Source organism: Catenulispora pinistramenti, from assembly GCF_018274385.1.
Lineage (GTDB): Bacteria > Actinomycetota > Actinomycetes > Streptomycetales > Catenulisporaceae > Catenulispora > Catenulispora pinistramenti.
This window is the reverse complement of record NZ_JAAFYZ010000010.1, coordinates 57220-105585: the sequence shown is the minus strand read 5'-3', so window position 1 is coordinate 105585 and position 48366 is coordinate 57220. Positions and strand designations below refer to the sequence as shown.

The following is a 48366-nucleotide window of genomic DNA, read 5'->3' as shown; positions in this document are numbered from 1 at the left end:
GCCAGCCGCAACGCCCTTCCGGTCACCGTGCGCAGTGTTGCATCTAATGCAATACATCCCGTTTCGAGCAGCGCAGGAACAGCGCGTCGCCGTCCTTCCACTCGTTGGTCTGGCGGTCCAGGGTGCGGGGCGTGGACGCGACGGTGAAGTTCGCGACCGCCGCACCCGACGGGGTGAAGCGCAGCTCGGGGTCGTCGGTCAGGTTGCCGATCACGGTGATGACGGTCTCGCCCGCCATGGGCGTCTCCTTACTCCCCGGGCAGGCCAGGGCGGTCACGGCTCAGGTGCCGGGGTTGGGGCGGCCGCGCCGCCGGGTCTGCTTGGGCCAGTCGGCGATGCCGACGCCCAGGTCTCGGGCGATGTTGTTGGCCTTGATCAGGTCGGCCAGGCGATGAAGGGCCTGCTGCTGCCCTTTGGCGCTGGTGCGGTAGTCGACCACGGGCACCTCGTGGCCCTTCTCGCGGGCGCGCCGGATCCTTTGCTTGGCCGCGTCCACGGAGACGCGCAGGAGGAAGGCGACCTCTTCGATGCCGAGCAGACTGTCGGGGTCGTTGGACAGCATCTCCTCGACGATGTTCAGCAGGCGCGGAACCCCGGGGGTTTCGTCGCACTCGGGGTGCATGCACACCACCAGGCCGGTGGGGATGTTCAGCAGGGCGGCCGGGATGACGGTGCGGGTCGGGATGCCCTGGACCGGGGCGTGGTTGCGGGGGCAGCGCATCCGCACGTACTCCTCGGCGTCGGCCAGCACGCACGTCAGGACGGTGAAGTGCCGCCGCATCGCCGACGTGGTGCGCTTGGCCACCGGCTCCGGGTCGTATCCGTCGTCGAGCAGCTGTGCCAGCATGGCGCCGCGTGCCGAGCGGTCAGACAGGCGAATGTCCAGGCCAGGACCGTCCAGGGTTTCGAGGATCGCCTGGCGGATCGCCAGTTCCTGGATTTGGTCGCGGTCGTGGTCATGGACGGCGGAGGTCACATCGATGCGGACGGGTGCTTTGCTGCCGGCTTTGCCGCCGCGCCCGTCGCCGCCGTCGTAGCGTCTGCCGTTCTTGGCCGCGGCGTGCTGATCGAGTTGGTCGGCTATCTGCGCGGCCTGTCTGATGTAGCGGTGCCCTTGATCCGCCATGGCCCCTCCCCGAATCCGGCAACGCTGAAGCAGCCGGGTTGTACTGTGAGCATCTGGAACGGTGGCTCGACGAGCCGAAAAAGGAAAGCAAACCTCTGACGTGTTGCACGCTGCCCAGGTTGCTAGCTCTGTGATCACCGGGCATCCGGGCATCGTAGTTGCAGGTCCGCCGCATGCGGGACTGGTTTTCTCAGGCATCTGACACACACTCCGACGGCTCAGTCGGGCGGCGCCAGCCCTGCGGTGTCCGCTCTCGCCACCGGGCGCAGCGCGACACCGGAAGCCGGGATCCTTGAGGCCTTAGTACGCGATGCCAGCCCGGCAGACATGAGATACATGTCAGCTTCTTTCTAGAGCGACCAGGAGCGCAGTAGATGTGTCGTGCGCTTTCCGCGACGGGGGCAGTGTGGAATCGGTCCCGGGGGGTAACGGGGGCTGAGGCGACCTTCTTCACGGCATCGACCTCCGCATGACGAGATGATCAAGATGTACTGCCCGAGGATCCTGGCCGGTCACCGGTGAGCGCCAGCAGTCCGTACTACCCCGTACAACCCGGAACAACAAATTTAGTGCCCTCCGTAGGCTGTCGGACGTCGAAGATAACCAAGTTTAGTGTTCGAGGGCAACATCTTTGGTGCTAGTTGGTGCTGCTTGGTACAGTCGCCCCTCGTCGGCGCCAGAGCTGCCGACGACACGGGAAGGAGGCTGCCTCATGGCCCGGACACCGGAACTGGCGCGTCTCGGCGACGCTGTCCGCCAGCGGCGGACAGCGAAGGAGTGGTACCAGCGCGACCTTGCGGCCGCCGCGAAGGTCTCTATCGGGACGGTCCGCAACATCGAGCAGGGCAAGGGGGCCAGCGGTCTGATCCTTGCTCAACTGGAGCGAGCGCTGGGCTGGATCACCGGCAGCGCCGCCCAGATCTTGGACGGCGGTGATCCCGAACTGATCAGGGACGAGCCCGCCAGCTACGTCTCTTCCCGCACCGGCACGCCCATCGACCTGTCCGAAATTCCCTTGGAGGAGTTGCAGGCTGAGGTGAACCGGCGGGTCGAGGCGGCGGTGCGGCAGGCGGTGGCCGCCAACCCTCACGCCCTGCGGACGTAGCCGCCACCGCGGGGTTCCTCAACGCAACGACCTGTTCGAACTTGCGTTCGAACAGGTCGTTGCGCTATCAAGAGGTATTCGGGCTGGCGTGCCGGTTAACGTGCGTGAGGTGAGTCAATGGCTTGGGATCCTGGGGAGGCGCTGCGCCGTCAGCCGGAACTCACGTATGTCCGGTACAAGCTCCCGCCGGGAGAGAACGGGCGTTATTTCCGCTCGCTGCACGCCATCGTGGTGGATTCCGGGCTGGACCAGGCTGGCCGGCGCTGCGCGCTCACCCACGAGCTGATCCACGCCGAGACCCGCGACGACTGCATTCCCTCGCACTGGCTGACCGACAAGTACGAGCATGACATCGACAGGCAGGCTGCGGCCCGGCTGATAAGCCTCTCGGCGCTGATTTCGGCGCTGCTGTGGACCCACGACCCGGACGAGTTGGCCGAGGAGCTGCATGTTGATGCCGCCACCCTGCATGTGCGCCTGGCCCACCTGAGCCGGGCCGAGCGCGCCGCCATCGCCACCCGCCTCACCGAGGCGTTCAGTCAGCTGCCGTGACGACGCCAGGCCCCGACTGGGAAACCCAGTCGGGCCTGGCGTGCTCAAAGGTCAGCCGTTGTGCAGCAGGCGAGCGGCGGCGTCAAACAGGATGTCCTTGGACTCCGTGTCGAGTGTTCCGGCCTTCACCGCGTTGTTCATCATCGAGGCGTGAACGGCCAGCAGCGCGTCCCAGCCGGCGTTGAAACTCGGCGTGTCCACGCCGAGCGCGTCGACCAGATCCAGCATGGCCTGCGCGTGGGTACGGGCCTGGTCTTCAGGCAGTCGCGCCTCGGCGTGGGTCAGTGCCAGCAGGGCTGCCATCGAGCCGAGGAAACCGGCCCGGGTCATCGGATCGTTCAGGTCCGCCCCATGCGCGGCGGCGTTGCGTTGGATCGTCTCGGTGACGCCGACCTGGGTCTGGTCTAGCGTCTCACCACCAGGGGTGTGCTCGGTCATGCCGTCTCCCGTTGGCGATTCACTGGGTGTCGGCGCGGGACCGGTTTGCCGCCCGGTCACACGCAACACGTGGGCCTACAAAACGCGGACAGTATGGCCTACGAAACTATGCGCAGGTCAAAGCCCCGCTCACGGCAGGCGTTATGGGTGAACAATGGATAGTTCATATTGCCACGGGCGATGGCGGCCAAGGGCAGGCTTAGTAGCGTCCTTGACGCATCCTTGACCAAAGATCACGACACGTAGCCCGTCTGCGAGCCTGGCGTGGTAGAGCGTGGTCTGTTCGGGTCACTGGCGTGCTTGACCGGCTCGAACCGGGCCGCCGTCTTCTTGCCGATCTTCGGCCTGCGGATCGCCGCCTTCAACAGCCCGGCCCCGCGCATGTCGCCGGCGCGGCCGAGCTGCCCGGCCCACCGACCCAGCACCGAGGGCAGCCAGGCGCCACCCGAGCCGATCGCCGCCCGCGCCATCTCCGCACCCCTGACCACCCCGGACTCGAAGGCATCGCCGAACTGGCTGGCCAGAAACACCGGCATCCCGGCCGGAGCCCGGTAGTCCGCGCGCGCCGCCGCGGCGATCAGCTCGATCATCAGCGCGTCGTCGAACACCTTGGTCACGGTGTGCCCGCGCAACAGCCGGTACCGGGTGCCGTCGGCGCCGGTCACGTACACCGTCTCCTCCTTGTCCTCGCCGGTCACCAGGTCCTTGACCGGCTCACCGGTAACCGGGTCAAGCACCTTCCTCTTCCCAGAGATCTCGCCGCCGCCCAAGGCGGTCAGCTCCTCATCCAGCACCTCCCGGGCGGCCCTGGCCGCATCCGACAGCGCATCGGCTCCATCGGCCAGCATCTCCGCGGCCTGGATCATCCGGGGCGTGACCGCCGCCGGGTCGGCCTCACGGAGCTGCAATGCGTGCTCATGGACAGCGAACGCCAGAGCATCCCGGGCGTTGACGTCGGGGTCGGTGGAGGCAGCCAGCAGCTTGGACAGCAGCGCCTGGACCGCAGCCCGTGGATCGGACAACGCCGGCGGGCGCGCGGGGATCAAGTCATCGACCATGAGGCCCTCACGCCGTCCAACAGCGTCAGGAACCAATCCGGCTCCTGTCTACGCCGCGTGCCCACATAGCCGGACCCGGCGCCGATCCGCGTCGCGGCGCGGCGGTTGGCGTGCCGGGGAACATAAGGATCTGCCGATATCAAGGTCATGACGCTCTCGCTTCCGCAAACAGGGGAACGATGGAAAACGCCCCGGGGCTACGAAGTGCCGGGGGCGTGGAAGGGAAAGGGGTCGTCAGGCAGCGGAGCGCTGGGCGTCCTGGCCGAGAGTGAAGACCGCACGGTACACCTGCTTGCACTCCTCCATCAGCTCCGCTGTCTCGCCGTCGTCCAGGTTGCCGGCGGCGGCGTGGTGGCGGATGAGTGCGTGGATCCGCTCGACGTCCTTGTGGCTACGCGTGGACTGTGCGGCGCGTGCCAGTATCGCGGCCAGCGCGGCGGCGGCCGGGCTCATCGGCGGCCTGGTGCCGCCCAGTTCGGCGCGGCGCGCGGCGGCTGCGATCACCAGGTTGACGAACAGGGTGCTGTTGATGACGGTGCCGTTGAAGCGGTCGGTGAACCGGACCTCGACGCGATTGACCGCGTCCAGGCTCTTGGCAGTGGTCAGGGAGGCGAAGAAGTCCTCGGTCTCGCCGCGAGCCCGGGGCGGCTCCATCTCGACGTCCGCCAGCGCCGGGATCACGGTTAGGCCCGAGCCAGCCGGTGGGCCCTGAGCCGCCGGATCGGTGACGTCCCTCTGGTGTTGGCTCGGCGCGGCGGCCGCGTTGGTGCTTGCGGGGTGCGTCGTCGCCGGGGTTTCCCAGTGATCATCTGGCAGCGGGGCAGAGGGGGAGTGCTGCTGCTCGGAGTCCAGGTCGGCGCGGCGGCCATTGAAGGCCCGGCGCAGTAGCGCGGCCAGCGCCTCGGAAACCGCTCCGGCCTCGACAGCGCGCTTGAGCCGGGACGCGACCTGGTACAACTCGCCCATGTCGGAAGCGGCGGCCAGGGAGGTCGCGTAGTCCTCTTCCGGCTCGGTGGGCAGGTTCTTCAGCTGCTCGGCCGCGTTAGACTTGGACCACAGGTAGGTGGCGATACCGAAGCGCATCCCGGCGTTGCGGATGCCGTCGCCGATGATCTCCTTGATGGCGCTCGGGGACATCGTCTTACCGGAGGCGTCGCCGAACCCGATGCGGGTGACGGTACCGATGGTAAGCAGGATCCACATGCCCCCGTCGCTCAACAGCGGCGTGCCGTTCGAGGTGTAGGCCATGGGCCGCCAGTTCCAGCCTGCCGGGGTCAGCACCTCGTTCAGGCGCATCGTGATCCCGGCGTGACCGACGTAGTCCAGGTGGATGTGGCCGGGGGTGATGAACTGGGCGCAGACAGCGCAGCGGGCCTTGCGGGGGTGTTCGTCGCACGTCTCTGGCCGCTTGTTCTTCTTGTTGTCTGTGCATTTCCAGCAAGTGACCTGAGGTCGCTTTTCGATCTGGTCGAGGTCGAACGGCGTGGTGAGCCGCGTCCAGACTTCGGCGGGGATGTCGTCGATCCGTCCGGTCTCGCCGGGCAGTAGCGGCTCGGCATCAAGTAGCCCGGAATCCGGCCCTGGTGCAGGCTCCAGCCCGGTTGCCGGGATGACGGCGGTGGTCATGGTTACCCACTTTCGGGAGGCGCGCGACGCGGCAGCGTGGCCGGCGGCCCTGGCGCACGGAAGTGCATATGGGCGGCGCCGCGGAGAGAACGCGACGGAAACACACGAGCCCCCGGGGTCCTAGCGGACGCCTCGGGGGCTCGACGTAGTTGAAGATGAAGGGGCGGAGACCGGTTTTTGGACACAGCTCTGCCCGCCGAAAAAGAGGCTACGCAAATGCGTTCGAGTAATCAAGCCCCTGGCCGGGAAAGTTCTGATGAGGGCTTGATCGAAGCCTCCATATCGCCAGAATCGGGAGAAGTCGGCTGCTGTTCGGTGGGTTCAGAAGCCTGCGCGGACTCTGGGGTATCGGTGGTGCGCAGCCGCTCGATCTGCTCACGGAGCCCGGCGGCCAGCCGCGCGGCAAGGCGCCGTCTGGCGATCGCGTCGCGGATCCGGGCGCCGCGGCCGGGCCCCACACCGAAGTCCTTCCGCAACCCGGTAGCGGTGACCTTGTCGTATGGGCTGTCCGCTGTCGCCAACTTGATGATCTCGGCATCGGCGAGGTCCGAGGCGCCGAGCCTGCCGAATGGCACCGGACGCACAGCCACACCCTCACCCGATTCTGGGACGCGGTCACCGGTGGGCTCAAAAGGGCTCGGTTCCGTACCTCTGGTGGGCTCGGTGCCCTCCGGTGGCTCAGGCTCCTGACCCCTTGTCGGGGGCGGTGGGGCGAGAAGTTCCAGAGGGAGAAGAGACACGCCCACTGGTAGTCCGACCAGGCTCACCGGTGGGATTGGCACCTCGGGGCCGACGGCCACTAGCGCCACCGGTGGAGTCTCAAGTGGGGAGTGACCGACCTCAGACACCCCGGGGTTGTTCGCCGGTGGGTAACTGTCCGACTCGGCATCTACCGGTGGTGCCGCCGGCTGATAGCGCTGACCCACTGGTTTCGTCGAGCCACCAGCATGGGCCGTTGGGGAGACCACCGGTGGAGGCTCGTCGGCGTCGGCGAGTTCAGGGACCGACACCAGCGTCGGCACTGTCGGCCACCGGCCGCCAAGGCTCGATGGGGCGCCATGCGGCGTCGGAATCGTGTCATCGAGTGGCAGCCGGGGCCGGGGCACCAAGGCTTCGATGGAGGGCGGCACGTCCACCGCGGCATCCCCGTCGGTCCGTGCCTGCTGGGGCTCGTGACCGGTCAACTGGAGCGCTGCGGTACAGGCCAGCATCAGCCCATCCACGGTCAGCGGCAGCGTGTAGGCGATGAATGGGATGGTGCTGTAGTACTCCAGTAGAGAGCACAAGTGTAGGTAGGACGCCACAGCAACCGGAAGCCCGACCATTACAGCTGAGACGGCACGGACAGCGAACGACAGCTTGCCCTCCCGCCAGCGCGGCCGAGTGATCACCTCGGTCAAGATGAAAATAGAGACGGGGCAGAACACTGCCACCGCCACATCCCCGGGTGGCGGGATGTAGGCTGCCGGATCCCACAGGCGCGAACGTGGCCACCACGCCGGCTGAATGTGCGGCGGGATGTAGGTGTAGGCGATGTTCGCCGACACTGACGCGAGGGCGCCGAGGATCAGGCCGGTGTAGATCCAGAAGTAGATCCAGAAGCTGCGGGCGGTGGACGCTGAATTCCCACCGGTGGAAGGCATTGACCTCCTCAAGGTTCGGAGGAGCAGTGAGCACTCGGCCATCGGTAGGCTGTGCTGCTCAGTAAGGGTTTTGACCTTCTACCGCGATGGCCCTCTGGTGAGTGTGCGGGTGCGGCAGACGCTGCTAGTTACCCACCGGTGAACACGGTTGCCGCCGATCCTCGTTGCTGAGCGCCACCGATGAGTGCAATGCAGAACCCATCCTGCGGAGGGAGGCAAGCGGCCGTCCCGAGAAACCCGGCGGAGACGGAGGGGCGATGTGAAGGATCGGCTAATCTAAATTGGGAGAGGCTCGATTGACTCGACGGTGGTAGCTACAACGCGGAGCCCCAGCGTCGAGAGTGCCGCGTTGAGGAGCTCCGGGCTCTGGAGCAGGCGAACGGCCTCGCGCAACGCAATATCCTGATCATCGTCTGTCGTGCCGCAGACAAGGCGCACTGAGGCCACGACGCCCAACTTCGCTGTTCCCCCGCTGTTGATCTGACGCCATTTTTGGGCTGCTTGGTGGTCGATTGAGTGTCCGCGTTCCGCTGCTTTTGCCACAAGCTCGTTCAAATCCAACGCTCGATCACGTCCGAATTTGAACAACACGGCGGCTGAAGTTCCAGCCTCGACACGGCTCCGCGTCGTCTCGACGCTGGTGCGCAAGATTTCGGCAGCTTCGGCGATGCCCACCGGAATGCTGCCCGCAGGTACCGAACGTTTCTCACGTAGTGCTGCGACCACCGCATCCCTTGGCTCATAACCCGCAGCGACCAAGCGTGCAAGAAGCGGCGAGAGCAACCAAGCTGGCCTGCCGCCAATCACGGCATCGTTCTTTCCAAGCACACGGAGCGCAGAGTCAGCGTTGTCCGCAATCTCGTGGATCCGAGTACGGGTCAAACCGACAATCTTCGCGATCTCGGGTAGGCCGACGAACACAACAGCCTTGGCGTCGATCGCCATGTGCAGCCTCCCGGATCCAGGTCGCTGGCGTCAGCCGAGCGGTGGAATCCATGGTGCCACGTTTCCCAGAGACCGCTCGGGCATTGCCGATCACGCTGTGCTATCGCACGGACGCAAGCCGCCTGCGAACTCCCAGCCGGTGCGGCGTTCCCACTCGGCGAAGACCTTCGTTCTGCTACGGCCGGACTCGGTGGCCTGAAGCGCCTCGGCGGCCGCGAACCAGGCATTGGCCACTGTTCGCTCGGCCTTCTGCACGTGGCGGTCCGCCTCGGTGTCGGCGGCGCGCGCACTCAGCGGTTCGTCGTGGCGTTCGGCGGTCTCGGCCAGGTTCGACAGCAGTAGCGCAGTCTCGGTGGCTCGGACGACCTCGGCGTGGATCGCGTCGATCCACATGCGGGTCTGGACCGCGTCGGGGTGGGACATCTCCTCGGCCCGCTCGAATACGAAGTGCTGGGCGTGGGCTGCGGAGGCGACGAGCTCATAACAGGTCTCGCGCCGCTTGCGGCACGTCACCGCTACCGGGCCTTCGACGTCGACCGCTGGGCCTGCCGTGGGGTTGGCGATGGCGTTGATGAACGCGCCGACCAGGTTGCTGGCGGCGTACATCGGAAGGTCCAGGCTGGCGGGCAGGTGCTGGGCGGCGATGTCCATCTCGGCCTCTTCGGCCTGTTGCCACAGGGCTTCGATGCGGTCCGGGATCGGGTCAGTGCCGTAGGCCTGAGCTTTGGACAGCGGGTTGCCGCGCACCGCAGCCAGGGCCGCGCCGAGACGCATGCTGTCGCCGGCGGGGTTGTCGTAGCTGTCCAGGCAGGTGTTCCGGACTGCCTCCAGGACGGCCTCGTCGAGCGCGAGCCCCGCGACCGACAGCCGCGGTGGTCCGGAGCGAGAGGTCCGGGCGCGTACGCCGAGCAGGTTGGAGCGCGTCGCTGGGGTGTCCAGCAGCACGGCGGTGCTCATCAGATGCCGTACCCGGCGGAACAGCGCCGCGATGTCGTCGGCGTGGTTCAGGTTGGTCTGGGCGAGTTCGCTCACCGGGACGGGCCCGGTGCGCAGCAGGTGCTGGTCGTGGTCGAACTCCAGGCAGATCCATACGGTGCGGTCGGTGTGGGTGAGGGTGCTGACCTCGATGGATGGCCGGTCGGCCAGGTCGGCGAAGGCCCCGGCCAAGGCGGCACCGTCGATGATGTGCTCAATGTGCTCGGCAAGCAGCAGCCCCCCGGTCTTGGCGGTCGGGCCTGTGGGCCGGATCGAGCCGTCGTGGCTGGCCAGGTCGGCGGCGATGGCGGAGATGTCGATGGAGGTCATCGGCGGTCCCCGTCCTCGGGGCCGGTGTAGTTGATCCGGCTGTGGTCGTGCTCGGTGTCGGTGACCTGCCCGCGGTCCTGTCCGCCGGGCCCGAAGTAGTCCTTCAGCACCTGGCTGGTGACTGGGGTGCCGGGCTGCCAGACTCCGGCTTCAGCCAGGTCGGTCAAATCGACGCGGCCGCGGAAGGTCTCTGCGAATTCGAACGTCACCGTGCTGTCTCGGAGCCCGGGGACGGTCGGGATGGTGGCGCGGTGTTCGTCGCGCTCGGTATTAGTGGCCAGGCGCACGTTGGTGATGAGCGGGTCGTCCAGCGGGGTGGTGGAGGTGGTGTTGACGCGGCGCTGGGCGTGCAGCAGGTTCAGCCAGGTGCCCAGGCCGTTCTCGGGGGCGTAACCGCGCAGGTGCCAGGACATCTCGACCGGATCGTGGAACGCCTTGGTCTTGCGGCCGGCGGCTCCCAGTTCCTGGAGCAGTTCGCCGATGGTGACCAGGGCACGGTAATGCGTCGCGGCGGTCTCGTCCCACTCCACGGCGATCAGATGGTCGTTGGCGAGCGGTTCGGGCTCGGGCGCCGGACTGATGACGGTGACGATCTGGCGGTCTGTCGGCAGGTGGATGTCCCGCCACAGCTCAGGGTGTTGGTCCAGGTACTCGCTCAGGTCGTTGGTGTCGCCCAGGTCCTCAGGGATCTCGATGGTGAGTTCCCGGCGGCGTGGTACCAGGTCCTCGACGGTGATCTCGTACTTCAAGCAGGTTCTCCGATGTGGGTGGGTGCGGTGCTGCGGGGCAGGCCAGGGTGGTAATCGTGGGCTGCTCGCTTGCGGCCTTGACCGGGCTGAGCAGGTCGAAGCCGTCGCGGGCCAGCGGGGCAGTGCCCCGCTCGGCGGCTTCGGCGAATTCAGCGGCCACGGAATCCAGCACAGCTTCCGCACGGCTGATAGCGGCACGGGCAGCACGGATGGTGTCGAGCTGCCGGGCCCGGTCGGCGCTGGCACGGGCAGAGATCTTCACGGCGGTCTGGAGCCGCCAGGTCCACAGCAGATCGCTCAGCCACGGCGCGCCCAGGGCGTACCGGGCCAGGGCGTGACGGACGTCGACGACGCGGCGGGCTGAGGCGGTGACGCCGGCGTAGTCGTCCCGGTCCGGGATCACGTCAGCAGCTAGCTCGGGCAGGTGTGCCATGCGTTCGCCGAGCCGGTAGCGGCTGGCCGGGACGCCGTAGCAGGTCAGCGGGTCGGTGCGGATCACGTCGTTGCGGCGGTCACGGATGCCGGTGGAGTCTCCGGAGTACATCCGGCAGCGGAAGTTTGCTGGGCCGTCGGGGTCGTCCAGGTCCCACGGGTCTTCGCGGGTTAGCCATACCACGCCGGTGATGTGCGGGCCGCGCACCATCCAGCGGACCGTGCCGCGTGCCAAGTCGACGTCCTCGGACAGGATTCGCAGTTCTCCGCCGAGCTTCAGCGGCAGCGAGGCCACCGCCGCCTCAGGTGGGGTTCGGCTCATCGGCTGCGCCTTGCTCGATCGCGGGTGCGGCGTCGCCGGTGCGCGTGGCGGTGCGCGCTACGCCGTTGTCCGACCGCGCAGCGTGCGGTGTGGGCAGTGCGGCAGCGGACTGGATCAGCGCGAGGACTTCGGCGCGGGACAGGCTGCTGAAGGACAGGGTGCAGTGGGTGTCGTGGGGCCACAGGTCCAGGCAGAACTCCATGCCGATGGCGTCGCCGTGTCCCCAGGCCGCTGCCTCGTCTCGGCGGCGGTTGCCGTTGTCGCGCCAGAGCAGCCCGGGAAACAGCTTCTCGGCGGCAGTGAACAGGGCGTCGTCGGCGGCCCGACCTTCGGCGATCAGCGCTGCTTTGGCGTCCAGGAGCCGGTTGTTCTCGCGCACGATAGGCAGCAGCCGGCGCCGGATCTCTGCGGCCATGCGGGCCGGGGTTTTGGTGGCGCTGAACCCGATCTCGGCACGCCGGTATGCAGCGACATCCCAGTGACGGGTACGGCCCAGGTCCTGGTCGTGAATGCTGCGGGCTTCGATCCAGTGCGGGCCGACGCGCAGTTGGATCACTTCGCCGGCTGGGCCGTGCAGCTCGGCCCACTGGGTCTGGCCGTACCGGTCTGGCCGGGCCTCCCACCCATCGAGTTCGTAGGCGATGGTCTCGACGAGTTGCCTCGTGTTCGTGTCGGTCACGGCCGCCTCGCCTTCGCCGCCCGGTTGCTGCGCCGGGCGTGCCGGCGCGCGGCGGTGTCGGCTCCGTGCGGTCGACGGCGCGTTCCGGTGCGGCCTTCGATGAGGTCGATGACCGAGCACGCCACATCCAAGGGTAGGTTGCGCAGATCCAGGGCGACGGTGCGGCTGTTCGAGGACAGGCGCGCGGTGTTGTAGGAGCCGTGCCGGTCCTTCCAATACTTGTCGAACCGCAAGTCGCGGACGCTTAGATCCTTCGCGGTGTGTCCCGGCAGATGGGAACCCAGACGGGCGGCGGCGTGGGCGAAGCGTTCGCGCCGGTCCCGCTCGTGTTCGATTCCGGGGCGTTCGATATCCAGCGCCTTGGCGTAGACCGGGAACAGCCGGCGGCGCATATCGGCGGCGATGGCATCCGGGTCCCGGGTAGCCGTGAACCCGATACTGGCCTGTTTCGCGTCACACCACCAACGGCCCTCCAGCGTTGGCGTCAGGCCGATGGCTGCGGCCTTGTGCCGTCCGCGCTCGACGTTGATGGCGATCCGCCAGCCGTCATCCGGACTGACCAGGTGGGTGCGGTAGTAGTGGTGCCCGACCTGGTCGTGGATCCAGGGCGGGCCCAGGGCTTCGGCGATCTCATCAGCCAGGGCCAGCAGCCCGGTCTCGGTGAGGCGACCGTCGTTGGAAAAGCGCATCTCCCCTCCGGGAAGCATCAAATTCGGCGGGCGCTCGCAGCCGCACCAGGGGTCGCAGCGTGCGCAGTCGCAGTCGTGGATGCACGCCTCGCAGTCCCGCTCGTCGCAGTGCACCCCGTGCACCAGGTGGGTGCGCCATCCCTCGGGCGCGTGGATCCGGCCGTCGGCGCCGATCCACGAGGACGGTCTGGGGTGCCAGTGCCGGTCTCGCCCGGACAGGTCGTCCCTGGCGCGGACCCTTTCGGCGGCTGCGTGCTGACCGAGCCAGTCCAGTACCTTCGGCAGGTTCTTGTTCGGGCCGTAGCGCAGGAAGGTGCCATCGCAGGATGCTGCGCCGAGCGCGTCGGCGATCAGCAACCGCTTGTGGGAGTTGACCCGGCCTACATGCACGCTCTTGCCACGCGTGACCGCTTCGGCGGCAAGGGCTTTGGCATGTTCGCCGAGCTTGAACTTGTCGGAGCCGGCGATGAACAGCACGTCGAACTCGTCCCAAGGCGCCATGCCGTCGGCCTCGGCGCCGTCCTGGGCGCAGAACGCGGCCGGCAGATCTAGCGCGCGGATCATCGCCAGCCACGGCCTGGAGCACTCCAGCGTCGCCGCGGCGTCGAATGGCACGTCCGGCGCTACGGCGAACAAACACTTGTCGGAGCCGTAGCGCTTCACCATCCGGCACAGCCAGGACAGCCACGCCTGGTCCCCGACATAGTTCTTGCCGAACTTGCCGTTGTCAGCAGCCCATACCGCGTCGACCGGGATTCGGTTGCCCTGGTTCGGGGTGGTCATGCAGCCGATCAGTCCGGCCGACATCGCGTCACGTACAGCCTTGCTGGACGGGGTGGACAGGTACAGCACAGCCGACCCCCGATCTCATTCCATGATTGGCATGCTGTTGATTTGCCCGGCAAGAGAAAAGACCACCCGGCCGGACGGCCCTGCTGCTGCGGCTTCAATCAGCTCTGATACGCGGCGAGTATCCAGCGGGGCCGCTGGCCGGAGGCGTCCAGCCCGAGCAGCCGCGCTGCCCGGTTCAGGTTCTCCTCGGCGCCGTCGGGCACGGCCGTGTCGAGGTCCACCGTCTCGTTCCAGTCGGTGGAGGTATCAGTCGTGGCAGAGGCCAGCAGGAAGCCTTCCACAGGGTGGTCGTAGCCCAGGGCGACCAGCTTCACCCCCAGGTGCTCGGCCACGGCGGGGGCCAGGCCATCCAAACCGTCTAGTTCGCCCAGCCGGGGGTCGTCGGGGCCGTCGATGGCTCCGAGGAGTTCCAGCAGGTGCCGCTCGGCGGCGCGGGTGAAGATCTCGTGGTGCCGCTGCCACGGCGGGACTCTGGTAGTCAGGCTGGCCGGTGAGTCTGGGGCCGCTGGCGAAGTCGTAGCCGTAGGCAGCGACGGCGCGCGGAGGGTTCGACATGTTCACGTCTCCTGTCGAGGGTCAGGGGTTCTGGAGCGCGGCGCTGAGCACCTGTTCGATGTGGTTGCGCGCGAAGGCGGCGGCGTACGGACGCCGGTCGGCGGCGGCACGGAACCCGCACGTGCACACGGCTGTCGAGCTGAAGTCCGGCACCTGGTAGGGGTGGCGGCGGTGCTGCCGGGTGGTGGGGAGCCGCCCGTTCTCGGGGTCGTGCCAGCCGCGCGGCGTGGTGGTGCGCACCGGGTGTTCGAAGCCGGCTATCGCCAGCAGCCCGGCCACCCCGATGCTGATCTGGTCGCCGCCGGTGGCGACCAGAAGGCCGCGGCCGAGCAGCCGCCTGGCGGCGGACGGTGGCACCTGGCAGAACATGCCGCCGATCCGTCCGTCGGCCCGCAGGCGGGCAGCCTCGCCGGCTTTGCGGATCCGCGTCAGGTCCTCGTACTGGGTGCGGGTCAGCCGATGCGCCCGGGGTTCGGGCCGAAGGGTGAGCACGGTCCGCCGTTCGGCGGTGTCCTCGCCATGCAGGACCAGCCGGGTGCGGGTGATGGTGACGATGTGGTCCTTGTCGGCGGCGACGTCGGCGTGCAGGTGCAGCCCGCGGCGAAGGATCCGCAGCGCCTGGCCGTCGGTGACGGTGCTGCCGTTCTCCTGCCCGTCGCTGCTGCGGGTCATGGTGTAGGGCATGTCAGAGTCCTTGTCTGCCCGCCCGTCAGGCGGTGCCGTGCTTACCTGCGTGGTCGTTCTGGGCGTGGATGTCGCGCAGCGCCGCCGACACGACGTCGGCCAGCGTCCGGGGCACGTCCGAGTGGCGGATCGCCTGGCCCAGCAAGTGCCAGCCGTCAGGGTCCAGGTCGTCGCCGAGGGTCTGCACCGCCGACCAGATCGCCTCGCACAGCCCGGCGTCGCGCTCGGCGCGCTGGCGCACGGTCGGCTCGGCCTGGGCGGCGGGCGGCTCGGTCTTCTCCAGGCCCCACTCGCGGCGCAGTTCGCGGTTGGACTCGTCGCCGTGCTCCTCGTCCAGGAACGCGGCGTGCCGACCGAAGTGCTCCTCGACCCACTCCCACAGGGCGTCGGAGTCCCCGCGGTCCCACAGCCTGCGGGGCACCTTCAGCGTCCAGCGCTCGTCGGTCCAGGTGTCGGCCTGCGCGCCGACGATGACGTAGACGCCATCGACTGTGCGCCGCTCGTACTCCAGGTCCGACGCCTCGTCCTCGGACAGGACCGCCGGGCGGCCCGAGATGCGGGTGAACCCGCCGTCGGCGACAGCGAAGAACTGGTCACCGATGGCGATGACGTCGCCGGTCGACAGGGAACGGTGGCCGCGGCGCCGGTAGTCCACGGCACGCGGATCCGGGGCGCCGAAGGCCGGATCCTCACCGACTTGCAGCAGCGTCCACACCGCATCGCAGACGTCGAAGGGTTCCCGCTCCGGCACGGTGTCGGTGAAGACCTCGCGCAGCCGGTGGCCCGGTTCGTAGGCGTCGAAGCGGCCATCGAGGTTGTGGAAGACGCGCACCTCCACCGTCGCGTCGTTCTCCTCGCCGAGGGTGCCGGCGTGGGTGATGATGTCCAGCAGCATGTTCGGGTTGTTCGGCAGGCCGTCACGGCCGGCAGGCTCGGGGGTGATGCTGTCCTCCGGGTTCGGTGCGGTGTCGGTGGTCGCGGGCGGCAGGGTGCAGGGCCCGGCCAGCGCCGCCAGGTAGATCGGGACCAGCTGGGGGGTGGTGGCGCGGGCGTTGTCCAGGTCCGCGCTGATGGCGCGGCGGGTGCCCGCGTCCACGGCGCAGTGCACGACGTGGCGGCAGCCGGACTGGGCCGCGCGGTGCTCGGGGGTGTCGAAGCCGTCGAACTCATCGCTCACGGGCATCAGAGGGTGCTCCTTGGCAGGTCGTTTCCGGTTTAGGCCGCGGCCGGCAGAACTTCGTCGACACGGTCGGGTTGACGGGTGCCGGGACTGCCGGTGCGGTTCCACCGCTCGTCGGTTTCCAGCAGGAGCTTGAACGCGGCGTAGGCCTGTGCCGGGACGACGCCGTTGCCGATGCGGGCGAGCTGCTCGTTCACGTGGACGTCCGGGACTTCGGTGACCCAGCCTTCGGGCAGGCCCATCAGCCACTCGCAGAACCGCGGGGACAGCTTGATCCCGCCGCGAGGGCCGCGCATCACCGGCACCGGCGCGGCCTTGCGGGTCAGGACTTCCCACCGGTGCACCGCCGCTGCGAACTTGCCCCACCACTGGGGTGGGGAGTGTGGCCCGGCGGGGGCCTGGTCCTCGGGCTGGACGTTCAGCAGGAAGCACACCTCGTCGGCCAGGGTCGGCCCGTGTCCGCCGGCTTTGCGTTTGTCCGGGTGCTGTGCGGCGCCGTTGCTTCCGAGGTTCGCCGTGGGCGTCTTGAACAGCACCTCCGGCTCCGGCAGCATGGCGCTGTTTTCCCGGTAGAGCCGGACCACTACCGTCACCAGGTCTTCGCCGCCGGCGTGGGCGGGGCTGTTGAACGTCGGGCCACGCCGACCGTCGGCGGCTCTAGGCGTGGGAAGGAGTGGCGATGGCGAACCAGCGTTCGCGCTGGTGGGCGGCGCCGATATCTGAAGCTCGTAGAGTCGTCCAGCGCACGTCATACCGGATTTCGTGAAGCGATGTGAGCACCGCGCTTTGTCCCCGATTTCGGATTGCTCCAACGTTCTCCAGGAACAGGAGTCGGGGTCGAATAATCCGTACAGCCTTGGCGATGGTGAACCAGAGTCCTGATCTTTCACCGGTGATGCCCTTCCGCGTTCCGGCATCGGAGATGTCTTGGCAGGGGAATCCGCAGCTGATCATGTCTACTTCGCCACGCAGCGACTCCCACTGGATCTTGGTTGCGTCGCCCAGGTTGGGGGCGTCGGGGAACCGCTGGGCCATGATCTTGCAGGCGGCGGGGTGGACCTCGGCGACCGCGGTGGTCACCTCTCCGGTGAGCGCTTCCACGGCCAGGGCCAGGCCGCCGTAGCCGGCGCACAACTCCAGGATGGGCATCGGCCCGCTTTCTTTTGGAACGCCCACAGGTGATGCGTGCGGCACCGGGGATCTGGCCGTCGGCTCCCGGGTGTCGCCACCCGGCGTTGCTGAGCAGATGGATCGAGGCTGGGCTATACGACTCCGACGGCCCGCAGCCGGTCACGCAGCACCGTCAGGATGTGTCGGATCGCGTCGCAGACGGCGACTGGGCCCGCGCGTGGGCAGGTACAGTTCGCGTTCCTGAATCCGGATCGACACTGTGCCCCACTCCAGGCGGAAGACGCCGTCAGCCAGTAGCGTCCACACAGCGTTCGCCGGCAGCAGCTCTTCGGCGATCGCGGTTTCCACGATTAGGTCGATGAATCCGGTGCGGACGCGGATCCTGCCAACGGGGTTCAGCCCTGCTGAGGCGGACAGCTGTTCCAGAGTGTCGTCGGTCAGCTCCGTCAGCTGTGCTGTTCTGCGGATGGCCCGGCGGGGTCCACCGCCTGCCGGACCCGAGCCATCAGCAGACGCTGCTCGAAGATGAGCAACTGGTCCCACAACAGCGGGTCAGTGCGTTCGGCGATATGGGCTAGCAGCCGCGCCGTCTCCTTCAGCTCTGTGATCGTCAGCCCGTCGGCGTCGGTCTCCACCACATCCCGATACAAGGGGGGTCGTCCGTACCGCGGGTTGGGTTCAGTCTGGGTCCACGGTCGCTCATCGACCGGATCCACCTCGACGGTGTCCAGGTGGATGCTGCGCGGGAAGGTCTCCAGTCTCACCGGCGTGGACAGTGCTGCCTTCACAGTGGCGATAGCCGAGGGCAGATCGTGGGCACCGGCATTGACCTTGAGGATTGCCGGAACATACAGGGCAAAGTTGCTGTGACCTTGCATTCGGGTCCTTTGCCTCAAGGGCGCCCTCGGCACCAGGGCGCGCCGGGGAGGCAGGTCGGTTTCGGGTACGGCATGGCCGGAAGCGCGATGCGCATGCGGCGCCGGAAGCGGGCGGCGGTGGCCATGACGAAGCGGTGGTTGCCGGGGTGGGCGATCGGCGTCGCGCCGATGGAGACCAGAGCGTCGCGGATCCATGCGCCGGGATCGGGCCCGATGCGGGCTGGCGCTCCTAGGGCGATCAGGCGGCGCTCAACAGCGGTATGTCCGCGCTCGGCGCGGCGTATCTTCGACACTGCCCGCGCGGGCAGGCTAGTGCCGTCCGGCAGCATGATCACGGTGCGGGCGGTGCCTTGGCCGGTGTACACGGCGTTCGAGGCCTGATAGATGATCCCCGCGTGGCCGGGCATAACCATCCGGTCGCCGACGGTGCGCGGGATCGGGTCGGAGAAGGCCACGATGCCGCGCACGTCGCGGGCTGCCAGGTGCTCGAAGCAGCGCGCGAGAAACCAGGACTCGATGTTGGCCGGAGCCACGCCGGGGGTGGCGCCGGGGTGCTGCGGGTCGCCGAGGATCACGAACCGGGACAGCTCCAGCGTCTGGACGTAGGGTTCCCAGTCCGGCAGCGGGTTGGTCAGGACCTTCTTGCTCATCGGGATCCCGAACACCGCCACCCCGATCAGGTTCGGGGTGCCGCCTGCGGTGTGGAACAGGCCCAGTCGGTAGCGGTCGACGACCCAGGAGGCGGCGTAGTGGTGGGTGGCGACGAAGCCGCGGGCGGTGGCCACGTCGACCGGTTCCACGCTGTAGTGCTCGGAGCGGAACCCGCCAGCCGAGCGGGGCACGAAGGAGTGCCGACCGTGCCGCCACCGCTGGCACCAGCCCTCCGGCAGGACCAACTCGGCGGCGTGGCGTGGCGGTGCCCGACCGGCGCGGTCTGCAACCCGTGGATTCACCCGAGCTCTGCGATCCAGCCGAGGACTTCCTCGACGATGTCGGAGTGCTCAGGGTCTTCGCAGTAGTCTTCGTCGTCGCATCCCCGAATGCAGCTGCCGCCTCCGTAGGACTCCCAAATGGCGGCGGCCAACGTGCTGTCGTCCGGGTGCTCGGCGGCGTAGCCGGTGGCGTTGACGACCAGGTTCAACAGGTCATCCACCGCCCCCTCGTACACGTCGAGTTCTTCCTTGAGCCAGTCCACTGCGGTGTTCACGGCCTGCACTGCCCTCAAGCTGACGTCAGCGCCGGTGGTCGTGGTCAGGTGGCCGGTCAGCAGTGCGATCACGTCCAGGGTGGACATGGCCGAGCCGGTGATTTCGCCCTCGTCGCCCTCGTCGGTGTCGCTGTAGCGAACCACCATCCACTGACGGCCCGCGACGACGTTCCTGTCTTCGCTGGCGGTGATCCCGAAGTAGAAGCCGTGGGGCGTGGATACGTGCACGACCATGCAGAACCCACCGGTCTGGTCGACGTCGTGGTCGATGCCGGCGGCCCGCAGCGCGGAGCTGATCGGGTCCAGGCCCTGATCGGTGGCGGCCCACCGGCAGGCGGCGCCGTAGCCGGTGTGCTCGGCGAGCCAGGCTTCGAAGTCGGCCCTGCCTTCGGCTTCGTCCTGGGAGGTTGGCCGCCCGGCAGCCAGGCGGGCCCGGCGTACAGCGACCGGATCCACCGTGTCCTCGATGAGCGCCGCAGCCATGATGCGGGCGGCCGGGTAGGAGTGCATCACGTGCTCGATGACCGTATGCGCCTTGCGGCGCAGCTCCAGCGGCCACTGATGCAGCCGCGCCACCTGATCGGCAGCCCATTCCACTGCGGTTTCGGCGCTGGCCGGGCGGGCATCGAATAGCGACCCGAGATCCAGGGTGTGCACCTGCTGGACGGGTCCGTGGGTGTGGCTGAGGATTTCGTCGTCGGGTTGGCGAACGTTCAGAACGAACACCGGCTCGGGGCCGCGCCAGGCGGCCAGCCCTTTGGATGCGGCGGAGATGGCGTTGGCCATGCTCTCCAGCACCTTGCGTACGCTCTGGCCGACGTCCGGCTGCGGCTGGCCGGTGCCGTCGCCGGCGAAGTCGGCGGCGAGGAAGTCCAGACAGATACTGACGCCGGGCGCTGGGTGCGGCAGGGCGATTGCGCCGCCTTCGCTGCTGCCGGGGTTATCGTCGGTGAAGAACCAGGTGCCTCTCGGAAGCAGCCCGGTCTCGACGGCGGCGTGGTGGATGTCGAACAGGTCTCCGCCGTTCACGATCGGCAGCTGCCCGCCAGGCTCGATGCCGAGGCGTTTCACCAGGGCGGTGATGTGTGCCTCGGTGTAGACCGGGACGGTGCCGCTCAGCAGCATCTCGCCGATCGGGTCGGCGGCGACGATCGGCAGCGTGGCGCCGGGGTGCCATGGCCCGATCCGGGCCCAGTCGTCCAGCGGCATCCACAGCAGCAGGTCGCGCCCGGCGAACCAGTGCAGCGAGGAATCGGCCATGTCGAACAGGAAGGTGCACTCCCGATCAAAGACGTCCTCGCCGGTGCGGGTGACGTCGATGTCTGCGGTGTAGGCGACGCCGACGCCCGGCACGTCCAGGTAGTGCTCGTCGCCGATGTATGCGGCGGTCTGCACAGGGTTCGGGTTCAGCAGTGCCCAGCCAGCGGTGTGCTTGAGCAGCACGGTGCGCATCTGGCGCAGGTCGCGGAAGAACGTGTCGTGGAAGACGGTCCGCAGCAGCGGGATCTGCCGGTCGGCACGCCCGTCGAAGTCGAGATAGATGCCGGTAGTGGATTCGCCGTCGCGGAAGGCGACGACCGAGCGGGTACTCACGAAGGCGGCTCCGGGGAAGCGGTGATGGGACAGGACGCTGGTCGGGTCTAGGCGGCGAGGCGCACACTGACGTCGGTGTCCTGGTCGACGATGTTGCGGTCCTCGTCGAAGGCGTCCCACGCTGCGTTCATGGCGCCGTCCTCATCGACGGCTTCGACGGTGTATTCGTGGTCTCGGCGCATGCTGACCCGCACCGTCCACTGTTTCGGCTCGTCGTCTTCGGGTGCCGGAGTCGGCGGTGGTGCAGTGGGCGGGGCGGAAGCGAGAGGTCGGCGGCGGTAGCGGCGGTGGGTCCGGCCCAGCACGGCCGCGAGTGGGAAGCGCTCGGCCAGGGCCAGCATCTCCTCGGCCAGCTGCGCCACGCCAGCGGCGTCGGCGCCGTCGGTCGCGCCGCTCTCGGCCTTGGCCAAGACCCGCAGCAATTCTTCGCGACTGATCGGCACCTCGGCCACCTCGAACGTGGTGGTGCGCTCCAGGGAGTCCACGCCCATCAGGGAGTAGGTGCATCCGCAGGCGCCGAACGGCTGCGGATGCAGGCAGGGCCCGGGATACACGATCTCCCCAGGCAGGGTGCGGCAGAAGTCGTAGGCTTCCCGGCCCTGGGTGGCTGAGGTGGCCACCAGAAGCCGCAGCACCGGCGCCTCGGCCGGCTTCGGCTCGGGCTGTGTGTCGGGTCCGCGGGTCTCGGCGTGGAAGTGAATTAGCCCGGTGTCCAGTAGCCCGACCGGATCCATGGCCGTGCCGTGGGCGTAGTGCAGCAGGTCAGCAATCATGTCGGAGATGTGCTGACCCCAATCCGGCGTGGACAGCTCCTCGGTGTGGTCGAGCTGCTGGTAGTGCTCGATGAGGGCTTCGGCACGACGAACGGGGGCTGGGACGGCATGCAGCAGGGGCCAGCCGTCGGCGGCGTCCCACTCGAACCGCATCCGGTAGTCGTCGGCGTCCACGCCGAGGGCTTTGATCAGTTCGGTGCGCACCCTGCCTGCGGCATTGTGGGCGGCCACGGCAGCCTCGTTGCCGACGTCTCGGATCTGGAAGAGATAGCAGTCGGCCGCCTTCAGCAGTGGCCACTGGTCCACATCCAGGCGGTGGTGGAAGTACGGCGGCGGGTCCTCATCGGTGTCGGCGGCGAGGCTGGCGGCCGTGTAGTTGGCGTCGGTGAGTACCTGGCCGACGTCGTCCGGCTCGACCCCGTTGGCCAGGTCGAGGTCGCAGATGGCGGTGGTCAGGGCCCGGATGTGCGCGGTACCGAGGATGATCGGGATGGTGTCTGCTCCTTCCGTGGGCGGGCGGCCGGGAGAAAGGGCACGTCGGGCCCGCAACTGCATCACGTGCAGGACAGCGTCCCGGGCAGGGACGGCCGGGGCTTCCGACCGGCCGATGTCCATGTCGGCGACGTCCAGACCGAAATCTCGGGCTACCTCAAGCCGGTGGAACTCGGCTACGAGGGTGGTGGCGATCCGTGCCTGCTCGGCCGCTGGGCGCATGTCGCGCCAAGCCTGCCCCGGCGTGTCGTCCGGCCAGGCCGGGGCGCCGGGAAAGGAGTGGCGGGGGACGTGTACGACGTCGGGCCGGATCGCAGGGTCGAAGCCGGAGCGCCACACCGGCCCGTCGCGGTTGTCGATGCGGAACCCGACGATCCGCAGCTCATGGCTGGCGGCATGGTAGGCCAGCGCGAGCGCGCGGGCGGTGCGTTCGTCGGCGGCGTGCATCACGTAGGTGTAGGGGGCTTCGCCGTCATGGCGTTCGGGACCGGCAACGGTCACGGTGAACACCGGCGGCTGCGCCGACGCGGCCGGTACGTAGTCACGGGCCATCGGCGGCCTCCGCTGGTGCGGCCAGGATGTTCTCGGTGCCGGTGGTCTTGTGCAAGCGGGGTCTCCAGGTTGCGGGCAGTCAGCGGGATCTGGACTTCGACCAGGTCGGCGCGGCGCAGCGGGTGCAGCCGGCAGTACAGGGAGCCGGTGGCCACTGTGCGTTCCTCGTCCACGTACAGCACCAGCACCCACTCATCGGTTTCAGTGTCGAAGAACGTCGCCGCCGTGGGTGTGGGCGTGCCGATATCGAACCCGGCCAGGTCGCCGGCGGTGAACACCACGCCCGATCTCTCGACGCGATCTGCGTCGGTGTAGACGGCACGCAGGGCGCGCCACCGGTCCCGGATTCGGATCGTGTCGTCGGCAATCAGGTCGGCGGGCCGCACCAGACCGGTAGTCCACAGCATCCGCGCTGTCACGGCTGTGCCTTTCCGGTGCGGGTCCGGTCATCGAGGGCGTGGCGGCGGATCCGCTCGGCGATCTGCTCGGCGCCGGTGGTCCGGTTTTCGGCGTAGAACAGCCAGCGTCCGACGCCCGGGTTCAGCCCGAGCAGGTGGGCGGCGGCGCTGTAGGCGTTGGTGGTGCCGATGCCAGGCACAGAATCGGCGTGGATCCACCGGGTCCACTGCTTGTGGCAGCCTCGGGCGTGGCTGACGCCGTACCGGCTCCAGTCGAATCGGCCGCCGGCAGCGGTGATGATGGCCCCGGGCAGGCTGTGGGTGGTCATGGAGTGGGTGCCCCGCCTCCAGCGGATCACCGGAAACATCGGGTCGTAGCGTTCGGGATCGGCGCGTATCGCTTCCAGCGCGGTATCCAGCAGTGTGGCGTTGAACATGGTGGGCTCCGAGGTGTTCAGTATTCGAGGGCTTCGATCACCCAGCGGGTCAGTACCGACGCGTCCAAGGCCTCCAAGCCGTTGCGCTGAACCCATGGAGCGGGCCTGGTGACGAGGTTGTGTAGCGCTGGCCGGTGACCCGGCCGCATTAGCGCCACGGAGACGGTGCGCTGTGAACGCGCCTCGGACAGGTCTAGGAGCGCGGTTTTGATACCGGCCTCGAAGGCGGAGTGCGCGGCGTACTCGTCGGCGTAGGTGCAGATCTGGTGCCGCCACAGTTCGTGGTGCAGCGGGGTGTTCGACGCCTCGAAGCTGTTGATGTCGCGGCCGGGCAGCTCCCACCAGCAGATCAGGACGGCATCCGGCATCCGTGGTGGTGCCGGTATGTCGGGCCAAGGCTCCTGGTGCAGCAGGTCTGTGACGGCGAACCAGCCCATGGCGTTGTCCACACCACCGAGCACGGCCAGGATCTCGTCTGGCCTCAGGCCGGCGTCGCGGGCGGCCCGGATCGCGGCCCGCTCGGCGGCGTTGCCGGCACGCCGGGCAGCCTGGGCGGCCACCAGGTCGTGGACCAGACGCGGCCTGCCAGAGGGGGTACCGTCGTCGGTGTTGGAGTCGGGCTCGGCGATCCAGCCTTGGCAGCGGGCGCAGGCCAGCCCCTCCCCGTCGCCGTGGTTGGCGGTGTGTTCGTAGATCTCCCCGAACCGGTCGTCGGCCTCGGGGGCGGCCCTGTCCAGGCACCGCAGCAGGTACGGCACGGTGAGCAGGGCCGGGTTGGGGTTGGCCGCAGGCAGTACGTCCGAGAAATCGGTGAGGATCGCCTGCACCAAGCAGGGCTGGCACAGGTTCAGCCACTCGTCGTCCGCGGTGGTGTAGCGGTAGCCGATGGGTGTTACGGCAGGTCACCACCTTCACGGCCTGATTCGGCGGTCACGGCGGCGCACGCGGCACAGTCCGGGCCGCAGCTGGCCGGGGCGGTTCGGGCCCAGGTGATGAATGCCTCGGTCTCGGCGATGATCTCGTTCATGTCCTGGGTGCCGCGTTCCTCAAGCCAGTCCGCGGACTCGGCGTCGACGCCCGCCCGCAGCATCGCGATCGTGCCTCGGGCGTCGCGCTGTTCCCGGTGGGCGGCGGCGACGGCCCGGCCAAGACAGGAGGTGCCGACGCTCGCCATGAACGCCGCTCTCTGCTGGTCCTCCTGCTGTCCGCTGGTGGGCTGCTGGGCATCCGTGGCCGGGACCTGCTGGTGCTCAGACGCGGCTGGCTCCGGTTCAGGGGCGGCGTCCTGGCCGGGGGTGCGCAGCGGCATCATCAGGTAGCGGTAGCCGTCGTAGTCGTCGGCGGTCAGGTTGTGGTGGCCGGTGAGCACGGCCGGTTTGGACGCGATGGTGAAACCGAAGCGGACGTACTGCGTGCCCAGGGTCTTCAGCCCGTCGATGAGGTAGGCGGGATTGAACGACGCCACCAGCGGCGTCTGGCCGGGCCAGGCCGCGGCGACGGTTTCGCAGGACTGCGCCTCGTCACCGGCTCCGGCCTCCAGGAGTACGGCGGTGCCGTCGAAGCTGAGCCGGATCGGCGAGGTGCGGTCGGCGACCAGAGCGACCCTTTCGACGCCGGCCAGCAGGGCCTTGGTGTCTGCGACCGCGCCAGTGTTTTGCGTCGGGAACAGGGATCGGTATCTGACGTACTCGCCGCTCAGGCAGCGGCCGGTGGTGTGCTGCTCTCCGAAGGCCAGCCCGGCGAGCCCGGCACGATGCTCGGCCGCGATCCGCAGCTTGGTGCGCTGCTCGGCGACCTCCCGTGCCTTCACCACGTCCGGGTGGCCGTGCCACATCCGAGACTCCAGCTCGGCCAAGACCTGAAGTGCCTTGGCTTCGGCTGCGATCTCGTCGCTGGCGTCAGGCTGCCAGGTCAAGCGTAGGTCGCCAACGGTCTTGGCCCAGCGCTTGGCGACCGTCTTAAGGAGCTTCGTGGGCAGCAGCGCTGTCCACGGTTCGGCGTCCGGGTCGTCGGGGATCCACGGGACCTCGGCGGTGGCCAGCCGGAACCGGTCGGTCCCGGCCAGTGTCAGCGTCTTGCCCACACCGGTGATCTGGATGCCGGTCAGCATCGGGATCGTGTCCTCACTCGCTGCCGAGATGATGACCCGTTTGATGGCGGCCACCAGCGCCGGGGCGTCGACCCAGCCGCCGCCCGGTGGGATGGCGGGCAGCTGCGGATAGTCCTCGACCGGCAGGGTCTGGAGGGTGTAGCGGGTGGGCCCGGCCTGCACGATCGGCTGGGAGCCGTCGGCGACCAGGGCGACGCGGTCGGCGTCCAGCTTCTTCAGCAGGTCCGGCAGCAGTTTGCCATGGACCAGCACCCTGCCCGGCGTGGTTGTTTCGGCCGGGATCCGATCCCGGGTCGCGTGGTTGTAGTCCCATGCGGACAGCGTCAGGTGGCCGTCGGCGGCTTCGAGCAGGATCCCGGCCAGCACCGGGGCGGCCGGTCGGATCGGCAAGCTGGCGGAGACACCGCTACCTGCCTCCAGCAGGGCCTTGCGATCGACGTTCGTGTTGAACCGTGGTGGGCTATCAGCGATGGCCGCGGCCTGTTCGGCTGCGGGCGCCACGGCATCGACGGTAGTGGTCAAGCAGGGTCCTCCGTATCGGATGGTGCCTGTCGGGGATGCTGGTCAGGCGGTCTGCCCGGCGTACAGAGGTGGCGGTGTCTGCGGTGTGCTCACCCGCCGGTCCTTTGCGGCCAACTCGTCGCCGACCTTGATGTAGTAGGCGGTGTTGTCCACCGTTGTGCGTGCACCGATCAGGTCCTGCTCGACCTCGACCGCCAGACGGGCCTGCTCGGCGGGTTCATTGCCGTAGGTTGCCCGGGTGTAGAGCTGCTGGTCTTCGACGAGGTCGGCCATCAGGGAGCTGATGATCTCTAGCTTGGCCGCCGGGTCGTTGATGCTCTGCCACAGCCGGGTGATCGCGTCGCCGGGCGGTTGCGGTGCGGGCAGTGTCGGGCGTGGGCCGTAGTACTGCTCGATGAGGCGGCGCAGATCGGCCAACGAGTTGAACTCGTCGAACAGGGCGAGGGCACGGCCGCTGTCCAGGCCCAGCAGTGTCATCGCCACCGACGCCACCTCATCGGTGTCCAGGCTGAGTGCTTCGGGCGCATATGGCTGGAGCTGCCGGTCGGGGATATCGATGGCGACCCGTCCGGACGGCAGCAGGGTGCCTCCTGCCAGGACGGCGGTCCAGCCGGCGAAGCAGGCCACGGTGCCGCAGCCCCGGCCGTCGCCGCGTTCGGATACCCAGCTCCACTGGTCGTGGGATCGGGGGTTGTTCTCGATGTGGTCCAGGACAGTCCAGGCCAGCGCGCCGTCACGCAGACCGGTGACGTAGATCGGGGTGTGGATAGCGGAGATGACTTGCTCCTTCGGTATAGGTCAGGCGGCGATGGCGTACAGGCGCTGCTGTCCCAGCGGCCGGTCCAGGACCTTGGTGAGCAGCTTGATGGTCCCGGTATCCAGGGAGTCGACCTCGCCGTTGACGGCGCGCAGCATGTTCCGGTCCGCTCGGGTGCCGCCGCGCACGCTCTGCGAGTGGTGAGCCCAGGTGTTGACGGCCTGCACTACGCCCCAGCCGGTGCCGTTCCACGGCGCCACGCGCTCGTCTGCCTTGTACAGCCCGGTGATCTGCTCGCGCTTGTTCTCGGCCTTGGTGATGGTGCCCTTGTCCGCGTCCTTGTCGGGCAGCGGCGCCCAGGCGTCGACGAACTTGGAGAACTCGGTCGGACTAACCGGGGTGGCCAGAAGCTGGCGCACCTCGGCCTCGAAGTCGGCGGCTGCGCTGACGACCAGGTCCAGGGCGGAGCGTGCCTTGATGACGTTGCCCAGAGAATTCTTGGAGTGCTTGACCTTGATCTGGTGGCCGAGTTCGGCCAGCCCGGCGGCCATGGTGTTGTCGCAGACCACGTTGATGATGCCGCGCTTATAGGTGGAGGACAGCGACCCGTTGAAGCTGGTGGCGGCCAGCAGATTGGGACGGAACACCACGCCGGTGCCATCGATGTGGAAGCTGTCCGGGACCTCCACCTGCACCCAGGCCACGGCGCCGTCCTTGAGCAGACCGGCCGATCCGATGCGCAGCTCGTCGTCGAGCAGCAGGGAGATGTTGTCCAGCAGCCACTGGTTGTACGGGTGCGGCTTGTATCCGTCGGTGAACAGTCCCAGCAAGGCCTCGGTGTCGGAGCGGACGATGGCCTGCCGGTCGGTGGCCCGCACGGTCTTGCCGGTGGTGGGGTGCTCCAGCAGGACGTTCCACTGCTCAGCCTCCCAGTGGAACAGGCGGCGGCGCACGTCCTCGATCGGGATCGCGCCCGGGTAGTGGTTGGGTTCCCCGCCCTGGTGCTCGGCCCGGTAGTGCCAGGCGTGGCCGCGCTGTTCGGTGAACCCGATCAGGGTGTTGGTGTTCAGGTGCTCCAGTGTTTCCTTCGACATGGCGTGATCACTTTCTTCTCGGCAGCGGAGGGGAGCCGACAGCCCGGTGGCTTCGGCGGCCGGGACGGGGCGTTCGGCCCACGGCCCGGTGCGGATCATCAGGGTGATCACGTCGCGGGCGGAGGTGCGCATGCCGTCGTCGAACCACTGCCGGTCGACGGCGTCGCCTGCGGCGTCGGTCCATCGCAGGTGCCAGTCCACGCCCCAAGTGCGGTCAGCGTGGCCGATGCTGACGCAGCAGCAGCCGGTACCGCCATGGCAATCCTTGGCCGCATCGGGCCGCTCCCATCTGGGCAGCGCCAGCAGATGCGGCGGCACAGTCGTTCCCGCCCACGCGCTGAACTCGTGCTCGGAACCACCGGGGCGGACCTGGTAGCCGATCTGCCAGGCGTAGTCCCGGCCGGCGAACCTGGCCGTGCCCCGCTCCCACCGGTTGGTCGCAGTGGTCGAGGCTTGCTCGGGATCGGTGACAAGCACAACCTGCTCTGGCGCGGCGATGATGCGACCGGTGACCGGATCCAGCCCGGTCTCATCCGGCAGCCCGGCGGCCCTATTCGCCTCGAAGAGACAGAACACACAGCTGCGCGGGCCGTGGTCGGGGAACCACACCGGGACGGCGAGTTCGGGATGTGCGGCGGCGTAGCTGGCCTGCACCTTGCGGCCGTCGAGCACGATCTGGTGCCGGAAGTAGTCGGACTCGGCATCCTCGCGGTCGTCGTACCGGGCATGGGCCTCGGCCCACTGCGGTGTGATCCGCCGGAACGCGGCTACCGTGTAAGCGACGCCGGAGATCGGATGAATCTCGAAGGCTTCGGCACCGTTCAGAAGGTTCAGGGCGCAGCGCAGGACCGCCCGCTCCTCCTCGCAGCGGGCGGACAGGATGCCCAGTCGCAGAGTCCGGCGGACGCGCTCGGTCTCCTCGTCGGTCTCAGGCACGGCTGCCGCCGGGGTAGAAGGCGACGGGGCCCTGCACCGTTTGTACGGCCCCGCCGGTGGTGGTGCAGTAGGTGACGCTGACGTTGTAGAAGCCGCGCGGCGGGGCCCACGAGTCCATGGCGTCGCAGAACCGGCCGTCGAAGTACTCCGGGGTGCGGCCGGTCTCGGTGTTGCTGGCCCCAGGCACCGGGATCACCTGGCCGCGCACGACGTGGTTGAGCTGCACCGTGCACGAGCGAACCCGACCCGAAGCGTGGTTGATCTGTTCGCCGGGCCCGAAGCCGGTCATGCCCTCGCCGCCGAACGTACCTTCCGGCAGCGGCCCGTCGCAGGCGTCGGATTCGACCCCGCGGAACCAGTAGGCGGCGACGTGTGCCGAACGGCACGAGTACGGGTTGGTGACGGGCTGCGCGGTTGGCGTCGGTGAATACGCGCCGGTGGCGGCGGCCAGCAGCCAGGCGGCGGTGCTGCGCAGGAGGCTCATCCCAGCCACCCCTGCCGCCGCAGCCAAGCCCCGAGCAGCACCAGCGCCGAGACACCCGACGCGGTAGCGATGCGCACGGTGCCGTGGAGTTGCAACAGCGCCCACACCCCGGCGCCGGCGAGATAGACACCTGCTGTCGTCAGCAGCAACCACACCGGGCCCAGAGAGTGGGGCGTCCGCCGCGCCTTCAGCACGGCGCGCCGCGCGGCCTTCAGTGCAGCCAGCGGGCCCGGGACGGGAGGCGTGGTCTCGGGTTCCGGCGAGTTCGGCACGGGGGCCGAGCTCTCGTTGTCGTCGGGCTGGTCAGGCATCAGCGGCTCCGATCACGGCGATGGTGGAGGAACACAGGGGCCGGGAACACCGGGCGGCCCGGACCGGTCAGGGCGATGGCTGGTCCGGGCCGGGCGGTGCGTCAGCCCACCGGGATCACGGTGTGGCGGGGGCTATCACCACTGCCGGGTTCGGGTGCCCCGGCGCTATCACTCGCACGATCTTGATGATGTTGGGGTAGGACCCGAGGCTGTCGTGGCGGGCGCCGCGTATCTCGACCTCGTACACCCCGCCGTACATCAACTGGTCGAACAGCCCCTGCGAGTTCAACTTGTGTGCGGTGATTTCGTCGTGGTCGGCGAATATCCCGGCGTCGCTGACGATCGTGTAGGTGCAGGACGGGGGCGTGGCGGCGGTGCAGTCGGCCCGTTTGTCCTGAACGGTGATCGTGACCGTGGCCTGGGTGGCGGCCCGGTGCTGCTGTATCGCCTTGTAGCCCAGGGCGATAGCAGCGAGTGTCAGGATCACGGTGGCCACGACGATCAGACCTATGATCCAGCGTTGTCTGCGGGTGATCGGTTCCTCGGCCAAGGATTCTCCCGTGCCTGGTGCGGATCCGTGCCGGCTGGCACGCGGCGCCGCCCCGACCCAGGCCGGGGTGACGCCGCGCGTCTGCGGACCGGACACTGGGCGCGCCGGGTTAGGCGATCTGGATCGGGTCGCCGCCGCGCCAGTCGGTTTCGGTGTTGGCGCGGCCCAGCTCGCGGTCGAAGTACAGCTCTGCGACGAGCCCGTCCGGCACGTGCAGCTTGTGCCGGGTCAAGGCGAGTAGGAAGTACACCAGGGAGGAGCACTCCTCGTGCTCCCGACCCAGATACACCGGCTCGGCCAAGGAGTCGTCGGACGGCTCGATCGTCAGGTAGTAGGTCAGCATCTGGGTGTCCCAGCCGACCAAGGTCTCAGTGCCGGGCTCGGCACCGTCGGGGCTGGGCAGCATGTGACGGCTCACGGCCGTCCTCCTTTCGTTCGCGGACTACGCGGCAGTGCTGCGCGGGTGGTCAGGTGATCGAGCTTGGTTCGCCGGACCGCCAGTCCAGTTGCGGGGCGTTGGCTGTCGAGGCGGCCAGTTTCTCCAGACGCAGCCGGGCCACCAGCACGACCGGGATGCAGATCCCCGCGTCGGCGAGGATCGAGGCCAGCCAGTCAGCGCGCGGGATCTCCTCGGCTGCACCACCGGCTACCGGCTTACGCACGCCATCCGAGAATTCGAAGTCACAGAAGTACGTCCGTAGCTCCGGATCCCACCCGACCACGGTCACGGCGTCGGGGTGTTCGTGGATCGAGTTCGCTATCAGGTGGCGGCTCACATACCGTCCTCTCTGAACACAGGGCGGAAACGCCGACAGGCCGCGCGGAATGCGCGGCCTGTTGAGGCGTCGAGACGAAGGGCTTCAGAACGTGGCGGGCTCGGCCTTCACCGCGACGTGGTTGATCCGCTTCAGGGGGACCAGCTCGGAGGTCTCCTCAACCAGCTCGTCCTCCTCCTCCGACTCCTCCGCGACCGGCGTGTCCAGCAGTTCCTGCACGATGCGGGCCGCAAGGCCCAGCTTGGTCAGCGTCGACACGGCCTTCTTCGACTCGCCCTTGAACACCGTGTCCAGCGCCGTCGCCAGCAGGTACGTCACCGACTCCCACATCTGCTCGGCCTTGGCCGCGACCGACTCCAGACGGGTCTCCGGGTCGACCGCCGCCTTGCCGCGCGCCGGCTTGCGGATCTCTCGGCCGTACCCGTTGAACGCGGACTCGACCAGGTCGTCCAGCTCCTGGGCCAGATCCGGGCCGGGCTCGGTCTCTGCCAGGATCGCCACCACCGCCCGCTTGTCGCCGATCTTCACCAGCGACAGGACCCGGGACAGCGACGGCACCACCTCAGCCAGGGAGTCGGTGTCGTCCAGGAGGGTCTGGATCCGGCGGATGGTCTGGTAGCTGCTGAGCCCGCCGTCGGCGACGAGGGTGATCTCCAGGTTCTTCACGGACGCGGCCATGTTCTCTCCCTTGATGGTGGTGGTGTTCTTCGACTTGCGGCGGAACCAGGTACGGAGCCCCATGTCACGGCTCCCTTCGGCAGCAGGCGGATATCGGGACCGGGCTCACAGGTCCTCGACCTCGGACAGGTCGGAGATCGTGGCGATCTGCTCGCCGTCCTCGGTGTCGCGCACCACGAACCCGGACGAACCCGGGGTGATCACGTAGCGGCGGCGGCCGTCGGTAGCGGTCCAGAACAGTCGGGAGGTGTGGATCTCGATGGACATGGCGGAGCAGCCCCTTCAGATGGGAATCAGACTTCAGATGTGCGCGGGCCTGGCCGGACCGGCCTCCCTTTGCGCAAAACAGCGGCGACCCCGCAGGGCCGTCAGCGCCCCGACCGCCATGACAGCGGCAGGGCCACGGGATTCAAAAGGCGGCTCCCGCCAGCCGCACAACCCCCCGGGCTGCGTCAGCGCGCGCCGAGGTCCTTCATGAACGGCCGCACAGCGGACACACCCTCGGTACGCTCCAGCGCCGGGTCCCACGGTGACCCCAGCGGGCCGAACCCGCCCGCCTTCATCACGTCGCGCCGCGCCCTGGCCCACGCCACTGTCTGGGTGTCCTCGTTCCACACACACGGCGGGCACGCCGGACCGCCCATCACACCGTGCGAACACGGCTTGCGGCCAGTAGAGGCGATGAGGGCCGCTGCGGCATCCATCAGTGCCATGTGGGCGTCGGCAACCAGCTTGACGTCGGCCTCGGTTGCCTGGCGTGTCGCGAACTCCTGCCGCAGCCGCCCAAGCTGCCCGCCGAGCCGATCCGATGCCGCAGTACGCGCGGCCCGAAGGTCAGCCATCTGCGCCATGCGATCGATCCAGGACGACTCCACGGCTATGCGCGGTCGAACCTCCATGAACCAGACCCCTGATCTGTGATAAGAGATGGAAAAGCCCCGTCCTTGCCGGTTGCGTCGGCACGGGCGGGGCGTTACTGATCTGTCACGCCACAAGGCGTGTCACCACGGCGACACGGCCTATCGGGACGGCGAAGTGTCGCCGATCGTCGTGGTGACGGACGCCGGGGGCGCAGACGGGTCGTTGACGATCCCGTGGCCGGACAACAGCACGACCAGTCCGATCGCGCCCAGCACGGCGACCAGTGCGAACGCGCCGAAGAAGACACGGTCCTCGTTGTTGTCGTAGCCGCTCACGCGGGCACCAGCGCACAGGTGTCGGCGAGCGCTTCGGTCGGTGTCGGCCGCCACGCGGCCGCGCTGCGCAGCAACTCCGCGACCTGATCGGCGGTGCGTCCGGGTTCGTCGTTCCACTTCGGCAGGGTGTAGCCGGTGTGGTGGATCCACATGTAGTCGTTGATGCGATCGATGACCGCGTTGTACCGGTCCGACGACCAGCGGTTGGGGCTGGGCGTGCCGGAGATGACGATGTGGATGGTGCCGAGACCGCACACGCGGCAGTCCTTGAGCGGGATCTTGTCCTGATCGGCCTGTTCGTAGTCGTACAGGCTGCCCTGGTTCAGGCCGTTGCGGAGGATGACTCGCGCGGCGTGCTCCAGGTCGGAATCGACCTGGGCGGAGAGGTCGGCCATGTGGCCTCCTTGTCGGTGGCGTGCACCGCAGTCGGTTGTGTGGGATCCCCGCGCCAAGTCCGGCGCGGGTTCGCATCCGGGCACGGGTTCGCACCGTGCTTCCGCGCCGCCACCGGGAGATGGGTGGCGGGGCGGCTCACCGGTCCCACACGGGCCGGTGCCGGACATCCTCGGCCGGTGCCCGTCCTCTACAACGGGCAGGCACAGACCGATGGGAATTCCCTTATTGGCCGCTTACGCGGACCGTGGATAGCAGGGTGGACAGACCGGCTCCCGACCGTCTGCCGCTGGGGTCACCCTCCGAGGCTTAGCTCCCCTGCATCCACACGCGAATTCGCTCGCGCAGCCTTCTATGACCTCCGACACCCGAGGGTGTGCGGTGGTGTCTCCCGGTGCTCCGCAGCACAGGGGAGATCGTTAGTCGTCCACGTCTGGCAGCCGTGGGCGGGTTCCCGACCGATGCCGGACCCGTGAACACGCCTTCCCGTCGGTAGCGGGCGGCGACGTCCATAGCCGGGCGAGGCGTACGGCGCATGGGGTGTGAAGTTTTGGGGTCGGCGGTCAGACCGCCGCGCCAGCCACCCGACCGCGATGGGGGTCGGGGGGTTCGCGCGGCGACCCGTCACCGGGCCACGCTGATGGGGCTACTGGTTCGCGCCGGTGGCGAACCATTTCCGATCCGCACCGACCGTGTCCATCACCTGTGTAAAGGACTGCGGCGCGGGAGCCATCGGCACGGCGCGCGCCGGTTGGATCGTGCGCACCGCAGCCGTCACCTGTGCGTCCGCCCGCTTGCGCCTGCCTCCGCTGTACGGGGTGAAGCGCGGTCCGGACAGTTGCCACGCCACCTGGCGGTTAGCGCGTTCGTCCCGCTGGCGCTCCCGCTTGACCCGCAGCGCACCCGCAAGGCGCGGGTCCGTCGAGTACACGAACCGGTGCGCCGTCTTGCCCGGGATCCCGCTTGCGGTTCCGGCGGTGCGTGCCTTCACCCGCTCCAGCTGGGCCGCCCGCTCTTGTGCGAGCCGCGCCAGCGTTGCGGCCTTCCGTTCCGCCGCCCGTTCGGGCGAGGTATCCGGTTCCTCCACCGTCCCGCCTCCCTTCCGTCCTGCCGTTCCCCGCCGGTCCGTCCGGCGGCATGGAGAACGTTAGGTTTCAGCATGGAGGTCGTCAAGCTTTGCAGCTCAGAATGCTTATCGCGCGCCGCCGCGAGTCCGCTTCCACGTCACTCCCGTGCAGCGCTCCGAGTGCCGTCCGTGAGTCCGAAGCAAGATCAAAGAGCGTGCGAGGCAGGGGACTGATATGCCCTGTCACCAGCGCGAATCAAGATCGCTGACGCTCATTTGATCTTCTTCTTGTTATTAGGGGGTTTATGGATGGTGCCGGCTCCCGGGATTTTTGACCCCCTGGAGATCAATTTATAAGGACCTTGATTTAACAGCGTCTTGTCTGACCTGCGAAGAATCGTTTGTGCTCGTTCTCCGCGCTCCGTACCCTCTTGATCGGCGGGCATCGGTGTGCTCAGATGCGCACGACCGCCCATCTATCCCCGGCCCGACCGGCCGCGGCGACATCCCCGCCACACCTAGTTCTGGCCCCCGTGGCTCCCATGTGAGCGGCGGCCGGCAGAGGTCTGGCTCCCTGGTTCACCTCGCCCCGTGCTGCGGGGCGGTGCTTTGCGCTGTCCGGAAGGGATCAAGCGATGACGACGATGACGGCGCAGCCGCGGCTCGCGGCACTGATCGGCGAGCTTCCGGCGTGGATGTCCTACGGGGCGTGCCGCGATGAGGACCCGGACTTGTTCTTCGGCACCGACCCCGGGTTCGGCTGTTACGGCGAACGCAAAGCAGCGCGTGTTGCCCGGGAGAAGGCGGCGAAGGCCGTGTGTGCTGCCTGCCCAGTTCGCGAGTCCTGCCTGGAGTTCGCGATGGCGACTCCCGAGCACGACGGAGTCTGGGGCGGGCTGACTGACAAGGAGCGCAGACGGATGCGCCGGGCCACGCTTCGGAAACCCACACCCTCTACCTGACCAAGCCCACTGCGAGCCCAGATCCCCCGGGTTCTCCCAGACCGCCGGCCGCCGGATGTCTCGGCGCGAGCGGCCATGCCCGCGTGAACCCCTAATCGCAGCGGCAGGCCCACGCCCACCCCGCCCCCTCGGGAACACATGCGGCGGCCGGCACACCACAACTTCATACACAACTGAATCAGGGACCTGACGTGACTGGGACTCCCACGTCTCCAACCGGCACCCCGCAGCCGGTCAGGGGATGCAGCGCACCGGCCTGCACTAACCCGGCCACGCTCCAGTGGCAACGACTGGCCACTCCCGCCGAGCTGACAGCAATCACCTTGGCGAACGGTGAGACCAGCGCCTGCATCGCCGTGTTCGGCTGTAGCCAGCACGCCCTGGGCCTGCCAGCAGCGGCCGTGATCCACAATGCCAACTGCCCATGGCCCGCGCCGTGTACCTGCCCCGGCGTGGTGGTACGGACATGACCGGCGGCAAGCGCTCGTCCCGCGCCCGCGCCACCCACGCCCAGGTTGCCGAGCGCCGCGCCAAAGCCGTACGGATGAAGGTGTCCGGCGCCCGCCTGGAGGACATCGCCAACGCCCTGGGTTACGGCAGCGCCAACCACGTCAGCGTCGACATCCGCCGGGCGCTGGCGGCGAACGTACGTGAACAGAGTGCGGCCACCGAGGAGTACATCGCGATCGAGCAGCTGCGCCTGGACGAGCTGCTGTACGCGGTGTGGGAGGAGGCGATGGCCGGATCCCCCCGGCATGTGGAGCTGGGGGTGCGCATCGTGGAGGCCCGCCGCCGGCTGTTCCCGCAGCAGCAGGTGGTCGCGCTGACCACGGTCGAGTCCGAGATCCTGCGGCTGGAGAACGAGTTGGCCACCCGCCAGCTCGCCGTCGGCGGTGAGATCGAGGAGTCGGGGTGACCCGGCCCGCTGGCCGGCGAAGCCAGGAGACCCTGGAGTCAGTAAAGCTCCAACGGCTGCACCGGCTGCGGCAGCTCCAAGAAGAGATAGACGCGGCCAGGGCCCGCGAGGCCGCCGGCCGTGATGTTTTCGCCGCGTTGGACTACGTCCCCACCGCCAGGCAACAGGAGTTCCACGACGCGACCGAGTTCGACGTGTTGCTGGGAGGTAGCGCTGGCGGGGGAAAACGCGTGCCCTGATCTCTGAGGGGATCAGGGTGTGCATCCGCTATCCGGGAATCAGGCTCGGCGCGTTTCGGAGAACGTACGGGGAGCTGAAGGAAAGCCTGCTCGCGGAGTTGGCGAACTACTCCTACGCTCAGGCACTCGGCGGGGTGTGGAACGGCTCGGAGTTCGAGCTGCGGTTCCCGAACAAGAGCGTGGTGATGTTCCGCTACGCCGAGACGATCCTTGACGCGACCCGTCGCCAAGGCGGCCAGTACCAGCTGCTCCTTTTCGACGAACGGACGTTGACGCCGCCGGACGTGATCGCGTTCCTGGAGTCCCGTCTACGCTCCGGGCGCGCAGACATCCCTGTGCTGGGTATCCGCTCCGGCTCCAACCCCGGTGGCCCCGGGCACCTGGCGGTCAAGACGCGCTACGTCGACGCCACGAACTACGGCAAGCGTGTCGTGAAGGACGTGCGTGGGCGCACGGTCCGGTTCATCCCCTCCGGTGTTACCGACAACCCGCACCTGAACAGCGAGTACGTCGACGACCTGAAGGCGTTGCCGGACAAGTTGCGCAAAGCATTCCTGGAGGGCGACTGGAACTCTTTCGCCGGGCAGGCGTTCGACTTCCGGGTTGATCGGCACGTCATCGCCCCGATCGCCATCCCCGAGTCTTGGCGCCGGTACAACGGCATCGACTGGGGCTTCGCCAAGCCCTACTGCGTGTTGTGGGGTGCGGTCGATGAGGACGGCCGTGTCTATATATACAGAGAGCACTACGGCCCCGGCGTCGGCGAGGGCGAGCAGGCGCAGCGGCTCGCCGCGGCCGAGACGGAGATGGAAGTCGTCGTCGCCCGGTATGCCGATGACGCGATGTGGGCGACCCGCGGCGACGCCAAGCCGATCGCCGACGTCTACGCCGCCAATGGGGTGCATCTCACCCCGGCCGGCAAGGGCAAGGGCTCCCGGGTCACCGGGTGGCAGCGGGTCCGTTCCTATCTGGCCGAGGGGCCGGCGTGTCCGCACCACCGGGCGCTCGGCTGGGAGACCTGCCCGCTGCTGCACGTCTTCGACGTCTGCGAGAACTTGGTCCGCACGCTGCCGGCGTTGCCGCACGCGACCACCGGCGACCCGGAGGACATCGACACCGACGCTGAGGACCACGCCGCCGACGCTCTGCGCTACATGCTGATCAACCTCGGTGCGGGCCCGGAGTTCGTGATTTTCGATACCGCGACCTCCGAGGTCGTCCCGGCTGTGATCGGCGCCTTCGGGTACCGGCTGCCGGAGTATGAGCCTTCGCCGTGGTGGGAGCAGCCCGCTCCCCCCGACGGTGGGGACCAGGACCACGACCAGCAGTGGTGGCCCTGACACAACTGAATACACAACTGAATACAGACGGGCGGCGACGCCGTGGGTCTACGTGCCGCATTGCGCCGCCGCCCAAGTAAAGACATTGTCTACACGCCAACACAGGTTGAGCGCAGGGGCTTCGAATACGGGATCCCCGACACCGGGTTGACCGAGTACGACCAGGGCATCGGCGCATCCGGCCCGGCCGACCGCCGTACCACTCTCAAAACGCTGCACGACGCGTACGTGGCCTGCCCGTGGGCGTTCTCCGCCGTCAACGCCATCGTCCGCACCATAACCGCCGGTGGCCTGGTCACCGACTGGGACACCGACACCGGACAGGGCGACCAGCCCCAGCCAGCCAAGCCAGCGAACGTCTTGGCGCTGGAGCGGATGCTCGCCTGGTGCAACCAGCGCGACGACATCCGGCAGGTGATGCGCGGCGTCATCGTCGACCTGCTCGTCTACGGCGACGCCTACCTGGAGTTGGTGTGGGTCGGCGATCAGCCGGTCGCCATCTACAACTTGGACTGCCCCAGCATCTATCCGATCGCTGACGCCCACGGCTTCATCACCGGATACGTACAGGTCACCGAGTATGGGCAGCGCGCGGAGTTCGAGGCACGCGAGGTCATCCACATCCCCTACGACAGCTTGCGGACCGGGGTGTTCGGGTTGTCCCCGACGCAGGCGGCGATGTTGCCTGTCACGTGCTGGCTTTTCGCCGCCGGGAATTCCAAGCAGGTCTTCAGGAGAGGCAACCCGCCCACGGTCCACGTGGACATGCCGGCCGGGATGTCCTCCTCTGACGTGCGTCGCTGGGATGCGATGTACGCCCAGCGCAACTTGGGCACCGACAACGTCGGCCGCCCGATCATCACCAAGGGCGGCGCCCACGTCCAGGAACTGGCCCCGGCCCGAATCGTCGACGCCATCTCCTTCCTGGACCAGAAGCGCGACGAAATCCTCGCGGTCTACGGCGTCCCACCGGCGAAGGGCGGTGTCATCGAGGCAGGCCACTTGGGTGCCGGCACCGGCGAGGCGCAGGACAGAACCTTCCGCGTCAACACTTGCGCGCCGATCGCCGAGATCGTCCTGGAAAAGATGAACTTCCACCTGGTCAGGAACGGCTTCAAGATCGACGGGTGGCGGTTGAAGTTCGGCGACATCGACTGGCGGGACTCCCGCGTCGTGGAGGACATCCGCGACTCCCGACTGCGCAACGGCTCCTGGACCTTGAACAGATACAGGGCCGAGATCGGGGAACCCCCGGTGCCCGGCGGCGACGCCGCGGTCCTGGTCGACCGCCAGAACCTGGTCCTGTGGAAAGACATCGCCGTCATGTCCGAGGCGATGGTCCTGGCCAAACGCGCCCCCGGCGTCGCAGCACAGGACCCGACCATCTCCGCCAACCCCGCCGCCGACCTCAACGGCGGCCAGGCCAAACCACTCACCGGCATGGGCCAGACCGAAGAGTCCGAGTACACGCCACCCTGGGCGCAGGCGATCCTGGCGGGCCTGGCTGACTTGTCGAAGGCGCTCACTGCCCTGGCCGATGCTGAGGCAAGCGCCGAAGTGTCGGCGATGCAGACGTAGACTCGTTGACTGTAGTCAGCGACTGAGGCCCTGGGCGTACCGGTGAGCTGCTGCACTTGGGCTTGCTATCAGGATCTGCGGGATCCGGATTGCCCCATAACAATGACGGCACCTGATGATAGGCTCCCTGACAAGAATTACTTGACAAAGGCAACGCCGCAGGAGAAAAGAATGCTGGGGCGTGCAGCGTCTTCCACGGCGTTCATATGCCACATGACTGGCATCCCGGAGCCGCCATGGCCGAGTCTGGGCGCTGTCCAAAAGCGGCGACGCCGCCCGCGAGATGCAATCGCGGGCGGCGTCGCTTGTCAACGTTGCTTGTAGTAGACGGTGACCCCTAGCCCAGCGAGCTGGATAATCAACGTCAAGACTCGGATCTGCTTGTCGCGGATCTTCCTCTTCATGACTACAACCTTCCTCTTCGATGGACCCCCCGGGGAGATCGATCGACGCGAGGATGCGTTGACGGCTACAGCGTAGCAGGGTCAGGATGCCAAACTCGGCCTGCTTGGAGGATTTCAGAATTGACGATTACGACCCGTGATGTCGAATACGTACATGCGACTGCCGAGGCCTGCAACAATGCAAGATCAACTAGTTCTCGGGGGACTGAATCGGCCTACGAAGTCGATGAAATTTTGGCGCTGGAGCCGTCCATGCTGCCGTCCCATCCGCTGCGCGCGGACGACGTGACCTGTTTCCTGCCCAAGCTGATCGGCTGAGCCGAGAAGGGACGCCTCGTGTCCAACCCGGTGTACGCACCCAATGCCACAACGCTGTTCAACTCGGCGGTCAACGGGTTCGAGGGCTTCGCCGCTGGATCGGTAGCCTCGGGCAGGGTCGATCTGTCCGCCAGCACCGACGTGCTGCTGGCCGTCACCGTCCCGGCAGGTGCCCTGTCCGGCACCAACCCGGCCATCACGGTGCAGCTGGACGGCATCGACCCGGCCGGCAACACGATCCCGGCAATGGTGAAGACTGCCGCGATCACCGCTGCCGGCACCTACACCGTTTCCGGCGGCCTGCACAGCTCCGGACTGGTGCTGCCCGCGACCGGGCAGCTCACCGTCACAATGACCGGAGCTGGCGCTGCGGCGGTCGGCATCGAGATCTCCGTGACCGGCCGGTAGTCGCTCAGGCGGAATCGAGCGCTCTCGCCGCTGCGTTCACCCTCTGGTCGGCCTGGTAGCGGTTGGCCTGTGTCGCCCACCATGGGTGCGCGTACAGACCCGTCGTGATCCTCGACCGTTCGGCACGGGCCGCAGACAACTCGGCATTCATCGCCGCCTGCACCTCCGGATCCGTGCTGTCAGGCCGGTCAGCCAGCTCCGCGCACTGCTTGTCGGCGGCCCAGAACGACCGCTTCAGCTGCACCAGGTCATCGGGAACGTCATCATCGGCCACAGCCGATCATGCTACGCCACCTAGTTGGTTCCGAAGACGCAGGTCAAACCACAACTTCATATCGAGGAGCCCGGCGTGGCCAAGCCGCCGCTGGCGCGTATCACCGGTGTCGCGATCGCCCCCGGTGTCTCGCGCAACAACCGCCTGTACACCAGCCAGAACATCGGCCGCCTGGTGGAGCGCGCCAACACCCGCATCAACAGCGGAGACGCGCCGGTCACCATGCGCACCCACCACGGCGCGGGGGATGACTCGACCCGCATCGTCGGCCGGGTCACCCGTATCTGGCAGGACGAGACCGGCGCCGCCCGCTACGAAGGCGAGATCGCCGACGCCGGGCACGGACCCACCATCGCTGGACTGCTGCCCACGTCCGAGTCCGACACGTCGGCGGCGCTGCGCGGGGTGAGCATCCGGGGCCGCTGGGCCGCGCCGCCGCGCAAGACCACCACGGAGAACGGTACGCAGGTGGAGACCGCCGATGATCTGGAGATCGACGGCCTGGACTTCACTGCGAACCCCGGGGTTTCCGGCGCGCACGCCGTGGTCGTGTCCGCTACCGACGTACCGAACGTTCCGCCAACGCCCCCGAACTCCGGCAAGTCCTGGGAGACCAGTGTGGAGTTCGGGATCGTAGAGTCTGCGCCTGATGCGGAGTTCGTCGAGACCGCCGACGCCGCGGAACCGGTGCCGGCCGCGGCCGGGCGCGCGCCAGTCACGTATGCCGACCGTGGTGACTACCTGCCCGGCGGTGCCAAGCGGTTTCCGCTGGACACACTTGAGCACGCCAAAGCCGCCTGGTTCGCGCTACGCGAGACCGACACCGCCCGGCAGTACAGCGCCGCGCAGCTCAAGCGGGTCCGCGGCCGGACCGCCAAGGCACTGACCGAGTTCGGCGTCTACAGCGACCCGGCGGCCGGTTGGCTGATCGAGGCACCGACCCGCGACGTCGTCGAGGACATGGGCGACGGAACCCCAGGCTTCGGCGGCGCCTACCGGATCTGCCTGACCAACGGCCCGACCCAGGTGTCGGTGTCCTGCTACCAGCTGGACCCGCACGACCTGGATGCAGTCGGGCGCGCCGCCATGACCGGCGCCATCGCGGCGATCAAAGCGATCGACCCGGACCTGGACGCCGACATCGACATCCCGGATGCCGGCGCCGAGTCTGCACCGGCCGCGCCTGCTGTCGAGACTGCGGCGCCCGAGCCGCCCGCCCCTTCCACCGCGCCGAACCCGGCGTCGGACACCCCTGACCCCGTACACGTAGAGGACGATGCTGTGGCCGAGGAGCCGACAAACCCGACCGCCGGTTCCGCGCCGGCCGACACCGTACCTGCCGCCGCCGTGGCCCCGGCCGCCGCTGAGCCGGACAAGCTCGACAAGCTGACCGACATGATCGGCAAGTTGGTCGCCGCGATCGCCCCCGCTGCCCCGGCCGCCGCCCCGGTACCGGTCGAGACGGCCCCGGCCGCGCCGGTGGCCGAGGCCGCCGCCGCGTCGACCGCCGCCCAGTTGGCCGCGCTGGCGGGACTTGTCCAGAGCCCGGCTGGCGCTGCCGCCGTGGCACAGGCCGCGGCGGCCCAGACCGCTGCGATGCAGGCGCAGGCCGCCGCCGCACCCGCGCCGGTCGCCGAGACCGAAGACCAGCGCATCGCGCGCCTGGTCTCCGAACAGGTCGCCGTCCGCGTGCAGGACCTGGTCGAGTCCGGGCAGCTCGGCGGCGGGCGCAAGGGCCTGACCGCGACCGCGCCGACCGCTGTCCCGGGCGCTCCTCCCGGTGCGGCCCTCAACGAGAACGGGCTGCCGGAAGGCTGGCCGAACAAGCCGCTGCACGAGTACAGCGAGCAGGAATTCAGCCGCTACGCGTTCCCGCAGTTGGAGAACTACGTCCTGAACGGACGCGTCCCGCGCGCCTGAACGCAGGCCTGGCACCACGAACTAGCGCACGACCCCGCGGCGGGTAGCCGCACGACCCTAGACCGCCACGCCCCCGGACTCGGGGATGGTGCCTCACGGCAGCGATGGTCACACACCCGTGACTATCAAAGCATTGAGGTTCTGTTTTGAGTGCCGAACTGCGCGAGGCCCTGAACGCCGCCGGCGCATCCCCGTTCCTCCCGAAGGTCATCGATCCGGTTCTGGTCGAGCTCCAGCGCCGCTACTCCCCACTGGTCACCGCGATTCCGGCGATCCAGTGGCCGACCGACGTCTACAACTTCAACACCCGGACCCAAACCGCGAGCGGTGGCTGGGTCAGCGACGGCGGGGCCTCGCCCGTCTCCAACTCTGTGTTCATCCAGAACCAGTACAAGATGGCCCACTTCCAGACTGTCGGCGCGGTTACCGGCTACGCCCAGGAGGTCACCCAGCAGCTGGTCAACCTGCGTGAGACAGAAATCAAGGGCAGCATCCGCGGCATGACCTGGGACGTGGAAACCGCACTGCTGTGGGCGAGCGCCGGCTGCACCGCCAACGGCGCCCGGCCGCAGTTCGACGGCCTGGACACGTTGATCTCCCAGTACTCCGGGGCGAATCAGAACGCGATCGACGCCAACGGCGCCAGCCTGAACCTGTCCACGTTGGACCGGATGATCGACATGGTGGAGACCAACGCCGCCGAGCCCACCGGCAACTCCCCGTGGGCACTGGTGATGTCCTCCACCGCCAACTCGAAGATCGCGAACCTGCTCACCCCGCAGCAGCGGTTCGTGGACAAGGTGGAGGTCGCCCCCGGCCTGAACGTGATGGCGTACAGGGACATCCCGATCTTGAAGTCCAGCTTCCTCCAAGCCCGCGCGCTGTCCATGGGCACGGTGACCGCGACCCCGTCCGCCAACGGTGGCAGCCTCGCGGCCGGGCAGTACTTCTACCGGATCTCCCCGATCATCGCCCGCCAGGGCGAGATCTCCCCATCGGCGGAGGTATCGGCGACCACCACCGGCGCCACCGGATCGGTCGCGCTGGCGTTCGCGATCCCCACCGGCCTGGAGGGCGCGCAGCCCACCCTGTACAAGGTGTGGCGGGGCACGGCGGCCGGCGGAGAGACGCTGCTGGGCTGGGTCGACGCCACCGTGGGCCTGGCCGCCGACGGCATCACCGCCATCCCGACCACCACCATCACCGACACCGGTACCGCCCTGGTCCCGTCCAACGGCGCCACGGTCCCGGGGATCCAGCCCGCGCAGTACTACGGCACCAACTCCGGCATCGGGCCCGGCGGGCAGGGACTGGAGAACATCTACCTGATCTCCCGCGACCCGCAGAACCTGGTGCGGCCGTGGGTGCGGCAGTACAAGCCCCTGGACCTGTACCCGACCACCGCGTCCCCGGACTCCATGCCGTACGCACTCATCACCGACACCACGCTCGGCGTGCGCGCCGCGAAGTTCGTCGGCCGCACCTCCCGCGTCGCAGTCTCGATCTGACCCCCGGGCACTCACCCGGCCCCGATCGTCCGCGCCGCCACGACGCGGCTTGAACGTGCGGGAGGCTGCCAACCAACAACCGCCACGCCACCGCACCGGCCGGGCCCCGAACAGCGCCGGGGCCCGGCCACACCCCTGATCGTCCCGTGGCGCGCGGCGCGCCTGGAAACCCGCCTGGAGAAGGCGCGCCACGGGGCACTCCGTTCTTCTTCACCCATGCGTGAGTGCGCCTGCCGGCCGCGCGACACGGAATTCAGACGCGCCACCCACCTCGGATCACCCGTACGTATCCGCCCCCGGGCGCGCGACTCGGGCCCCGACTTCCCCCGCACCCCGATTCGAGGAGTACCACATCCGATGCCCGACATGGTCAACGTCCGCAAGGCGCACGCCGGGGCTGACTCGGCCGGCCATACCTGGCCGAGCGACGGCGCAGTGATCGAGGTCCCGGTCGAGCACGCCCTGATGCTGGCCCGCATTCCCGACGGCGGCTTCGTGATCGTTGAGGGCGCCGATGATGCCGCCAGTGATGCAGGCTCAGACATGCTGGACAAGGAGTCTACGAAGTCGGCATCAACGCGCCGGAAGACTTCCTGACAACTCGCGCCACCGAGCCATACCAGCGGCTTCCCCCTCCGGGTAGGTCTGCCGTCAAAATGCGTGCTGTCTGAACCGCAGCAGACAACGAGCCGAAGGGAAACCGCCGTGACATTCGATGACCTGGGCCGCGTCGCCTACGAGGCGTATTGCCAGGCACGCGACTGGAGCGCGTACGACGGTCAAACACTGCCGCAGTGGGAGGACCAGCATCCGGACCTTCGCCGTGCCTGGGAAGCGGCAGCCGCCGCCGTGGCCGCAGCGGCCGGGAGTGAACAACACAGAGAACTCTGACCCTCCTCCCGCCGAGGGCGGAACGGGCGCCAAAGGCGGCGCCGGTCCACCTCTCCAAGCCACAGGACCAACTGCACAGCACGCAGGCAGACGGCTGCGATCGGTCGATAAATAACTGAATATCGGGTGGGGCGAATGGTGCTTGATGCTGTCACCCCACTGGCTACCGTCGCCCAACTCGTCAGTGGGCCGTTCGCGGACCTTTTCGTCAACTTCCCCCCGGACGTGGTCGCCGGGTTCCTCGCCGATGCCACGCGGATGTGCGAGGACGAGTGCGACCGGCGTCTGGCGCCGTTCACCGGAATCATCGAGTCGCACCGGGCGGCCGGGATCGACCCCGACGAGTACGGAGACGCCGGCGGCATCCCCATCGACCCGCAGGGTGTGGTCGGCGCCTCCTACGCCGCCGCCCTCGGCACGACGTCGCTGGTGCGGCACGTATACCTGGAGCAGTACGCGCCGCGGTACCCGGAGATGTGGTCCTACAGCAGCATCAGCGTTCTGATTCTGCGGTCGTTCGGCGGGTCGCAGCTGATCGACCCGGCCAGGCTGGTCGGGCCGGAGCCGGACACCGGTCACTTGTGGTTCCCGCTGGGGACCTATCTTCCGACGGGGTCGCTGATCCGTGTCACCTACTCCGGCGGCTACACCAACACGGTGCCGGCTTCCCTGTCGCGGGCGTGCCGGTACATGGCCGCGCACTTGGCGGTCACCGAGCTGCGCCCGGGTTCGACCGCGCACGACGCGGACGAGTTGAAGGCGCAGGCCGCGGAGATCCTGGCCTCCTACGTCAGGCCCGCCTGATGGCCGGTCGTCGCCGCCGGCGTACCCCGCCGCGGTCGGTGCACTCCCGCTATGCCCGCAAGGCCCGCCCGGCCTACCAACTCCCCAGCCGCAAACGGCGGGTGCGGCGCGGCTACTCCAACCATCTGCATCACCGCGGCCGGCACGTCACCAGACACAAACACCGGCGCCGCGGGCATGCGCACCGGCATCACCGGAACACGGTGCGCCGGGTCGGGCACCGCCAACGCCACATCCACCGCGCCACCACCAGGCACCACCACATGTCGGCCGCAGCCAGGGCGCGGATGTCGGCGCGGCAGCGCGGTCGGCACCTGCACCTGTCTGCCTCGGCACGTATCGCTGCTTCGGCGCGGGGCAAGGCCAGGTGGCTGACGATGTCGGCCGAGCAGAAGATGCGGATCCTCAACTGGCTGCGGTACCAGCATTTCCTGTCCAGCGGGCAGTGGATGCACTTCAAGGGCGAGCACCTGACCGCGTCGCAGAAGGCAGCGATGGCCAAGGCCGCCCGCGAGCGCTGGGACCGGATGAGCCTGGACCAGAAAGACAAGATCCTCGGGTTCCTGGCATGGCAGCGGTACCAGAAGACCGGTGTCTGGATCCACCGGAAGTGGTCGACCATGTCGCCGGCACACCAGGCCCGGCTGCGGGAACAGCTGAGACTGCGCTGGACGCGGATGGACCCGGTCAAGCGGGACAAGGTCATCGAGTACCTGGCGTACAAGCGCTTCCAGGCCACCGGCATCTGGACACACCCGAAGTGGTCGCGGATGTCACCAGCCTGGCAGGCGGCGCAGCGGGCGAAGCTGCGGGCCCGCTGGATCAAGATGGACCCGCAGAAGCGGGACAAGGTCATCTTGTATCTGATCTGGAAGAACTACCAAAAGACCGGCCGCTGGATCCACCCGAAGTGGTCCCACATGTCCAAGCAGTGGCAGGCCAAGCAGCGCGCCAAACTCAAGGCCCGCTGGGCCCATATGGATCCGGACAAGAAGCAGAAGATCATCGCGTACCTGGTGGCTCGCGACGGCGACAACTCCACATTCAACTCCGGCGGTTGGGGATGATCAGATGCCCTCCACCGCCGACGTGGTGTCCCGTGAGACCGAGTGGCTGAACACCTCCGGCGACGGGCTGCCCGCGCTGAATGCCAGCGCGGGCGGGCCGTTCGGCGTTGTCTCCGGCTACTGGCCGCGGACGCCGGCTACGATGAAGACCAGTCTGTACGTGACCCGTACGCAGACCGCGGAGGAGCGCACCGCGCACATCCGGATCATGGCCCGGCACCGGATGGTGCTGCACGCTCTGTGGCCGCTGAACAATACCGGCGGTAGTGCCGAGCTCGACCAGCAGAACCTGGACGATGCGGTCGAGCAGGTGCTGGGCCGGATCCGCGGGTTCCCGCACGACCACTCCCACGGTGGCCGGTTCCTGTCCGCCGGCGAACACCCCGGCGCGGTGACCGTCGCCTTCACCCCCGCGTCCGAGACCGTGAACCTGGGGATCTTCAAAGCCACCATCACGTACACCGTCGACGATTTCGAACTCTTCGCCTGACGGTTCAGGAACGCTCCCTGAGGCGCCGGATTTTGGCGGTCGCCTCGATCGCTGCCCGGCCGGGCCAGTGGAAGTCGGCCATGCCGTGGTCCGCGGCCTCGTTCCCGCTGTCGAAAAGCGGCACCGGGGACACGTATTCGATGGCCGCTTCGATCACCTCCGGCGCCAGCGTCTCATGGGCTGCGGCGACCCGCAGAGCCAACAGATGCTCGCCATCGTGGCAGCCGCACCACCCGGCACACAGCCGCTGCTCGGTCGTCGGCGTCGCCGAGGAGTGGCAGATCCAGACCTTCTGCGGCTGCCCCCAGGTCGGTGCGTCGTAACCGCGCAGCTTCTCGTACTCCACCTCGTCCCACACTCCCGAGGCCACGTCCCGCCGATACGGGCACGTCGTGCACGGACTCGGCGCCGGCCCACGGACGTCGTTCGCCACCTCATCACTCCTCACCATCGGCCTCGTCGCGCGCCCGCTTCGAGGACCACCTGAACATCCACAACTTCATACCGGAGGCGGCGCGTGCGCTACCGCAACCCCCACTCGCACACCGTGCAGCTGCCCGAGCACCGCGCCGAGAACGGCGAACTGTATTCGGCCGTCGCGGTCGGGCCCGGAGAGGCACTGGAGTGGCCGATCCCGATCGCCGGGTTCGAGCCGCTGGCTCCCGACCGCCCGGCCAAGAAGCCACCGGCCAATACGGCTGAGGCCGAGGCGGCTCGGCCTTCGGCGAAGACCACGCCGGCTGAGGGGGCTGCGGCATGACGCAGCTCTCCCGCGCCTCCACCTTGGGCATCGCCCGCGAACTCGCCCTCGGGCAGTACCTCGCGCCGACCATGGCCGTGCCGTTCACCAAGGCCACCTTCGAGGACGTGTACGCGCAACTCAAGGACGAGTCGGTCCGAGGCGACGACTCGATCCTGCACGGCATGTATCAGGGCTCTGTCGATGCCACCTGGGACATCGAGTGCATGTGCT

General features: G+C 68.3%; 58 protein-coding genes and 1 pseudogene (1 of these 59 only partly in view). 18 read left to right on the top strand and 41 right to left on the bottom strand.

The window, feature by feature from the left end:
- Positions 1 to 64 precede the first annotated feature (64 nt).
- Together KGQ19_RS05115 and KGQ19_RS05110 are read right to left on the bottom strand one after the other, a co-directional pair.
- Positions 65 to 238: pseudogene (locus KGQ19_RS05115) on the bottom strand (single-stranded DNA-binding protein); the annotation flags it as partial.
- 42 nt (positions 239 to 280) lie between these two features.
- Positions 281 to 1126 carry a hypothetical protein gene (locus KGQ19_RS05110; RefSeq protein ID WP_212007892.1) on the bottom strand — a complete coding sequence of 282 codons (846 nt, stop codon included), beginning with the start codon at positions 1124 to 1126 and terminating at the stop codon, positions 281 to 283.
- A 712-nt stretch (positions 1127 to 1838) separates the two neighbouring features.
- Here KGQ19_RS05110 and KGQ19_RS05105 point away from each other — a divergent pair.
- Together KGQ19_RS05105 and KGQ19_RS05100 are read left to right on the top strand one after the other, a co-directional pair.
- Positions 1839 to 2231, top strand: coding sequence for a helix-turn-helix domain-containing protein (locus tag KGQ19_RS05105; RefSeq protein WP_212007891.1), 393 nt, complete (start codon positions 1839 to 1841; stop codon positions 2229 to 2231).
- Positions 2232 to 2348: 117 nt separating this feature from the next.
- On the top strand, positions 2349 to 2783 hold the full coding sequence (locus KGQ19_RS05100) for an ImmA/IrrE family metallo-endopeptidase (protein WP_212007890.1): 435 nt from the start codon (positions 2349 to 2351) through the stop codon (positions 2781 to 2783).
- 51 nt (positions 2784 to 2834) lie between these two features.
- On the opposite strand, the gene KGQ19_RS05095 is transcribed toward KGQ19_RS05100, so the two are convergent.
- The 37 genes from KGQ19_RS05095 to KGQ19_RS04915 form a co-directional block, all read right to left on the bottom strand.
- Positions 2835 to 3221, bottom strand: coding sequence for a hypothetical protein (locus KGQ19_RS05095; protein ID WP_212007889.1), 387 nt, complete (start codon positions 3219 to 3221; stop codon positions 2835 to 2837).
- Positions 3222 to 3454: 233 nt separating this feature from the next.
- On the bottom strand, positions 3455 to 4279 hold the full coding sequence (locus tag KGQ19_RS05090) for a hypothetical protein (protein WP_212007888.1): 825 nt from the start codon (positions 4277 to 4279) through the stop codon (positions 3455 to 3457).
- A gap of 234 nt (positions 4280 to 4513) precedes the next feature.
- On the bottom strand, positions 4514 to 5905 hold the full coding sequence (locus KGQ19_RS05085) for a hypothetical protein (protein ID WP_212007887.1): 1392 nt from the start codon (positions 5903 to 5905) through the stop codon (positions 4514 to 4516).
- A gap of 230 nt (positions 5906 to 6135) precedes the next feature.
- Positions 6136 to 7548: a hypothetical protein gene (locus KGQ19_RS05080; protein WP_212007886.1), complete on the bottom strand. Its 1413-nt coding sequence runs from the start codon at positions 7546 to 7548 to the stop codon at positions 6136 to 6138.
- A gap of 276 nt (positions 7549 to 7824) precedes the next feature.
- Entirely contained in the window at positions 7825 to 8493 is a 669-nt protein-coding gene (locus KGQ19_RS05075) for a hypothetical protein (RefSeq protein WP_212007885.1), read from the bottom strand.
- Between the two features lie 90 nt (positions 8494 to 8583).
- On the bottom strand, positions 8584 to 9798 hold the full coding sequence (locus KGQ19_RS05070; RefSeq protein ID WP_212007884.1) for a hypothetical protein: 1215 nt from the start codon (positions 9796 to 9798) through the stop codon (positions 8584 to 8586).
- The gene (locus KGQ19_RS05065; protein ID WP_212007883.1) at positions 9795 to 10547 is read right to left on the bottom strand and encodes a hypothetical protein; all 753 of its coding nucleotides are present in this window, start codon (positions 10545 to 10547) and stop codon (positions 9795 to 9797) included. The genes KGQ19_RS05070 and KGQ19_RS05065 overlap by 4 nt, the downstream gene beginning before the upstream one ends.
- Entirely contained in the window at positions 10480 to 11301 is an 822-nt protein-coding gene (locus KGQ19_RS05060) for a hypothetical protein (RefSeq protein ID WP_212007882.1), read from the bottom strand. The genes KGQ19_RS05065 and KGQ19_RS05060 overlap by 68 nt, the downstream gene beginning before the upstream one ends.
- Entirely contained in the window at positions 11282 to 11980 is a 699-nt protein-coding gene (locus tag KGQ19_RS05055) for a hypothetical protein (RefSeq protein WP_212007881.1), read from the bottom strand. Before KGQ19_RS05055 ends, KGQ19_RS05060 begins: the two co-directional genes overlap by 20 nt.
- Complete coding sequence (locus KGQ19_RS05050) at positions 11977 to 13521, bottom strand: hypothetical protein (protein WP_212007880.1); 1545 nt, start codon at positions 13519 to 13521, stop codon at positions 11977 to 11979. The genes KGQ19_RS05055 and KGQ19_RS05050 overlap by 4 nt, the downstream gene beginning before the upstream one ends.
- A gap of 98 nt (positions 13522 to 13619) precedes the next feature.
- A complete protein-coding gene (locus KGQ19_RS05045) occupies positions 13620 to 13853 on the bottom strand; it encodes a hypothetical protein (RefSeq protein WP_212007879.1) in 234 nt (77 codons plus the stop codon).
- Between the two features lie 244 nt (positions 13854 to 14097).
- The gene (locus tag KGQ19_RS05040) at positions 14098 to 14760 is read right to left on the bottom strand and encodes a hypothetical protein (protein WP_212007878.1); all 663 of its coding nucleotides are present in this window, start codon (positions 14758 to 14760) and stop codon (positions 14098 to 14100) included.
- 25 nt (positions 14761 to 14785) lie between these two features.
- Positions 14786 to 15943 carry a hypothetical protein gene (locus KGQ19_RS05035; RefSeq protein ID WP_212007877.1) on the bottom strand — a complete coding sequence of 386 codons (1158 nt, stop codon included), beginning with the start codon at positions 15941 to 15943 and terminating at the stop codon, positions 14786 to 14788.
- A gap of 32 nt (positions 15944 to 15975) precedes the next feature.
- Positions 15976 to 16533 (bottom strand): hypothetical protein, encoded by a 558-nt coding sequence (locus tag KGQ19_RS05030; protein WP_212007876.1) that lies wholly within the window; start codon positions 16531 to 16533, stop codon positions 15976 to 15978.
- 64 nt (positions 16534 to 16597) lie between these two features.
- Positions 16598 to 17089, bottom strand: a complete 492-nt coding sequence (locus tag KGQ19_RS05025) for a DNA cytosine methyltransferase (RefSeq protein WP_212007875.1) — start codon at positions 17087 to 17089, stop codon at positions 16598 to 16600.
- Positions 17090 to 17230: 141 nt separating this feature from the next.
- Entirely contained in the window at positions 17231 to 17419 is a 189-nt protein-coding gene (locus KGQ19_RS05020; RefSeq protein WP_212007874.1) for a hypothetical protein, read from the bottom strand.
- A 98-nt stretch (positions 17420 to 17517) separates the two neighbouring features.
- Positions 17518 to 17949, bottom strand: coding sequence for a hypothetical protein (locus tag KGQ19_RS05015; protein WP_212007873.1), 432 nt, complete (start codon positions 17947 to 17949; stop codon positions 17518 to 17520).
- 14 nt (positions 17950 to 17963) lie between these two features.
- Positions 17964 to 18902 carry a Mom family adenine methylcarbamoylation protein gene (locus KGQ19_RS05010; RefSeq protein WP_212007872.1) on the bottom strand — a complete coding sequence of 313 codons (939 nt, stop codon included), beginning with the start codon at positions 18900 to 18902 and terminating at the stop codon, positions 17964 to 17966.
- Positions 18899 to 20749, bottom strand: a complete 1851-nt coding sequence (locus tag KGQ19_RS05005; RefSeq protein ID WP_212007871.1) for a hypothetical protein — start codon at positions 20747 to 20749, stop codon at positions 18899 to 18901. The genes KGQ19_RS05010 and KGQ19_RS05005 overlap by 4 nt, the downstream gene beginning before the upstream one ends.
- Positions 20750 to 20796: 47 nt before the next feature.
- On the bottom strand, positions 20797 to 22566 hold the full coding sequence (locus KGQ19_RS05000; protein WP_212007870.1) for a DUF7715 family protein: 1770 nt from the start codon (positions 22564 to 22566) through the stop codon (positions 20797 to 20799).
- Entirely contained in the window at positions 22512 to 22985 is a 474-nt protein-coding gene (locus KGQ19_RS04995) for a hypothetical protein (RefSeq protein WP_212007869.1), read from the bottom strand. The genes KGQ19_RS05000 and KGQ19_RS04995 overlap by 55 nt, the downstream gene beginning before the upstream one ends.
- Positions 22982 to 23401: a hypothetical protein gene (locus KGQ19_RS04990; protein WP_212007868.1), complete on the bottom strand. Its 420-nt coding sequence runs from the start codon at positions 23399 to 23401 to the stop codon at positions 22982 to 22984. The genes KGQ19_RS04995 and KGQ19_RS04990 overlap by 4 nt, the downstream gene beginning before the upstream one ends.
- A gap of 17 nt (positions 23402 to 23418) precedes the next feature.
- Positions 23419 to 24228: a hypothetical protein gene (locus tag KGQ19_RS04985; protein WP_212007867.1), complete on the bottom strand. Its 810-nt coding sequence runs from the start codon at positions 24226 to 24228 to the stop codon at positions 23419 to 23421.
- 65 nt (positions 24229 to 24293) lie between these two features.
- Positions 24294 to 26033, bottom strand: coding sequence for a DNA polymerase III subunit beta (locus KGQ19_RS04980; RefSeq protein WP_212007866.1), 1740 nt, complete (start codon positions 26031 to 26033; stop codon positions 24294 to 24296).
- A 42-nt stretch (positions 26034 to 26075) separates the two neighbouring features.
- Positions 26076 to 26660, bottom strand: a complete 585-nt coding sequence (locus KGQ19_RS04975; RefSeq protein ID WP_212007865.1) for a hypothetical protein — start codon at positions 26658 to 26660, stop codon at positions 26076 to 26078.
- Between the two features lie 171 nt (positions 26661 to 26831).
- Complete coding sequence (locus tag KGQ19_RS51720) at positions 26832 to 28820, bottom strand: DUF932 domain-containing protein (protein WP_212007864.1); 1989 nt, start codon at positions 28818 to 28820, stop codon at positions 26832 to 26834.
- The gene (locus KGQ19_RS04965) at positions 28813 to 29304 is read right to left on the bottom strand and encodes a hypothetical protein (protein WP_212007863.1); all 492 of its coding nucleotides are present in this window, start codon (positions 29302 to 29304) and stop codon (positions 28813 to 28815) included. Before KGQ19_RS04965 ends, KGQ19_RS51720 begins: the two co-directional genes overlap by 8 nt.
- Complete coding sequence (locus tag KGQ19_RS04960) at positions 29301 to 29615, bottom strand: hypothetical protein (protein ID WP_212007862.1); 315 nt, start codon at positions 29613 to 29615, stop codon at positions 29301 to 29303. Before KGQ19_RS04960 ends, KGQ19_RS04965 begins: the two co-directional genes overlap by 4 nt.
- A gap of 115 nt (positions 29616 to 29730) precedes the next feature.
- On the bottom strand, positions 29731 to 30165 hold the full coding sequence (locus KGQ19_RS04955; RefSeq protein WP_212007861.1) for a hypothetical protein: 435 nt from the start codon (positions 30163 to 30165) through the stop codon (positions 29731 to 29733).
- Between the two features lie 109 nt (positions 30166 to 30274).
- On the bottom strand, positions 30275 to 30583 hold the full coding sequence (locus tag KGQ19_RS04950) for a hypothetical protein (RefSeq protein WP_212007860.1): 309 nt from the start codon (positions 30581 to 30583) through the stop codon (positions 30275 to 30277).
- A 49-nt stretch (positions 30584 to 30632) separates the two neighbouring features.
- On the bottom strand, positions 30633 to 30941 hold the full coding sequence (locus KGQ19_RS04945; protein ID WP_212007859.1) for a hypothetical protein: 309 nt from the start codon (positions 30939 to 30941) through the stop codon (positions 30633 to 30635).
- 84 nt (positions 30942 to 31025) lie between these two features.
- A complete protein-coding gene (locus KGQ19_RS04940) occupies positions 31026 to 31682 on the bottom strand; it encodes a hypothetical protein (protein ID WP_212007858.1) in 657 nt (218 codons plus the stop codon).
- Between the two features lie 42 nt (positions 31683 to 31724).
- Entirely contained in the window at positions 31725 to 31886 is a 162-nt protein-coding gene (locus KGQ19_RS04935; RefSeq protein WP_212007857.1) for a hypothetical protein, read from the bottom strand.
- Positions 31887 to 32071: 185 nt separating this feature from the next.
- On the bottom strand, positions 32072 to 32470 hold the full coding sequence (locus KGQ19_RS04930; RefSeq protein ID WP_212007856.1) for a hypothetical protein: 399 nt from the start codon (positions 32468 to 32470) through the stop codon (positions 32072 to 32074).
- A gap of 168 nt (positions 32471 to 32638) precedes the next feature.
- Entirely contained in the window at positions 32639 to 32815 is a 177-nt protein-coding gene (locus KGQ19_RS04925; RefSeq protein ID WP_212007855.1) for a hypothetical protein, read from the bottom strand.
- The gene (locus KGQ19_RS04920) at positions 32812 to 33210 is read right to left on the bottom strand and encodes a DUF6197 family protein (RefSeq protein ID WP_212007854.1); all 399 of its coding nucleotides are present in this window, start codon (positions 33208 to 33210) and stop codon (positions 32812 to 32814) included. Before KGQ19_RS04920 ends, KGQ19_RS04925 begins: the two co-directional genes overlap by 4 nt.
- Positions 33211 to 33854: 644 nt before the next feature.
- The gene (locus tag KGQ19_RS04915; protein WP_212007853.1) at positions 33855 to 34295 is read right to left on the bottom strand and encodes a hypothetical protein; all 441 of its coding nucleotides are present in this window, start codon (positions 34293 to 34295) and stop codon (positions 33855 to 33857) included.
- A 614-nt stretch (positions 34296 to 34909) separates the two neighbouring features.
- On the opposite strand from KGQ19_RS04915, the gene KGQ19_RS04910 reads away from it, so the two are divergent.
- The 7 genes from KGQ19_RS04910 (at position 34910) to KGQ19_RS04880 (ending at position 40439) form a co-directional block, all read left to right on the top strand.
- Positions 34910 to 35236: a WhiB family transcriptional regulator gene (locus KGQ19_RS04910; protein WP_307856345.1), complete on the top strand. Its 327-nt coding sequence runs from the start codon at positions 34910 to 34912 to the stop codon at positions 35234 to 35236.
- A gap of 424 nt (positions 35237 to 35660) precedes the next feature.
- Complete coding sequence (locus KGQ19_RS04905; RefSeq protein ID WP_212007852.1) at positions 35661 to 36152, top strand: hypothetical protein; 492 nt, start codon at positions 35661 to 35663, stop codon at positions 36150 to 36152.
- Entirely contained in the window at positions 36149 to 36391 is a 243-nt protein-coding gene (locus KGQ19_RS04900) for a hypothetical protein (RefSeq protein WP_212007851.1), read from the top strand. Before KGQ19_RS04905 ends, KGQ19_RS04900 begins: the two co-directional genes overlap by 4 nt.
- Positions 36392 to 36408: 17 nt before the next feature.
- Positions 36409 to 37731 carry a terminase large subunit domain-containing protein gene (locus tag KGQ19_RS04895; RefSeq protein WP_212007850.1) on the top strand — a complete coding sequence of 441 codons (1323 nt, stop codon included), beginning with the start codon at positions 36409 to 36411 and terminating at the stop codon, positions 37729 to 37731.
- 147 nt (positions 37732 to 37878) lie between these two features.
- Complete coding sequence (locus tag KGQ19_RS04890) at positions 37879 to 39309, top strand: phage portal protein (protein ID WP_212007849.1); 1431 nt, start codon at positions 37879 to 37881, stop codon at positions 39307 to 39309.
- Positions 39310 to 39833: 524 nt separating this feature from the next.
- On the top strand, positions 39834 to 40031 hold the full coding sequence (locus KGQ19_RS04885; protein ID WP_212007848.1) for a hypothetical protein: 198 nt from the start codon (positions 39834 to 39836) through the stop codon (positions 40029 to 40031).
- Positions 40032 to 40049: 18 nt separating this feature from the next.
- Positions 40050 to 40439, top strand: coding sequence for a hypothetical protein (locus KGQ19_RS04880; protein WP_212007847.1), 390 nt, complete (start codon positions 40050 to 40052; stop codon positions 40437 to 40439).
- Between the two features lie 4 nt (positions 40440 to 40443).
- Here the strand turns inward: KGQ19_RS04880 and KGQ19_RS04875 are convergent, their stop codons facing one another.
- A complete protein-coding gene (locus tag KGQ19_RS04875; protein WP_212007846.1) occupies positions 40444 to 40713 on the bottom strand; it encodes a DUF8825 domain-containing protein in 270 nt (89 codons plus the stop codon).
- A 75-nt stretch (positions 40714 to 40788) separates the two neighbouring features.
- Between KGQ19_RS04875 and KGQ19_RS04870 the strand changes: the two genes are divergently transcribed.
- The 7 genes from KGQ19_RS04870 (at position 40789) to KGQ19_RS04840 (ending at position 47393) form a co-directional block, all read left to right on the top strand.
- The gene (locus KGQ19_RS04870; RefSeq protein ID WP_212007845.1) at positions 40789 to 42633 is read left to right on the top strand and encodes a hypothetical protein; all 1845 of its coding nucleotides are present in this window, start codon (positions 40789 to 40791) and stop codon (positions 42631 to 42633) included.
- Positions 42634 to 42779: 146 nt separating this feature from the next.
- Positions 42780 to 44141 (top strand): SU10 major capsid protein, encoded by a 1362-nt coding sequence (locus tag KGQ19_RS04865; protein ID WP_212007844.1) that lies wholly within the window; start codon positions 42780 to 42782, stop codon positions 44139 to 44141.
- A gap of 357 nt (positions 44142 to 44498) precedes the next feature.
- Complete coding sequence (locus KGQ19_RS04860; RefSeq protein ID WP_212007843.1) at positions 44499 to 44738, top strand: hypothetical protein; 240 nt, start codon at positions 44499 to 44501, stop codon at positions 44736 to 44738.
- 108 nt (positions 44739 to 44846) lie between these two features.
- Positions 44847 to 45032: a hypothetical protein gene (locus KGQ19_RS04855; protein ID WP_212007842.1), complete on the top strand. Its 186-nt coding sequence runs from the start codon at positions 44847 to 44849 to the stop codon at positions 45030 to 45032.
- A 135-nt stretch (positions 45033 to 45167) separates the two neighbouring features.
- On the top strand, positions 45168 to 45836 hold the full coding sequence (locus KGQ19_RS04850; protein WP_212007841.1) for a hypothetical protein: 669 nt from the start codon (positions 45168 to 45170) through the stop codon (positions 45834 to 45836).
- A complete protein-coding gene (locus KGQ19_RS04845; protein WP_212007840.1) occupies positions 45836 to 46903 on the top strand; it encodes a hypothetical protein in 1068 nt (355 codons plus the stop codon). Before KGQ19_RS04850 ends, KGQ19_RS04845 begins: the two co-directional genes overlap by 1 nt.
- A gap of 4 nt (positions 46904 to 46907) precedes the next feature.
- Positions 46908 to 47393: a hypothetical protein gene (locus tag KGQ19_RS04840; RefSeq protein ID WP_212007839.1), complete on the top strand. Its 486-nt coding sequence runs from the start codon at positions 46908 to 46910 to the stop codon at positions 47391 to 47393.
- 4 nt (positions 47394 to 47397) lie between these two features.
- On the opposite strand, the gene KGQ19_RS04835 is transcribed toward KGQ19_RS04840, so the two are convergent.
- Positions 47398 to 47826, bottom strand: a complete 429-nt coding sequence (locus KGQ19_RS04835) for a DUF6283 family protein (protein ID WP_212007838.1) — start codon at positions 47824 to 47826, stop codon at positions 47398 to 47400.
- A gap of 84 nt (positions 47827 to 47910) precedes the next feature.
- Between KGQ19_RS04835 and KGQ19_RS04830 the strand changes: the two genes are divergently transcribed.
- Positions 47911 to 48153 (top strand): hypothetical protein, encoded by a 243-nt coding sequence (locus KGQ19_RS04830; RefSeq protein ID WP_212007837.1) that lies wholly within the window; start codon positions 47911 to 47913, stop codon positions 48151 to 48153.
- Positions 48150 to 48366: the beginning of a phage tail tube protein gene (locus KGQ19_RS04825; RefSeq protein WP_212007836.1), read on the top strand. Its footprint extends 941 nt past the window's final position; 217 of the gene's 1158 nt are visible here — the first part of the coding sequence; its start codon is at positions 48150 to 48152; its stop codon lies beyond the right edge, outside the window. The genes KGQ19_RS04830 and KGQ19_RS04825 overlap by 4 nt, the downstream gene beginning before the upstream one ends.

Bases quoted from the DNA above. Each gene is read 5' to 3' on its own strand.
- KGQ19_RS05110 (WP_212007892.1), bottom strand. From the start codon at position 1,126: ATGGCGGATCAAGGGCACCGCTACATCAGACAGGCCGCGCAGATAGCC.
- KGQ19_RS05105 (WP_212007891.1), top strand. From the start codon at position 1,839: ATGGCCCGGACACCGGAACTGGCGCGTCTCGGCGACGCTGTCCGCCAG.
- KGQ19_RS05100 (WP_212007890.1), top strand. From the start codon at position 2,349: ATGGCTTGGGATCCTGGGGAGGCGCTGCGCCGTCAGCCGGAACTCACG.
- KGQ19_RS05095 (WP_212007889.1), bottom strand. From the start codon at position 3,221: ATGACCGAGCACACCCCTGGTGGTGAGACGCTAGACCAGACCCAGGTC.
- KGQ19_RS05090 (WP_212007888.1), bottom strand. From the start codon at position 4,279: ATGGTCGATGACTTGATCCCCGCGCGCCCGCCGGCGTTGTCCGATCCA.
- KGQ19_RS05085 (WP_212007887.1), bottom strand. From the start codon at position 5,905: ATGACCACCGCCGTCATCCCGGCAACCGGGCTGGAGCCTGCACCAGGG.
- KGQ19_RS05080 (WP_212007886.1), bottom strand. From the start codon at position 7,548: ATGCCTTCCACCGGTGGGAATTCAGCGTCCACCGCCCGCAGCTTCTGG.
- KGQ19_RS05075 (WP_212007885.1), bottom strand. From the start codon at position 8,493: ATGGCGATCGACGCCAAGGCTGTTGTGTTCGTCGGCCTACCCGAGATC.
- KGQ19_RS05070 (WP_212007884.1), bottom strand. From the start codon at position 9,798: ATGACCTCCATCGACATCTCCGCCATCGCCGCCGACCTGGCCAGCCAC.
- KGQ19_RS05060 (WP_212007882.1), bottom strand. From the start codon at position 11,301: ATGAGCCGAACCCCACCTGAGGCGGCGGTGGCCTCGCTGCCGCTGAAG.
- KGQ19_RS05040 (WP_212007878.1), bottom strand. From the start codon at position 14,760: ATGCCCTACACCATGACCCGCAGCAGCGACGGGCAGGAGAACGGCAGC.
- KGQ19_RS05035 (WP_212007877.1), bottom strand. From the start codon at position 15,943: ATGCCCGTGAGCGATGAGTTCGACGGCTTCGACACCCCCGAGCACCGC.
- KGQ19_RS05025 (WP_212007875.1), bottom strand. From the start codon at position 17,089: ATGCCCATCCTGGAGTTGTGCGCCGGCTACGGCGGCCTGGCCCTGGCC.
- KGQ19_RS05015 (WP_212007873.1), bottom strand. From the start codon at position 17,949: ATGCAAGGTCACAGCAACTTTGCCCTGTATGTTCCGGCAATCCTCAAG.
- KGQ19_RS05000 (WP_212007870.1), bottom strand. From the start codon at position 22,566: ATGGCCCGTGACTACGTACCGGCCGCGTCGGCGCAGCCGCCGGTGTTC.
- KGQ19_RS04990 (WP_212007868.1), bottom strand. From the start codon at position 23,401: ATGTTCAACGCCACACTGCTGGATACCGCGCTGGAAGCGATACGCGCC.
- KGQ19_RS04965 (WP_212007863.1), bottom strand. From the start codon at position 29,304: ATGAGCCTCCTGCGCAGCACCGCCGCCTGGCTGCTGGCCGCCGCCACC.
- KGQ19_RS04960 (WP_212007862.1), bottom strand. From the start codon at position 29,615: ATGCCTGACCAGCCCGACGACAACGAGAGCTCGGCCCCCGTGCCGAAC.
- KGQ19_RS04940 (WP_212007858.1), bottom strand. From the start codon at position 31,682: ATGGGGCTCCGTACCTGGTTCCGCCGCAAGTCGAAGAACACCACCACC.
- KGQ19_RS04935 (WP_212007857.1), bottom strand. From the start codon at position 31,886: ATGTCCATCGAGATCCACACCTCCCGACTGTTCTGGACCGCTACCGAC.
- KGQ19_RS04930 (WP_212007856.1), bottom strand. From the start codon at position 32,470: ATGGCGCAGATGGCTGACCTTCGGGCCGCGCGTACTGCGGCATCGGAT.
- KGQ19_RS04920 (WP_212007854.1), bottom strand. From the start codon at position 33,210: ATGGCCGACCTCTCCGCCCAGGTCGATTCCGACCTGGAGCACGCCGCG.
- KGQ19_RS04910 (WP_307856345.1), top strand. From the start codon at position 34,910: ATGACGACGATGACGGCGCAGCCGCGGCTCGCGGCACTGATCGGCGAG.
- KGQ19_RS04905 (WP_212007852.1), top strand. From the start codon at position 35,661: ATGGCCCGCGCCGTGTACCTGCCCCGGCGTGGTGGTACGGACATGACC.
- KGQ19_RS04860 (WP_212007843.1), top strand. From the start codon at position 44,499: ATGCCCGACATGGTCAACGTCCGCAAGGCGCACGCCGGGGCTGACTCG.
- KGQ19_RS04850 (WP_212007841.1), top strand. From the start codon at position 45,168: ATGGTGCTTGATGCTGTCACCCCACTGGCTACCGTCGCCCAACTCGTC.
- KGQ19_RS04845 (WP_212007840.1), top strand. From the start codon at position 45,836: ATGGCCGGTCGTCGCCGCCGGCGTACCCCGCCGCGGTCGGTGCACTCC.
- KGQ19_RS04840 (WP_212007839.1), top strand. From the start codon at position 46,908: ATGCCCTCCACCGCCGACGTGGTGTCCCGTGAGACCGAGTGGCTGAAC.